The organism is Rheinheimera sp. (assembly GCF_965283995.1).
Lineage (GTDB): Bacteria > Pseudomonadota > Gammaproteobacteria > Enterobacterales > Alteromonadaceae > Pararheinheimera.
Genome location: NZ_CBDIQG010000001.1, coordinates 3399253 through 3455793, shown reverse-complemented (window position 1 = coordinate 3455793; position 56541 = coordinate 3399253). Strand labels below are relative to the sequence as shown.

64 protein-coding genes, 5 tRNA genes and 2 rRNA genes (2 of these 71 cut by a window edge) are annotated in these 56541 nt (G+C 49.8%); 1 reads left to right on the top strand and 70 read right to left on the bottom strand.

What is annotated here, in order from left to right; all coding sequences use genetic code 11:
* The 15 genes from ACQ66Q_RS15575 to ACQ66Q_RS15505 form a co-directional block, all read right to left on the bottom strand.
* Positions 1-187: the 5' end (the start) of a type II secretory pathway component gene (locus ACQ66Q_RS15575; protein ID WP_430457615.1), read on the bottom strand. Its footprint begins 218 nt before the window's first position; 187 of the gene's 405 nt are visible here — the first part of the coding sequence; the start codon lies at positions 185-187; the stop codon falls past the left edge of the window.
* Positions 177-1046, bottom strand: coding sequence for a prepilin-type N-terminal cleavage/methylation domain-containing protein (locus ACQ66Q_RS15570; RefSeq protein WP_430457614.1), 870 nt, complete (start codon positions 1044-1046; stop codon positions 177-179). The genes ACQ66Q_RS15575 and ACQ66Q_RS15570 overlap by 11 nt, the downstream gene beginning before the upstream one ends.
* Entirely contained in the window at positions 1046-1627 is a 582-nt protein-coding gene (locus ACQ66Q_RS15565; RefSeq protein ID WP_430457613.1) for a type IV pilus modification PilV family protein, read from the bottom strand. Before ACQ66Q_RS15565 ends, ACQ66Q_RS15570 begins: the two co-directional genes overlap by 1 nt.
* Positions 1621-2109 (bottom strand): prepilin-type N-terminal cleavage/methylation domain-containing protein, encoded by a 489-nt coding sequence (locus tag ACQ66Q_RS15560; RefSeq protein WP_430457612.1) that lies wholly within the window; start codon positions 2107-2109, stop codon positions 1621-1623. The genes ACQ66Q_RS15565 and ACQ66Q_RS15560 overlap by 7 nt, the downstream gene beginning before the upstream one ends.
* Positions 2110-2122: 13 nt before the next feature.
* Positions 2123-2629, bottom strand: coding sequence for a type II secretion system protein (locus ACQ66Q_RS15555; protein ID WP_430457611.1), 507 nt, complete (start codon positions 2627-2629; stop codon positions 2123-2125).
* A gap of 12 nt (positions 2630-2641) precedes the next feature.
* Positions 2642-3211, bottom strand: coding sequence for a prepilin-type N-terminal cleavage/methylation domain-containing protein (locus tag ACQ66Q_RS15550; RefSeq protein ID WP_430457610.1), 570 nt, complete (start codon positions 3209-3211; stop codon positions 2642-2644).
* An 86-nt stretch (positions 3212-3297) separates the two neighbouring features.
* A complete protein-coding gene (locus tag ACQ66Q_RS15545) occupies positions 3298-4524 on the bottom strand; it encodes a type II secretion system F family protein (RefSeq protein WP_430457609.1) in 1227 nt (408 codons plus the stop codon).
* On the bottom strand, positions 4524-6248 hold the full coding sequence (locus ACQ66Q_RS15540; protein WP_430457608.1) for a GspE/PulE family protein: 1725 nt from the start codon (positions 6246-6248) through the stop codon (positions 4524-4526). Before ACQ66Q_RS15540 ends, ACQ66Q_RS15545 begins: the two co-directional genes overlap by 1 nt.
* A 1-nt stretch (position 6249) precedes the next feature.
* Entirely contained in the window at positions 6250-7446 is a 1197-nt protein-coding gene (locus ACQ66Q_RS15535) for a tetratricopeptide repeat protein (protein WP_430457607.1), read from the bottom strand.
* The gene (locus ACQ66Q_RS15530; RefSeq protein WP_430457606.1) at positions 7443-8360 is read right to left on the bottom strand and encodes an ExeA family protein; all 918 of its coding nucleotides are present in this window, start codon (positions 8358-8360) and stop codon (positions 7443-7445) included. The genes ACQ66Q_RS15535 and ACQ66Q_RS15530 overlap by 4 nt, the downstream gene beginning before the upstream one ends.
* Before the next feature lie 2 nt (positions 8361-8362).
* A complete protein-coding gene (gene mshL, locus ACQ66Q_RS15525) occupies positions 8363-10018 on the bottom strand; it encodes a pilus (MSHA type) biogenesis protein MshL (RefSeq protein WP_430457605.1) in 1656 nt (551 codons plus the stop codon).
* Positions 10019-10026: 8 nt separating this feature from the next.
* The gene (locus ACQ66Q_RS15520; RefSeq protein ID WP_430457604.1) at positions 10027-10347 is read right to left on the bottom strand and encodes a hypothetical protein; all 321 of its coding nucleotides are present in this window, start codon (positions 10345-10347) and stop codon (positions 10027-10029) included.
* Entirely contained in the window at positions 10319-11020 is a 702-nt protein-coding gene (locus ACQ66Q_RS15515; RefSeq protein WP_430457603.1) for a hypothetical protein, read from the bottom strand. Before ACQ66Q_RS15515 ends, ACQ66Q_RS15520 begins: the two co-directional genes overlap by 29 nt.
* On the bottom strand, positions 11017-11625 hold the full coding sequence (locus tag ACQ66Q_RS15510) for a PilN domain-containing protein (protein WP_430457602.1): 609 nt from the start codon (positions 11623-11625) through the stop codon (positions 11017-11019). The genes ACQ66Q_RS15515 and ACQ66Q_RS15510 overlap by 4 nt, the downstream gene beginning before the upstream one ends.
* On the bottom strand, positions 11609-12517 hold the full coding sequence (locus tag ACQ66Q_RS15505) for a hypothetical protein (protein WP_430457601.1): 909 nt from the start codon (positions 12515-12517) through the stop codon (positions 11609-11611). The genes ACQ66Q_RS15510 and ACQ66Q_RS15505 overlap by 17 nt, the downstream gene beginning before the upstream one ends.
* A 103-nt stretch (positions 12518-12620) precedes the next feature.
* Here ACQ66Q_RS15505 and ACQ66Q_RS15500 point away from each other — a divergent pair, with 103 nt between their 5' ends.
* A complete protein-coding gene (locus ACQ66Q_RS15500; RefSeq protein ID WP_430457600.1) occupies positions 12621-13568 on the top strand; it encodes a 1-aminocyclopropane-1-carboxylate deaminase/D-cysteine desulfhydrase in 948 nt (315 codons plus the stop codon).
* On the opposite strand, the gene ACQ66Q_RS15495 is transcribed toward ACQ66Q_RS15500, so the two are convergent.
* From ACQ66Q_RS15495 to ACQ66Q_RS15225, 55 genes are all read right to left on the bottom strand, one after another.
* Positions 13533-15188 carry an EAL domain-containing protein gene (locus ACQ66Q_RS15495; RefSeq protein ID WP_430457599.1) on the bottom strand — a complete coding sequence of 552 codons (1656 nt, stop codon included), beginning with the start codon at positions 15186-15188 and terminating at the stop codon, positions 13533-13535. The two genes, ACQ66Q_RS15500 and ACQ66Q_RS15495, sit on opposite strands and share 36 nt — an antisense overlap.
* Positions 15189-15454: 266 nt before the next feature.
* Positions 15455-15853 (bottom strand): 50S ribosomal protein L17, encoded by a 399-nt coding sequence (gene rplQ / locus ACQ66Q_RS15490; protein ID WP_430457598.1) that lies wholly within the window; start codon positions 15851-15853, stop codon positions 15455-15457.
* 39 nt (positions 15854-15892) lie between these two features.
* Positions 15893-16882, bottom strand: coding sequence for a DNA-directed RNA polymerase subunit alpha (locus ACQ66Q_RS15485; RefSeq protein ID WP_031568298.1), 990 nt, complete (start codon positions 16880-16882; stop codon positions 15893-15895).
* Positions 16883-16909: 27 nt separating this feature from the next.
* Complete coding sequence (gene rpsD / locus ACQ66Q_RS15480) at positions 16910-17530, bottom strand: 30S ribosomal protein S4 (protein ID WP_430457597.1); 621 nt, start codon at positions 17528-17530, stop codon at positions 16910-16912.
* Positions 17531-17561: 31 nt separating this feature from the next.
* Positions 17562-17951 carry a 30S ribosomal protein S11 gene (rpsK, locus tag ACQ66Q_RS15475; RefSeq protein ID WP_031568300.1) on the bottom strand — a complete coding sequence of 130 codons (390 nt, stop codon included), beginning with the start codon at positions 17949-17951 and terminating at the stop codon, positions 17562-17564.
* A gap of 13 nt (positions 17952-17964) precedes the next feature.
* Positions 17965-18321: a 30S ribosomal protein S13 gene (gene rpsM / locus ACQ66Q_RS15470; protein WP_031568301.1), complete on the bottom strand. Its 357-nt coding sequence runs from the start codon at positions 18319-18321 to the stop codon at positions 17965-17967.
* A 132-nt stretch (positions 18322-18453) separates the two neighbouring features.
* Positions 18454-18567 carry a 50S ribosomal protein L36 gene (rpmJ, locus tag ACQ66Q_RS15465; protein ID WP_082335860.1) on the bottom strand — a complete coding sequence of 38 codons (114 nt, stop codon included), beginning with the start codon at positions 18565-18567 and terminating at the stop codon, positions 18454-18456.
* 22 nt (positions 18568-18589) lie between these two features.
* Positions 18590-19918 (bottom strand): preprotein translocase subunit SecY, encoded by a 1329-nt coding sequence (gene secY / locus ACQ66Q_RS15460; protein ID WP_377239244.1) that lies wholly within the window; start codon positions 19916-19918, stop codon positions 18590-18592.
* A gap of 15 nt (positions 19919-19933) precedes the next feature.
* Entirely contained in the window at positions 19934-20368 is a 435-nt protein-coding gene (rplO, locus tag ACQ66Q_RS15455; protein WP_377239242.1) for a 50S ribosomal protein L15, read from the bottom strand.
* A 3-nt stretch (positions 20369-20371) separates the two neighbouring features.
* Positions 20372-20554, bottom strand: coding sequence for a 50S ribosomal protein L30 (gene rpmD, locus ACQ66Q_RS15450; RefSeq protein ID WP_377239241.1), 183 nt, complete (start codon positions 20552-20554; stop codon positions 20372-20374).
* A gap of 6 nt (positions 20555-20560) precedes the next feature.
* Complete coding sequence (gene rpsE / locus ACQ66Q_RS15445; RefSeq protein ID WP_377239240.1) at positions 20561-21064, bottom strand: 30S ribosomal protein S5; 504 nt, start codon at positions 21062-21064, stop codon at positions 20561-20563.
* A 9-nt stretch (positions 21065-21073) separates the two neighbouring features.
* Entirely contained in the window at positions 21074-21424 is a 351-nt protein-coding gene (gene rplR, locus ACQ66Q_RS15440) for a 50S ribosomal protein L18 (protein WP_377239239.1), read from the bottom strand.
* A gap of 9 nt (positions 21425-21433) precedes the next feature.
* A complete protein-coding gene (rplF, locus tag ACQ66Q_RS15435) occupies positions 21434-21967 on the bottom strand; it encodes a 50S ribosomal protein L6 (RefSeq protein ID WP_430457596.1) in 534 nt (177 codons plus the stop codon).
* Positions 21968-21982: 15 nt separating this feature from the next.
* Positions 21983-22375 (bottom strand): 30S ribosomal protein S8, encoded by a 393-nt coding sequence (gene rpsH / locus ACQ66Q_RS15430; protein WP_377239237.1) that lies wholly within the window; start codon positions 22373-22375, stop codon positions 21983-21985.
* Between the two features lie 20 nt (positions 22376-22395).
* Entirely contained in the window at positions 22396-22701 is a 306-nt protein-coding gene (gene rpsN, locus ACQ66Q_RS15425) for a 30S ribosomal protein S14 (protein ID WP_031568310.1), read from the bottom strand.
* Positions 22702-22712: 11 nt separating this feature from the next.
* Positions 22713-23252 carry a 50S ribosomal protein L5 gene (gene rplE / locus ACQ66Q_RS15420; RefSeq protein ID WP_031568311.1) on the bottom strand — a complete coding sequence of 180 codons (540 nt, stop codon included), beginning with the start codon at positions 23250-23252 and terminating at the stop codon, positions 22713-22715.
* Between the two features lie 20 nt (positions 23253-23272).
* Positions 23273-23587 (bottom strand): 50S ribosomal protein L24, encoded by a 315-nt coding sequence (rplX, locus tag ACQ66Q_RS15415; protein WP_430457595.1) that lies wholly within the window; start codon positions 23585-23587, stop codon positions 23273-23275.
* Positions 23588-23596: 9 nt separating this feature from the next.
* The gene (gene rplN, locus ACQ66Q_RS15410) at positions 23597-23965 is read right to left on the bottom strand and encodes a 50S ribosomal protein L14 (protein ID WP_377239235.1); all 369 of its coding nucleotides are present in this window, start codon (positions 23963-23965) and stop codon (positions 23597-23599) included.
* A gap of 174 nt (positions 23966-24139) precedes the next feature.
* On the bottom strand, positions 24140-24394 hold the full coding sequence (rpsQ, locus tag ACQ66Q_RS15405; RefSeq protein ID WP_031568314.1) for a 30S ribosomal protein S17: 255 nt from the start codon (positions 24392-24394) through the stop codon (positions 24140-24142).
* The gene (gene rpmC / locus ACQ66Q_RS15400; RefSeq protein ID WP_031568315.1) at positions 24394-24585 is read right to left on the bottom strand and encodes a 50S ribosomal protein L29; all 192 of its coding nucleotides are present in this window, start codon (positions 24583-24585) and stop codon (positions 24394-24396) included. Before rpmC ends, rpsQ begins: the two co-directional genes overlap by 1 nt.
* On the bottom strand, positions 24585-24998 hold the full coding sequence (gene rplP, locus ACQ66Q_RS15395; RefSeq protein WP_377239234.1) for a 50S ribosomal protein L16: 414 nt from the start codon (positions 24996-24998) through the stop codon (positions 24585-24587). Before rplP ends, rpmC begins: the two co-directional genes overlap by 1 nt.
* Positions 24999-25010: 12 nt before the next feature.
* Entirely contained in the window at positions 25011-25724 is a 714-nt protein-coding gene (gene rpsC, locus ACQ66Q_RS15390; protein WP_031568317.1) for a 30S ribosomal protein S3, read from the bottom strand.
* Positions 25725-25733: 9 nt separating this feature from the next.
* On the bottom strand, positions 25734-26066 hold the full coding sequence (gene rplV / locus ACQ66Q_RS15385; RefSeq protein WP_377239233.1) for a 50S ribosomal protein L22: 333 nt from the start codon (positions 26064-26066) through the stop codon (positions 25734-25736).
* Between the two features lie 11 nt (positions 26067-26077).
* Positions 26078-26356, bottom strand: a complete 279-nt coding sequence (gene rpsS / locus ACQ66Q_RS15380) for a 30S ribosomal protein S19 (protein ID WP_031568319.1) — start codon at positions 26354-26356, stop codon at positions 26078-26080.
* A 19-nt stretch (positions 26357-26375) separates the two neighbouring features.
* Positions 26376-27200 carry a 50S ribosomal protein L2 gene (rplB, locus tag ACQ66Q_RS15375; protein ID WP_377239232.1) on the bottom strand — a complete coding sequence of 275 codons (825 nt, stop codon included), beginning with the start codon at positions 27198-27200 and terminating at the stop codon, positions 26376-26378.
* Between the two features lie 16 nt (positions 27201-27216).
* The gene (gene rplW / locus ACQ66Q_RS15370; protein WP_377239231.1) at positions 27217-27519 is read right to left on the bottom strand and encodes a 50S ribosomal protein L23; all 303 of its coding nucleotides are present in this window, start codon (positions 27517-27519) and stop codon (positions 27217-27219) included.
* Positions 27516-28121 carry a 50S ribosomal protein L4 gene (rplD, locus tag ACQ66Q_RS15365; protein ID WP_377239230.1) on the bottom strand — a complete coding sequence of 202 codons (606 nt, stop codon included), beginning with the start codon at positions 28119-28121 and terminating at the stop codon, positions 27516-27518. The genes rplW and rplD overlap by 4 nt, the downstream gene beginning before the upstream one ends.
* Before the next feature lie 19 nt (positions 28122-28140).
* Complete coding sequence (rplC, locus tag ACQ66Q_RS15360) at positions 28141-28779, bottom strand: 50S ribosomal protein L3 (protein ID WP_031568323.1); 639 nt, start codon at positions 28777-28779, stop codon at positions 28141-28143.
* Between the two features lie 29 nt (positions 28780-28808).
* Positions 28809-29120: a 30S ribosomal protein S10 gene (gene rpsJ, locus ACQ66Q_RS15355; RefSeq protein ID WP_008899121.1), complete on the bottom strand. Its 312-nt coding sequence runs from the start codon at positions 29118-29120 to the stop codon at positions 28809-28811.
* Between the two features lie 305 nt (positions 29121-29425).
* The gene (locus ACQ66Q_RS15350) at positions 29426-31159 is read right to left on the bottom strand and encodes an acyl-CoA dehydrogenase family protein (protein ID WP_430457594.1); all 1734 of its coding nucleotides are present in this window, start codon (positions 31157-31159) and stop codon (positions 29426-29428) included.
* Between the two features lie 267 nt (positions 31160-31426).
* A complete protein-coding gene (gene tuf / locus ACQ66Q_RS15345; protein WP_430457593.1) occupies positions 31427-32611 on the bottom strand; it encodes an elongation factor Tu in 1185 nt (394 codons plus the stop codon).
* 53 nt (positions 32612-32664) lie between these two features.
* Positions 32665-34770, bottom strand: coding sequence for an elongation factor G (gene fusA / locus ACQ66Q_RS15340; RefSeq protein ID WP_430457592.1), 2106 nt, complete (start codon positions 34768-34770; stop codon positions 32665-32667).
* Between the two features lie 27 nt (positions 34771-34797).
* On the bottom strand, positions 34798-35268 hold the full coding sequence (rpsG, locus tag ACQ66Q_RS15335; protein WP_031564165.1) for a 30S ribosomal protein S7: 471 nt from the start codon (positions 35266-35268) through the stop codon (positions 34798-34800).
* 82 nt (positions 35269-35350) lie between these two features.
* Positions 35351-35728: a 30S ribosomal protein S12 gene (rpsL, locus tag ACQ66Q_RS15330; RefSeq protein ID WP_031564163.1), complete on the bottom strand. Its 378-nt coding sequence runs from the start codon at positions 35726-35728 to the stop codon at positions 35351-35353.
* Between the two features lie 158 nt (positions 35729-35886).
* Entirely contained in the window at positions 35887-40068 is a 4182-nt protein-coding gene (gene rpoC / locus ACQ66Q_RS15325; RefSeq protein ID WP_430457591.1) for a DNA-directed RNA polymerase subunit beta', read from the bottom strand.
* A gap of 95 nt (positions 40069-40163) precedes the next feature.
* Positions 40164-44189, bottom strand: a complete 4026-nt coding sequence (gene rpoB, locus ACQ66Q_RS15320; protein WP_377248499.1) for a DNA-directed RNA polymerase subunit beta — start codon at positions 44187-44189, stop codon at positions 40164-40166.
* A 178-nt stretch (positions 44190-44367) separates the two neighbouring features.
* Positions 44368-44733, bottom strand: a complete 366-nt coding sequence (rplL, locus tag ACQ66Q_RS15315; protein ID WP_377248502.1) for a 50S ribosomal protein L7/L12 — start codon at positions 44731-44733, stop codon at positions 44368-44370.
* 68 nt (positions 44734-44801) lie between these two features.
* Entirely contained in the window at positions 44802-45296 is a 495-nt protein-coding gene (gene rplJ / locus ACQ66Q_RS15310; RefSeq protein ID WP_430457590.1) for a 50S ribosomal protein L10, read from the bottom strand.
* A 309-nt stretch (positions 45297-45605) separates the two neighbouring features.
* Positions 45606-46307 carry a 50S ribosomal protein L1 gene (gene rplA, locus ACQ66Q_RS15305; protein ID WP_377248508.1) on the bottom strand — a complete coding sequence of 234 codons (702 nt, stop codon included), beginning with the start codon at positions 46305-46307 and terminating at the stop codon, positions 45606-45608.
* A gap of 3 nt (positions 46308-46310) precedes the next feature.
* On the bottom strand, positions 46311-46739 hold the full coding sequence (rplK, locus tag ACQ66Q_RS15300; RefSeq protein ID WP_377248511.1) for a 50S ribosomal protein L11: 429 nt from the start codon (positions 46737-46739) through the stop codon (positions 46311-46313).
* 126 nt (positions 46740-46865) lie between these two features.
* Positions 46866-47393, bottom strand: coding sequence for a transcription termination/antitermination protein NusG (gene nusG / locus ACQ66Q_RS15295; RefSeq protein WP_430458562.1), 528 nt, complete (start codon positions 47391-47393; stop codon positions 46866-46868).
* A 15-nt stretch (positions 47394-47408) separates the two neighbouring features.
* A complete protein-coding gene (gene secE, locus ACQ66Q_RS15290; protein WP_430457589.1) occupies positions 47409-47783 on the bottom strand; it encodes a preprotein translocase subunit SecE in 375 nt (124 codons plus the stop codon).
* 83 nt (positions 47784-47866) lie between these two features.
* A tRNA-Trp gene (locus tag ACQ66Q_RS15285) sits at positions 47867-47943 on the bottom strand.
* Between the two features lie 216 nt (positions 47944-48159).
* Positions 48160-49344 (bottom strand): elongation factor Tu, encoded by a 1185-nt coding sequence (gene tuf / locus ACQ66Q_RS15280; RefSeq protein WP_430457588.1) that lies wholly within the window; start codon positions 49342-49344, stop codon positions 48160-48162.
* Between the two features lie 83 nt (positions 49345-49427).
* Positions 49428-49503 (bottom strand) — tRNA-Thr (locus ACQ66Q_RS15275).
* A gap of 12 nt (positions 49504-49515) precedes the next feature.
* Positions 49516-49590, bottom strand: a tRNA-Gly gene (locus ACQ66Q_RS15270).
* 33 nt (positions 49591-49623) lie between these two features.
* A tRNA-Tyr gene (locus ACQ66Q_RS15265) sits at positions 49624-49708 on the bottom strand.
* Between the two features lie 6 nt (positions 49709-49714).
* Positions 49715-49790, bottom strand: a tRNA-Thr gene (locus tag ACQ66Q_RS15260).
* A gap of 107 nt (positions 49791-49897) precedes the next feature.
* A complete protein-coding gene (locus ACQ66Q_RS15255) occupies positions 49898-50596 on the bottom strand; it encodes a type III pantothenate kinase (RefSeq protein WP_430457587.1) in 699 nt (232 codons plus the stop codon).
* Positions 50593-51591, bottom strand: coding sequence for a bifunctional biotin--[acetyl-CoA-carboxylase] ligase/biotin operon repressor BirA (birA, locus tag ACQ66Q_RS15250; RefSeq protein ID WP_430457586.1), 999 nt, complete (start codon positions 51589-51591; stop codon positions 50593-50595). The genes ACQ66Q_RS15255 and birA overlap by 4 nt, the downstream gene beginning before the upstream one ends.
* Complete coding sequence (murB, locus tag ACQ66Q_RS15245) at positions 51581-52573, bottom strand: UDP-N-acetylmuramate dehydrogenase (protein ID WP_430457585.1); 993 nt, start codon at positions 52571-52573, stop codon at positions 51581-51583. The genes birA and murB overlap by 11 nt, the downstream gene beginning before the upstream one ends.
* Positions 52574-52637: 64 nt before the next feature.
* Positions 52638-53552, bottom strand: a complete 915-nt coding sequence (locus ACQ66Q_RS15240; protein ID WP_430457584.1) for a histone deacetylase family protein — start codon at positions 53550-53552, stop codon at positions 52638-52640.
* A 4-nt stretch (positions 53553-53556) separates the two neighbouring features.
* A complete protein-coding gene (locus tag ACQ66Q_RS15235) occupies positions 53557-55419 on the bottom strand; it encodes a GNAT family N-acetyltransferase (protein ID WP_430457583.1) in 1863 nt (620 codons plus the stop codon).
* 621 nt (positions 55420-56040) lie between these two features.
* Positions 56041-56155 (bottom strand): 5S ribosomal RNA (rrf, locus tag ACQ66Q_RS15230).
* An 82-nt stretch (positions 56156-56237) separates the two neighbouring features.
* A 23S ribosomal RNA gene (locus ACQ66Q_RS15225) occupies positions 56238-56541 on the bottom strand (it continues 2579 nt past the right edge of the window).

The window sequence follows — 56541 nt, the reverse complement described above, 5'->3', positions numbered from 1 at the left end:
TCAGGCCCAGCTCCAATCCAGATTGGGCCGCGTTAAAAGCCCGACTCCCCTGCACCTCCACGCTGACCGCTTGACTGCTGCTGATAAGCTGCCGCCCCAGCGCCAATAACAATGCTGACATCAAAATAATGACGAATATCGCTAAAACTAACGAACTACCACGCTGGCGTATCAGGCTAGGGAACATTGGGAATATGCACCTCGTGGTTGAAGAACAGGTCCTGCCCAAGATCAGTGGCCGGCTGAAAACGCCAGAAAATCTGCAACACCGCATTTCGGCTGAACGCGGCAGTATTTAACACAAAAGCCGGCTCTGAGCTTTGGTTAAACAAACCAGTTGCCATCAGTTCACTTTGTGTCAACGACGGTGGCAAACTTTGCCCGACCTGAAAGCCATAGTTTTGATAACGTCGCAGCTGTTGACCAATTACACAGAAACTGACCGGCTGCGCCGCCAGAAAGAAACGCTGCTGTGGCGACTCCGTAATAAATGTTGGCGCCACACCGCCAATCAAATCCAGAGTAATCCGCTCGGTGTTTGCATTGCCGTCGGCATCAGACGGCGCGTTCTGCACTGCTGCCACCACGGCACTGCGGCGCTGATTTAAATCATAGACGTGGCGGCTATCGGTCGGATAGACCACAACACGATACCCTGCCGTTGCCGGCCAACCGGTTGTGACAGTGGTAACGCCAATCCAATCTCTTGTTTGCGGATATAACGGCAAATCCCGGTACAAACCACTGAGTGCCAATGGGGTAAATTCAACACAGCTGATGCTGTTATCGCCGTTTGACAGCACTCTGATACTACCAGGGACTGCACCACGAACTTCGCGTACAACCCGCTCTAAGGCAAAACGGCTTTGCGACAAAATTTGCTGGGTAGCTGTTGAATCAACATACATCCCCGCACCCAGTCGCACATAGCTGGTGACACTGGTCGTAATGATGCCAAGAATTAAAATCACCACAATAAACTCAAGCAGTGTAAACGCAGCTTGAGACTGTTGGGACTGGGACTTTGGCGGCGTGCGACCCCTCATTACCAATTCCCTTTATAGCTGGTAAAGGTTATGACTTCACTGTTTGGCAGAGTGACCAACACATCAATCCGTTTGACCTGCGTTGCCGCCAGCCCGGCGCTAGTCCCGGCGTGACTCACCGCGACTTGCACCTGATATTGGTTATAACTGGCCTGAAGGCTCGGATTTAAATTGGTTGTAACGGCGCTGCCATTGACATTCAGGCAATGAAAATCATCGACATCATCATATAAATCGCGGCTCGCCTCTTCTGTAGTTGCAGACATCCCATTGGCTGGACAATTTGGGATGGTTGCAACACAAGCCTGCGCACCGGCATCGCCACAGCGCAGCAAAGTGCTACCCCGGCTGGAGTTTTCGTCAAAGCTACGCGCCAGGATTTCATTCATCAGACTATTACCCAGCTCCGCTGCCCGCACCTGATGCCAGGGTTCAATGCTTCGCACATACAACGGGCCTAAAATCGCACTGATAAACAACATGGCAATCGCTAACACGACGATGCCAATAATCAGCTCAATCAGGCTAAAGCCGCGGACGGGAATGCTACGCTGCCGGGCAGCTGACGTTTTGCCTAACATGACTGAATAAACCCGCTGGCATGCAGACAGACCTTAAAAGTTGCGCTGCTTTGTGTCAGTGTAAAGGTACAACCATTGCTGCAAGCGCCGGTCGGGCGGCCCCAACTGTCAAACCTTAATAACAGTGGCAAAGTCGCACCGCTGACAGCAAGGCTGGCTTCGCTGCCAAATTGGATTTGATTCGGATCATTCACATCAGCGCTAAAACTGGCACTGGCAAGGCAGGGATTGGTGGTTGCGATACCAGCTTGTGTCGCCGACAACACTATGGTTGGGCAAAGCGTGCTGCTGTTCACGGTATCCTGCATACTTTGCAGCTGTACCAGATGCGACAAAGCCAGCAACATGTCGCGCTGGCTCTGGGCGGTTTCACTATCGGCAGAGATAAAGCGGGGATACACCGACACGGCCATAATCCCCATAACCAAAATAACAACAACCAACTCTACAAGCGTAAAACCATTGCGAGATGTTGTTGTCATCGGTATGCCTTAATTAGCAACCATTACCGTGTATAACATAAGTTGGTTTGGTGGTCGTGCTAGCAGCAGACTTGTAAACTAACAGACAAGCATTATCTACCGTGGTGTTGCCATCTTGCGCTGAAACACTAGCCGGTCGAATCACAACATCAGCCGTTGTTATCGATAAAGCTGTATTCGCGACCCCCTGTGCAGACACAAACTCTGAGTCAGAAACATCCAGCACTTTATCCACATCGGCTTTGTCGGCTTTGACATAACCATAAACAAGATTCAAGCTTCCGCTCAAAGTACTATCGGTGATGGTCGCGGTGGCTTCTTTTTGTTTACTCGCCAGCACTGCCTTACTATAAACCACCGCATTAGCACTTTTTAACGAGGCCTCAACAGCAGTTAAAGTCCCTTCTTTTGCATCACCTGCCAGGTTTAAAAACTTCGGCGCGGCCGTGACGGCCAGAATGCCGAGGATCACAATCACAATGACCAGTTCAACTAAGGTAAAACCTTTACTCTTTTGCATCACTTCACTCAATTAGTTAGGTTTATTCAGGAAAGACAATACGTTACCTGTTGCGGGCTCGTAGGTAAAGCCATTCGTTGCTGCCACCCCTGCGGCAGGCGCTGCCGCTAAACCAGAGGTCTGGTGATATTCACAAACGTTACTGGCAGCACGGGCAAAGAAATCGTCGGTCGTATCAAAGGTCGCGTCCACAGTTGCCGCACCAGCTTGCTGGAACAGGTTATTAAACAGAAACACGCAGTCCGCCGCATCTACAACTGTCGCACGCGTATCTGCGGTCGGGTCGCCAGACGGATAGCCAATAGTCCCGTCAACACCAATAAATACATTGTCATATTCAACCCGGGTCTGATTGGTGGCGACGTTGTTATTTGGCCGCCCAGCGATTTCCCAGCCAGCGCGGACTAAACCCACAGCAGATGCATAACCACCGGCGATGCCTTCGACTGAAACGTCTTCGGCGCGCTCCGTAACATTGAGGAATCTCGGCAGCGCTGTGGCGGCCAACAAGCCTAAGATAATAATGACAATGACTAATTCGATTAAGGTAAAGCCTTGTTGCTGTTTTGAGATAGTACGCATACGCAGTTCTCCGGGGCTTAAATCAATAGTTTATAGTTTTGATTACACTAATTAATGACAGCTTTTCTGTCGATTGCCAAGCTGGCTCAGTTGCCTTTTTGATAAGCACTGAGCATGTCCCACATTGGGGTAAAGATCCCCAGGGCCAATAACAGCACCATCACCGCGACCACAGTGATCAGAATAGGCTCGATTTTCGCTGTCAGCGACTTTAAATCAAACGCGACTTCCCGTTCATAAAACAATGCTACTTCCTGCAACATGTCATCCATCTGGCCGGTTTCTTCCCCGACCGCCAGCATTTGCATCACCAGCGGCGTAAACAAGCCGCTTTGCGCCGAGACGCGCACCAGGCTTTCGCCACGTTCGATATTGCGCCGCATCTCGCGGATTTTTTCCGCCATGAAATCGTTGTCGACCGCTTCCGCCACCAGACTCAGCGCAGTAGTCAGCGGCACGCCGGCGCGCAACATCAGCGCGAAACTGCGGGCATAACGGCCGAGTGTGGCGCGGTTGATAATGTCCCCCATCAACGGCAACCGCAATTTATAGCGGCTCCAGTGATAGCGGCCATTGTCGGTCTGCAGATAGCGGTATAGCGAAAAACCAGCAAATACCAGACCAAGCAATAACCAGGGCCAATAATTAACAAAAAATGCCGACGTACCAATCAATACCTGGGTGGTCCATGGCAGTTCGGTATCAAAACGGGCAAACATCGCGGCAAACTGCGGAATGACAAAAATATTCAGGATCACCATCGCAATGACAATCGCCAGTAGCACAAAAGATGGATAACGCGTCGCTTGTTTGATTTGGCGGCGGGTTTCCATTTCCTGCTCAAAATAATCTGACAGCTGGGCAAAAGCGTCATCGAGCCTGCCGGTGTTTTCACCGACATGGACAATACTGACAATCAGGCGGTTAAATACTTTCGGATGGCTGGCCATCGCCACCGACAAACTGCGACCTTTTTCCAACTGCTCGGCCAAATCCAGCAACACCAGATTCAGCGCTTTGGAGCTGGTGCTCTCGGCAAGGCCACGAATAGCGCGAATGATCGGAATACCGGCTTTCATCAGCGAAAACATCTGACGGGCAAACACAATCAGCTCGGGCAGTTTGACGACAGGGCCAAACCAGCCGGACAGGTCTATATTCAGGGTGCGCGCCGGTGCCACCGCATCAATCCGCAACGGGATCAGCTGACGGCGTTGCAGCTGATCAGCCACGGCATTTTCGCTCGGCGCATCAATATCGCCGCTTTGTAGCCGGCCCTGCGGATCACGTGCGCTGTAGCGGAAAGTCGCCATTATTCAGTCCCCACCATGGCATCTAAATCCACATATTCAGACACCCGGATCACTTCGTCGAGGCTGGTAATGCCTTGCTGGGCATAGTCCAGCGCCATAGTGCCCAGGGTACTGAAATTGGGTGAGTTGTATGCGATACGGCCAAATTCTTCGGTGTCATTGCGCCGTAACGCGTCCGCCAGCGGTTTGTCGAGCACCAGCAGTTCAAATACCCCGATCCGGCCCTTGTAACCGGAATAATGACAGGACTGACAGCCTCTGCCGCGCCAGAACTGTAAACCGGCCGGAGCACGGAAATGTTTCAGCCAGGTCTGTTCCAGCTCATCCGGCTGGTAGGGCTGTTTACAATGCTGACAAACGCGACGAACCAGGCGCTGCGCCAGAATGGCCCTGAGCGCACTGGCCACCAGATAAGGCGCCGCCCCCATATCAATCAGCCGCAACGTACTGGTCACCGCATCATTGGTGTGTAGCGTCGACAATACCAAGTGACCGGTTAATGCGCCGCGCAGGCCCATCTCGGCAGTTTCCTGGTCGCGCATCTCCCCCACCATCAGAATGTCCGGGTCCTGCCGCAAACTGGTGCGCAGCACGCCGGCAAAATCGAGACCAATTTTATGGTTGATTTGCACCTGGTTAATCCGTGGCAGCCGGTATTCCACCGGATCTTCGACCGTGATGATTTTGACGCCCGGTTGATTCAGCTCAGACAACACGCCATACAGCGTGGTGGTTTTGCCCGAACCGGTTGGGCCTGTCACCAGCACCATGCCATGCGGGCTTTGAATAATCCGCCGTAAACGCGACACTATCGCCGCCGGCATACCGGTTTCTTCCAGACTGAGCAAGCCGGCACTTTGATCGAGCAGACGCATCACCACCGATTCGCCGTGTTGCACCGGCATCGTCGACATCCGCACATCGATAGTGCGGCCTTTGATTTTCATCTGGAACCGGCCGTCCTGTGGCAAGCGTTTTTCCGAAATATCCAGGCTGGCCATCAGTTTTAGCCGCAGCACCAGTGCCGAGGCGATGCCGGTTTCCTGTAACACACTTTCCTGCAGCACGCCGTCGACACGCTGACGGATGCGCAGCACTTTTTCATCCGGCTCAATGTGAATATCCGAGGCGCGCACCTGAACCGCATCTTCAAACAGCGATTGCAACAAACGTGCGATGGTATTGTCCTGATCACCTTCAGTGCTGAGCGCTGCGAAATCAACGGTTTCAGTTTCTTCGTATTCTTCCTGCAGCTGGTGAGCGAAACTCTGAATTTCCTGAGTGCGGCGATACAGGTTGTTGAAGGCTTCAATCAACTGACTTTCACGCACCACGGCAATTTCAATCAGTTTGGGTTCCAGCAAAGGTGCGATTTGGTCGAGGCTGGATAAATCCGCCGGATCGCTCATGCCGAGCAATACCGACTCGCCGCGGTCTTCCAGCACCAGCGCCCGCAGCCGGCGTGCATGCACTTCTGGCAGCATTTGCGCCACGCGCGGCTCAATGCGGCGCTGCGCAATATCGAGGAACTGCACATTCAGCTGCTGCGACAAAAACTGCAGCAGTTGGTCTTCGCTGAGGTAATCCAGCCCGATCAGCGTCGCGCCAAGTTTGCGGCCGTTTTGTTGCTGCGCTGCCAGCGCATTATTCAGCTGTTGCTCGGTGATGATGCCTTCATGCACCAACAGGTCGCCAAGCCGCATTTTTAACCGGGGTCTTTGCATATCAACTCTGTGTGTCTTGCTGTAATCGCTGTTGAATAAACTGGCGGCTGGCGTCGGCCAGACCACCCAGCTGCAGCGCATGTTGGTAGGCCTGTTTCGCCTGTGGCCATTGGCCGGACTGATCCAGTAACGTGGCCAGTCCAAGCCAGGCGCGGCTGTCCTGCGGCGCTCGTTCCGTCCAGCGCTGGTAAACCTGTAATGCCCGTTCGGTCTGGCCCAGTTGCTGCGCCGCATGCGCTTCTAAGGCGAGCGCCTGTTGCGGATATTGTTGCTGCAGTTCTGGCGTCAATGCGCCAAGCAGCGCTTGCCATTGCGCCGTGCTGGCCAGCAGTTGGATCTGTGCCCACTGTAATGCCGGCGACTGCAGCTGCTGTTGTTGGGCTTGTTGCAGCAATGACACCAGCCGTTGTGGCTGCTGTTGCTGCAGATAGAGCTGTGCCAGTGCTTCATATGATTCTGTCTGTTGTGGTTGCTGCCGGATCAGCTGTAACCAGGCTGTTTCCGCTTCGGCAAACCGACCTGCCGCCTGTGCTTGCATCGCCAGCGCACGCAAATGCTGTGGGCCGGCCTGGCTTGGATCTGTCCGCGTCACGCTCATCTGGGCTTTTTCGACAGGCGGCGTGGTTGCTTGCGCGGCGGCCGGGTTGTCGGCGTCCTGCAAAAAGGCGGCGGTTTCCGCTGACAAAGCAAAAGCGTCGGCGTTGTTAGGTTCTGACTCTGTTTCGGCAGGAACGGCGACTTCAGACGCTGTGATCTGCTCGCCCTGCTGTTGCGCGTCGGCTGGTGGCAATTCTGTGGTTGGCTGTGCCGGCGTTAACGACTCAACTTTGGATTGCGCTGGCACGGCCAGCATGGCAGACGCTGGCGCAGATGATGCAGCCGTTTGCTGTGGTATTGTCGGGGGCACTTCCGGAGCTGCCGTTTTGACCACTGCAGCAGCTGGTGTGTTGGGCAGTACGGCGGCCTGTGTTGTAGCAGGTACTGCGGTCTGAGTGACAGATGGCTGCTCTGCCGCCGGTGTCAGATCAGGCTTGCTATTACTAAGCCACTGCGCGCCAATCCACAGCACTGGTAATAACAGCAGCCACCACAACCAGCGTCTGCTTGAGCTGGTATGTTGCAGCGCAGGCCCTGCTAACGTCGCAGGACGGGCCTGGCGTTTGTCCAAATCGCGCAGCATCTGGTTGATCACACTCATGGCAGACTCCAGAGCGCAAGCATGCCCGAAGGTTGTAACCACAGCGATAACAGCAGTGACAGCACCGCGACTATCGCGGCGGTGGTCAGCCAGCCACGGGAAGGCTGTTGCACATCTTCGGTATCCACGGCAGCCTGATAGATTTGCCACCAGCCGGCGCGGCTCAGACCGGCACCATAGCTTAACAACAGTGCTTTATGTGCCAGTACATTGATCAGCCGCGGAATGCCCCGGCTGTAATGACTGAGTAACCACAAGGCCAGCTTACTGAATAACATCTGCTGGCTGCCGGCAAACAGCAGCCGTTGCTGCAGGTAGGCCGCGACTTCGGTGCGCTGTAATTGTGGTAACTGGTAAGAAAAACTGATGCGCTGGCGCAGCTGACGAAATTTGGGCTGCGCCAGCCGTTTATCGAGTTCAGGCTGGCCAAACAACACCACCTGCACCAGTTTGTGTTGTTCAGTTTCCAGATTGGTAATCAATCGCAGCGCTTCCAGCGTCTCATCCGGCAATGCCTGCGCCTCATCGACTAACAACACCACCTGCCGCCCGGCGCCGGCCAGCAACAACAGCTGGCGCTGCAGTAAATGCGCTAATTGCTGCTGATCGATATTGTCAGATTGCTTCAGGCCGAGTTCCAGTGCGAGGGCCCAGCGCAACTGCTGCGGGTCCAGATTTGGGTCGGGAATATAGGCCAGACTCCAGTGCGCCGGCGCTTCGTTCAGTAGTTTGCGGCATAACAAGGTTTTGCCAGTCCCCACTTCGCCGGTCACTTTGATAAAACCTTCACCATGACCCAATGCTGTCTGCAGCACTTCCATCGCCTGTTGATGGCCGTTCAGACCGACGTAAAAGCCGGTATTCGGCGTCAGGCCAAACGGTAACTGCTGCAAAGCAAAATGGGCCAGATACATCGTCAGCGCCGTTGTTGCCAGTCCTGCATTTGCAGGCTGGACTGCTGAATTTGTTGTTGCCACACCTCAGCACCGGTGACGGTAGGCTTGAGCAGGATCACCAGCTCTTTTTTCTTTTCTGACTTACTGGTCGATTTAAACAAGTTCCCCAGCAGTGGCAATGAGCGCAGGCCCGGCACGCCGCTTTCCTGATCGCTGATCACGGTCTGCATCAGGCCGCCAATCACGACAATTTCGCCGTTGCTGGCTTTGATAATGGTGTCGGATTCACGAATGTTACTTTGCGCCAGCGGTAAAATAACGTCTTCATTGGACAGCCGGATGGTTTTGACCTGCTCAGCGGTTTCAGTGACCGACGGATGCACGTGCAAAATCACCTGACCATTGGCATCAATTTGTGGCGTTACATCGAGCGCAATACCGGAAAAAAACGGCTGTAACGTGATACTCGGTGTGGTGTTCTGCACGCCGTTATTGGCCGTTGTGGTGTTGCTCGACACGTCGGTGACAAAATATTCGTCCTGACCGACTTTAATCACCGCTTTTTGATTATTCACCGCCGTCACCCGTGGGCTCGACAGCACCTGGGCATCACCTTGCGTCGACAGCAGACTGATCACGCCTTCAAAATCAGCATTTTCAAACGCAATCGACGTTAAGCCACCGATGCCGCTACTGATTTTATTGCCAAAACTGCCGGCGGTATTGCGCAGTGTCAGGTTGGTAGAATCAATGTTTGCCAAGGCGTTTTGCCAGTTAATACCTTGCTGATAGTCGTCGTTCAGCGTCACTTCGATGATTTTGGCTTCAAGAATGACCTGACGTTGCAGATGTTGTTCGGTTTGTTGCAAAAAGGCCCGGACTGCCGCGATTTCGTCCGGCATGCCACGGACTGTGACCAAACCGGCTTGCGGCGATACCACGACGGTTCGCTGCGGGGCGTTACCCAAAATCCCCTGCACCGATTCCTGCAAATCTTTCCAGAAATCGGTTTTGCTGGTGCTCTGGATCATGCTGCCATTAAATTGTTGCTGCTGGTTGCCGTTTCCGAGGCCGTTTTGGCCGTCACCATTTTGATTTTGTTGATTATTCTGATTGTTTTGATTGTTACCGTTTTGACCGTTATTTTGCTGGTCCTGCGACACGCCGCCGGAATTTACCGCGATCGACGACAAGCCATGGCGTTGCATCAGCAGATAATTCACCGCCATAGTTTCAGTGCGTAAACCGGCCGGGTAAACCTGATAAATCAAGCCCTGCTGGCGTACATCAAAGCCGTAGATCTGCTGGACCACCGCCATCACTTCCGGCAATGTCACCTGCTTCAGTTGCAGACTGACGGTACCGCGTACGTCGGGATGCACCACGATACTGAAATCAGAATCGCTGACCAGTGACGCAAAAAACTCTGCTGCCGGCACCGCGGATGCTGCCAGATTAAAACGCGGCAGTAGCTGTGTATTTTGCATTGGCATCGCACTGGCGCTTAACACATCGGCACTGACGGCGGCTGGAACCTGCAACGGTTTAGGCTTGGCCGGCGTTTGTTGATTTTTATTCAGTTCAGCCTGCGAACGTGTCAGCACGTCAGGGCCGGACGTCAGACTGCAGCCCTGCAGCAAGAAAAGCGCTGCGATCAGTGGAAAAGGTTTCGCCATAACATCTGCTACTTTTTCATTGGAGGAAATAACTGCAACGTCAGCTGACGTTGCCCCTGCGCTAATATCACGGTGCCCGCTCCGATCGACAGCACTTTGTACTGACCATGCATAGATCCGACCCGGCGCTGTTGACCGTCAAGCACCGCTAGCCGTTCTTTTCCTTCCTGCCGGATCAGACTCAATTTGGGCACAGCCTGCACACTGGCGGTGACCGACGGATCCGCAGCCAGCACTACATCCGGCGCTGTCGGATCGCTGAAGGCCTCTGCCAGATTGGCAACGCTGGCCAGCAGCAGACTAAATCCGCAGATAATCGGCTTGTTCACTGATAGTCTCCAGTTCCAGCCGCAGTTCGGCCTGAGGGTGTTCTGATACTTTGTACTCTAACTGATGCCAGTGCAGCTGCCACGGCAGCTGTTCCAGCTGCTGCAATAGCCGCTGCAGCTGCGCATATTGGCCACTAAAACTGATTTCGGTTTTATGCAGATACAACAGCGGTGCCGCGGGCACGCTTTGGCCTGGCGTTGCAGCCGCTTGCGCCTGGGCCGGTGCGCCAGCCAGTGGCGAAGGTGCCAGACTGACCGGCTCCGCCTGCAGACTGCGCATCCGCAATAATTTCACGCCAGGACTGCTTTTCAGCACATCCTGCAATAACGGCAACATCTGCTCCGGGCTGACATAACGACCGGTCAGCTGCTTAATTTGCTGACTGAGCTCGTCCCGTTGTTGCTGGCTCTGACTGATCTGTGTTCGGATCTGCGCATTCGGATCGGTATTCAGCACCTGCAGCACAGTGTCCACCTGTTGCTGTAGTTGCGCCATCTGTTGCAACACCATTTTCTGCTGCTGCTTACCGGCCTGCAGCGATTGCCATAATGGCTCAACCGCATATAAAGCACCCAGCCACAATAACAGCGCCAGACTAGCCAGATAAATCAGGCGTCGCTCGCGCAGTTGCAGCTGCAAATACTGTTCACTGAGTTGTTGCCAGCGGCTCATTTCGGCATCTCCGCACTTTGTGACGACGCCACACTACTGACATGGAATTGCAGGTAGTCTTGTTGCAATGGTTGTAAGCCGACGCTGGAAAAATGCTGACCACTGAAATACGCGCTTTGACCTAATTGCTGCAGCCAGCGTGGGACCAACGCGGCATCCCGAGTCACGCCATCAAATTCAATACCCTGCTTGCCAAGACGAAAGCTACGCAGCCAGAACTGCGGTAAATCCTGCTGACTCAGCTGCTGCATCACCGCGGCAAATGCCGGGCGGCTGGCTTGTTGGTCAGTCGTCAAATACTGCAACAGCTGCTGTTTCTGACCAATTTCGGTATTCAGCTGCTCCACCTGCAGCACCAAGGATTGTTCCGGCTGCCGGTTTTCCAACGCTTGTTGCAGGTTAGTCAGTTCTTCTGTCTTCTGCTGTACTGCCTGGTTCATGCTGGCGAGTTGTCGCTGCTGCTGTTGCAACTGATACTGCAGGCCGCCAATGCCAAGCGCAAACAGCGCAACAATGATCACACAGGTGCGCACTAACCCGGCCAGCGCAAAACGATGCTGCACCGGTTGCAACGACGGTTGATACAAATTAATGCGTTGTTTCAAGGGAATTCTCCGCACTCAGCAACAATTCCAGCGCTCCAGCCAGTGGTAACCAGTACTCACCTTGTTCAGCAAGGCTGACACCTGGCATGCGTGCTGATAAATCCATCGCCCGTACCTGGGTGAAACCATTCTGCACAAAATATTGCACAATGGCGGACAGCTCCGGCGTCGCCAGCAAAAACAATATTTCTTTCACCGGCGGCTGACGCATTTGACCTTCAAAGAAGTCCAGCGAACGCTGCACTTCTAATAACAGGCTATCGAGCAAACCGCGGCTGAGATCGGCAAACGACATCTGATCAATCCGCTGAAAGCCTCGCAACTTACGGCTGACATACAGCATCCCGTCGCGCACAATCTGTATATTGACGTCCTGACCCGGCTGATGGCTGAGCATTAATACGGCCTGTGGTTGCACCGGGAGCAGGTTGCGCGCCAGCCACTCATCAGGCTGAATGTTTTGCAGTGACACCTGCTGTTGCTGTAACGCTTTGCAGATCGGTGCCAGGAAGCTGCGCTGACTGGCAACTACCTGAATCCGTGGTTGACTTTGATTGGTTTGCTCTGCGACATCACAATAGTCGAGTACCAGGTCATCGGGGGCATAACTGACCAGATCACGAATTTGCCAAGGCAGGGCCTGTAACATCTCTGCATCGGCTACCGCGGGTTTGTCCAACTGCAATAATTGGTACCGATCCGGGCTCAACACCAGACACAGTGGCGTGTGTTTTGGCAATTCGGCAGCGAGCTGCAGACAGGCTGAGATCAGTTTGCCATCGTCAGCCAGCCGGACGGTTTCCATTTTGACCAGTGTACGATCAGTACTTTGCAGTAACACCAGTTTCAGTTGCTCAGGCTGCAAATAAATCGCGGCAACATGCGTGGGCATCTGAAGACGGCCAGCCTGGCTGCGGAATATCCGGGCAAATTTCTGTATCATGCAAACACTCTGACACCTTGTTGGTCTGGTTATGCCGGGTCTGGCTGCATCTGTGAACACACCGTTTTATCAACAACACTGGCAACAAATCCATTTGCCGTTATTGAAGCAACACCGTACAGAACTGTGGGTCTGTCACCTGCAGTGCCGTGTCCCTGCGATTGCAGGCAATAAATGGTTAAAACTAAAGTACCATATTCAGCATATACAACAATATGAAAAAACGGGAATTCTGACCTTTGGCGGCGCCTTTTCCAATCATCTGGCCGCTGTCGCTGCTGCAGGAAAAGCCTTTGGCTTTCAAACGCATGCAATTGTGCGTCACGATGGTGCTGTGCTGAATCCAACCTTGGCAGCGTGTCAGGAACAAGATATGCAGCTGAGTTTTGTCAGCCCGCAGCAATACCGTCAGCGCCAGCAATCCGGTTATCTGGCGACACTGCAGCAACAATTTCCGGATTGGCTGTTGGTGCCGGAAGGTGGCACCAGCCCCTTAGGCGTAAAAGGGGTCGCAGAATTGCAGCTGAACAACACTCCGGCCGGCGCCGCCGACCTCATCTGCTGCGCCACCGGCAGCGGTGGCACTGTTGCCGGGCTGGCGCTGGGCCATCCGCAGACCGCAGTTTTAGGCATCAATGTGGTGAAGGATCCAAGTCTGCCGGAGCAAATTACGGCTTTGGCGCCACATCAGCACAATTGGCAACTGGTCGCGGATTGTAGCGGTCAGCGCTATGGTCAGTTTGACGCCGCGACTTTACAGCTCTGTTTGCAACTTAGTCAGCAAGACCTGCCACTGGAGCCGGTGTATACCGGCAAGGCGCTGCAAACTCTGCTGGCAGAGTTAAGCGAGGGGCGCATCAAAACTGGCCAGCGGCTGGTATTTTTCCATACCGGCGGCTTGCAGGGCCTCGATGGTATGCTGCAGCGGGAACGGGTCACGCCAGAACAATATCAGCAAATTAGATCAGCTGAGCTGCGCCTGTGGCATCAGTTCGGCTAACGGCTGACTGAAATAGAATCCCTGCGCGCCACTGACACCTAGTTTCTGTAGCGTCTGCCACTCCGCCTGTGACTCAACGCCCGTCGCTATCACTTTGACGCCGCGAGCCTGGTGACTGGCCACCAGGCCACGAATAAATAACTGTTGCTCCAGCTGAGTGTCGATATGCCGGACTACCGAAGCATGCAACTTCACTGCCTCAACAGGCAATTCGGTCAGATACTGACATGGACTGATATTTAAGCCGACATGATCAATGATCAGACTAAATCCCTGCTGTTGCAGCCGGACCAATTTCGGCTTCAACTTTTTATACTGCTTAATCAGATGGTACTCGTCGATTTCAAGCGCCAGTTGTGCGGCTACCAGTTGGCCGGTCTGCAGGCTTTGCTGTAACCATTGCATGAAATCGTTATTAAGTAAGGACTCCACCGTCATATTCACACTGCAACGCACACCGATTTTTTGTTCCAGCTGACAAAGCTTTGCCGCTTTACTCAATACATACTGGTCTAGCGCTGCCGTTAGCCCACAGTTCACCGCCATCGGCAGAAACACAGCCGCCGCCAGTTTATCGCCATCGCTGCTTTGTAACCGGACCAACACCTCATGCTGAATAATGTCATGCTGCTGCCACGAGAATACCGGTTGAAAACTTAGCAAAAACCGGTTTTCTCGCAGTGCATTACCCAGTTCAGTCCGCCACCAGACTGAGCCCTTAATTTTTGGTTTATGTTCCGGATAAAACCCAAAAGCAGCATTTGGCCCCTGCAGTTGCGCAGTTTTTAACGCCATATCCGCTTCAGCCATCACCTGATAACCGGTCTGACCCTGCTGATAAATCACATAACCCAAATGCACCAAATCAAAGTCTTCATAGCCGGCAAAAAAACTTGCCCGGCTCAATACCATCGCCAACCGGTCACCGAGCTGCTCGGCGTCTTTTTGTTCCATCCCAGGTATTAGAAGTGCCAAATCAGCGTCGGCTACGCGTGCCAGCACAGAGATGGCAAGATGATTGACTAGTTGCTGGATCAAATCAGCGCTGCCGGCCAAACGCTGGATCGCATCATTGGGCCCGACACTCAACTCTGGATGACTGAGTTGGATTAAAAATAGTGCACCGGTCTGAGGTTCAGCCGGATCGAGCAGGTAATGTTGTAACTTGCTTTCAAAGTAAATCCGGTTACCGATGGCCAGTTCGTGATCAACCAAACCTTGCACTCGCACCAGTTGCCGGATCTCTTGTTCACGCCGCAACTGATGTTGCAGTGTTTGGCGCAGCAACACCAGGCGGTCGGGCAAACTGCTATCCCGGCTGAGCGGTAAGTAGGCGTCCTGTAGTAGTTCATCCACCCGGCTGGTCAGTTCCAGGTCTGACTGCTGCTGCGTCTGGATCTGCGCATTGAGTTCAAACAGCCAGCGGTGTAAGGACAACAGCACTGCACTCAGTAACAGATGAACAACGCTGATAACAGGAAGCGACCACAGCATCGCTGGCAGTAATAACCACCAGACAAGCTGACTACCAAGCAAAAAAGCGCCATTACCCAGCGCGAGCAGCAGTGCGGCACTCTGGAAAAAGGGTCTGTGTAATAACCAATTTTTTAGCAGTTTCATCACGCTTACACCAAGCCAGCTTAGCCTTTCAGTGTTGGCGCCGAACAGCGCTTTGTCGAGCAAATGTCGACAATTTTAACCAGTGCTTTGCTCAAACGGGAGTATTCATCTCCGGCCGCACACCTGTGGCGGCGCACTGATTTAAAACGGCATTAAAACTGCACCGGAACTGTTGCCGAATAAACTATCGAACTGAGCGACTTACTACTCGAACATTTACGCAAAAAAAAAGCCGGCGTTAGCCGGCTTTTCTATTGTCGAGTTGATTAATCAGCAGCAGTTTCTTCAACTGGCAGAGCGCCCACTTCTGGACGGTCAACTAACTCGATGTATGCCATTGGAGCATTGTCACCAGTACGGAAGCCACACTTAAGAATACGAGTGTAACCACCTGGACGCGTGTTGTAACGCGGGCCTAAAACGTTGAACAGTAAACCAACAACTTCTTTATCACGTGTACGGGCAAAAGCTAAACGGCGGTTTGCAACGCTATCATTTTTAGCCAGTGTGATCAGAGGTTCGATTACACGGCGTAACTCTTTTGCTTTTGGCAGAGTCGTTTTGATGATTTCGTGCTTCACCAGCGAGCTTGCCATATTGCGGAACATTGCCTGACGGTGGCTGCTGTTCCGGTTTAACTGACGACCACTCTTGCGATGGCGCATGATCTATTCCTTCTCACTAAACCAGGAACTGGTATCTGGTTAGTCTTTATTTACCAAACTTGCTGGCGGCCAGTTTTCCAGGCGCATGCCCAGAGATAACCCACGTGACGCCAACACGTCTTTGATTTCGGTAAGTGACTTTTTACCCAGGTTAGGCGTCTTAAGAAGCTCAACCTCGGTACGTTGCACCAGATCACCAATGTACTGAATCTGCTCTGCCTTCAGACAGTTGGCAGAACGAACTGTTAATTCCAGATCATCGACAGGACGTAACAGAATCGGATCAAACTCCGGTTTCTCTTCACGTTTTTCTGGCTCGCTCTTGTCGCGCAGTTCTACGAAGAACTCCAGCTGTTCAGCCAGAATAGTCGCAGCACGACGAATTGCTTCCTCCGGCTCAACAGTGCCGTTGGTTTCCATGTCGATTACCAGTTTGTCCAAGTCAGTACGCTGTTCAACCCGTGCAGCTTCAACCGAATAAGCAATACGCTCAACCGGACTGAAAGAAGCATCGAGTAACAAACGACCGATTGGACGTTCGTCATCTTCAGAGGACACTCGGGCTGATGCAGGCACGTAACCGCGACCACGTTGTACTTTCAGGCGCATACTGAACTCAGTTTCGCCAGTCAGGTTACAGATCACGTGTTCCGGATTTACGATAACCACACCGTCGCCACGCTGGATGTCTCCAGCAGTTACAGGGCCAGCACCTTTTTTGGTTAAAGTCAGAGTGACTTCGTCTTTGTCTTCCAAACGAACGGCTAAGCCTTTCAGGTTCAAAAGGATATCGATGATATCTTCTTGCACGCCTTCTTTGGCGCTGTACTCATGAAGCACGCCGTCGATTTCCACTTCCGTCACTGCGCAACCTGGCATTGACGATAAAAGGATCCGACGTAACGCGTTGCCCAAGGTATGCCCGAAACCGCGCTCAAGTGGTTCCAAAGTAACTTTGGCACGAGTTGGGTTGATTTTTTCGATACCAACTAATCTCGGCTTAAGGAATTCGGTGACAGAACCCTGCATTGTATCCTCTCTTAAGAAAATGCCTTACTACTTAGAGTAAAGCTCGACGATTAACTGTTCGTTGATGTCAGCAGACAAATCTGAACGCTCTGGACGACGCTTGTAAGTGCCTTCCATCTTTTTCGTGTCAATTTCAACCCAAGTTGGTTTTTCACGTTGTTCAGCAACTTCTAAAGCAGCAACGATACGTGCTTGCTTCTTAGCTTTTTCGCGAACAGCGATCACTTGTTCTGGTGACACAGCGTAAGATGGGATATTCACAACGCGGCCATCAAGCATGATAGCTTTGTGGCTGACTAACTGACGTGCTTCTGCACGTGTGCTGGCCAGACCCATGCGATACACTACGTTGTCCAGACGTGATTCCAACAACTGGAGCAGGTTTTCGCCGGTGTTACCCTTCAAACGAGCAGCTTCTTTGTAATAGTTACGGAACTGCTTCTCTAATACGCCATAAATACGACGTACTTTTTGTTTTTCGCGTAATTGTAAACCGTAGTCCGATAAGCGACCGCGACGAGCGCCGTGCTGACCTGGAGCAGTTGTTAAATTACACTTTGAATCGATTGCTCTGACGCCGCTTTTCAGGAACAGGTCTGTTCCTTCGCGACGACTCAGTTTGAGCTTAGGACCCAAATATCTTGCCATCTTCTTTCTCCAATAATCTTAGAAGCGCTTGTTACACGCGACGTTTTTTCGGTGGACGGCAACCATTGTGTGGAATTGGCGTCACGTCGGTGATATTCGTAATGCGGTAGCCAGCGGCGTTCAGCGCACGAATGGCTGATTCGCGACCTGGACCAGGACCGTTAACGAACACTTCAAGATTCTTCAGACCATATTCTAACGCGGCAGTACCAGCACGCTCAGCAGCAACCTGTGCAGCAAACGGCGTAGACTTACGCGAACCACGGTAACCTGAACCACCGGCAGTTGCCCAGCACAGAGCATTGCCTTGACGGTCGGTAATCGTGACGATGGTATTGTTGAAAGACGCATGGATATGAGCCATACCGTCAGAAACTTGCTTTTTTACCCGTTTACGAGTACGAACTGGTGCTTTAGCCATGTTTTACCCCGTTTTATTTCTTGATTGCTTTGCGTGGGCCCTTGCGGGTACGCGCGTTAGTTTTAGTGCGCTGACCACGAACCGGCAGACTACGACGATGACGCAGGCCACGGTAGCAACCAAGGTCCATCAAACGTTTGATGTTTAACGTGATTTCACGGCGTAAGTCACCTTCAACGGTGTACTTCGCAACTTCGTCACGAAGAGTATCGAGCTCTGCGTCAGATAACGTAGAGATTTTACGATTTTCTTCGATGCCCACTGCTGCCAGAATGGCTTTTGAGCGGGTCTTACCGATACCAAAAACATAGGTCAAAGAAATGACCGCATGTTTATTATCGGGGATGTTAATGCCAGCGATACGGGCCACTAACGTTCTCCTATAAATGAGTTTAAGGGTGCCGATTTGAAAAGCCCGTAAGGATACTCAAACGGCGGCCATATTGCAACAATAAGTCCGGGCCAAACCAAATAGTTCAGCCCTGACCTAATGTTTCTGCTGTTAGCCTTGACGTTGTTTGTGCTTAGGCTCTACACAAATTACCCGCACAACGTTGTTGCGCTTGATAACTTTGCAGTTACGGCAGATCTTCTTAACGGAAGCTCGTACTTTCATAACTTAACTCCGCAATATTACCTTAACGACCGAAGCCCTTAAGGTTTGCTTTTTTAAGCACAGACTCGTATTGATGCGACATCAAGTGGGTCTGTACCTGTGCCATAAAGTCCATAATCACGACGACAATAATCAGTAAAGATGTACCGCCGAAATAGAATTGCACATCAAGTGCAACCATCATGAACTCAGGAACCAAACAGATAAAGGTAATGTATGCCGCACCAGCTAAGGTCAGGCGTGTCATCACTTTATCAATGTATTTAGACGTCTGCTCACCAGGGCGAATACCCGGAATAAAGGCGCCAGATTTTTTCAGGTTGTCTGCTGTTTCACGTGGGTTAAAAACCAACGCTGTATAAAAGAAACAGAAGAACACAATAGCCGCTGCATACAAAATTATGTAGAGCGGTTGCCCCTGAGACAGCATCAAAGCCAGCTCTTGGAAAAAGTTAGCTATCATACCATCACCTGTACCAAACCAGGTAGCAATTGTTCCTGGGAACAAGATGATGCTCGATGCGAAGATCGGTGGAATAACGCCAGCCATATTGACTTTGAGCGGCAAATGACTGCTTTGGGCAGCATAAACCTGACGGCCTTGCTGACGTTTGGCATAATTCACCACAATGCGTCGTTGACCACGTTCGAAGAAAACTACGAACCAGGTTACAACCACTACGATAACCGCAATAAACAACAGTAACAAAAAGTGCATATCGCCTTGACGTGCCATCTCAATCGTCTGGCCTACGGCAGACGGGAAGCCAGCAACAATACCAGTGAAAATCAACAGCGAAATACCATTACCAATACCACGCTCAGTAACTTGCTCACCCAACCACATTAAGAACATGGTGCCAGTGACAAGACTAATCACAGCAATTAGATAGAAACCGAAGCCCGGGTTAATAACCAGGCCAGGCATCATATTTGGTAAACCTGTTGCAATACTGGCCGCCTGAACAGTGGCCAGTCCCAAGGTACCGTAACGTGTATACTGATTAATTTTGCGTCGGCCAGCTTCACCCTCTTTCTTCAATTCAGCCATCTTCGGGTGCATGACCGTCAGCAACTGGACAATAATTGAAGCAGAAATGTAAGGCATGATACCGAGCGCAAATACAGACGCACGCTCAAGGGCACCACCGCTGAACATGTTAAACATCTCAACGATGGTACCTTTTTGTTGCTCGAATAATTGAGCTAGCACGGTGGCGTCAATTCCAGGAATTGGCACAAATGAGCCCAGTCGGAAAATGACTACGGCAAAAAGCACCACCAACAGACGAGCCTTCAGTTCACTGAGGCCACCTTTGGCGCTTTTTAAGTCCTGACCTGGTTTAGCCATCGCGTACTATCCTTATTATTCTTCGACTTTACCGCCAGCGGCTTCGATCGCAGCACGAGCACCTTTCGTTACACGCAGGCCTTTCACAGTGATTGGACGAGCCAGCTCACCAGACAGAACTACTTTTGCGAATTTGATGTTACGTGCAATTACGTTCGCTTCAGTCAGCGTGCTCAGATCAGCAACATCACCAGCAACCAGAGCCAGCTCGTGCAGACGCACTTCAGCAGACACCAGGCCTTTTAATGATGTGAAACCGAACTTAGGCAGACGCTGTTTCAAAGGCATTTGACCGCCTTCGAAACCAGGACGTACTTTACCGCCTGAACGAGACTTCAGACCTTTGTGACCACGACCAGCGGTTTTACCCAAGCCTGAACCGATACCACGACCTAAACGGCGCTTCTCTTTTTTCGAACCTGGAGCCGGAGAAAGTGTATTTAATAACATCGCTTACTCCTCAACCTTAACCATGTAATACACTGCGTTGATCATACCGCGTACTGAAGGAGTATCTTCCAGCGTGACAGTGTGACCAATGCGGCGCAAGCCTAAACCAACCAGAGTCGCTCTGTGCTTCGGCAGACGGCCGATGCCTGACTTGATTTGGGTTACTTTAATAGTCTTTTGAGCCATGGCAAATTACCCCAGAATGTCGTCAACGCGCAGGCCACGTTTCGCAGCAACCTGAGCTGGCGATTTGATCGCAGACAGGGCGTTGACAGTAGCGCGAACTACGTTGATTGGGTTGGTTGAGCCGTAGCATTTTGACAGTACGTTCTGTACGCCAGCTACTTCTAACACAGCGCGCATTGCACCACCGGCGATGATACCGGTACCTTCAGACGCCGGTTGCATGTACACGTTGGAACCAGCGTGTACACCCTTAACCGGGTGATGAAGAGTGTTACCATTTAACTCAACTTGAGTCATGTTACGACGAGCTTTTTCCATTGCTTTTTGAATAGCAGCTGGTACTTCGCGCGCTTTACCGTAACCGAAGCCTACACGGCCGTTACCGTCGCCCACAACAGTCAGAGCAGTGAAGGAAAAAATCCGGCCACCCTTAACTACTTTAGACACACGGTTCACAGCAACCAGCTTCTCTTGTAAATCAGATTGTTGTTTAGCTTCTACGTTAGCCATGATCTACTCCTAGAATTGAAGACCGGCTTCACGCGCCGCGTCCGCTAAAGCTTGAACGCGACCATGATACTGGAAACCGCTACGGTCAAAGGCAACCGCAGTCACGCCTTTAGCCAGTGCACGTTCAGCGATTGCTTTACCTACAGCTTTAGCAGCATCTACGTTACCGGTGTACTTCAGTGCTTCGCGGATTGAAACTTCAACAGTAGAAGCTGCAGCGATCACTTCAGCATTTGGTGCGATAAGCTGAGCGTAAATGTGGCGTGGTGTACGATGTACAACCAAGCGGTTCGCACCTTGTTCGATAATGTTTCTGCGAACGCGTTTCGCGCGACGCAGACGAGCAAGTTTCTTATCCATCGCTCTACCTTACTTTTTCTTGGCTTCTTTACGACGCACGTTTTCGTTCGCGTAACGGACACCTTTGCCTTTGTAAGGCTCTGGTTTACGGTACGCCCGGATGTTCGCAGCGACTTGGCCAACCAGTTGTTTGTCAGCACCTTTCACCAGAACTTCAGTCTGAGAAGGAGTTTCAATCGTGATACCAGCCGGTACTTCAAAAGCAACCGGATGTGAGAAACCCAGAGACAGGTTCAGAACCTTGCCTTCAGCTTTCGCACGATAACCAACACCAACTAATTCCAGTTTGCGGGTGTAACCTTCAGAAACACCAACAACCAGGTTGTTTATTAACGCACGAGCGGTACCCGCTTGAGCGTTAGCGCCTTCGAAACCGTCGCGAGGATTGGTACGAACAACGTTACCATCAACAACGATTTCAACTGCTGCGTTAACGTTTAACGTCAACTCGCCGTTTTTGCCTTTAATCACCACGTTCTGACCGTTCAGTGCGATTGACACACCTGCTGGCAGTGCGATGGGGGCTTTAGCAACACGAGACATAGATTACTACCTCCGTTACGCTACGTAGCCGATGATTTCGCCACCGATACCAACCTTGCGCGCAGCACGGTCAGTCATTAGCCCTTTAGATGTAGACACGATAGCTACACCTAAACCACCCATTACTTTTGGTAACTCGCCGCGTTTCTTATAGATACGCAGACCTGGACGGCTAACACGATCGATAGTTTCAATAACTGATTTGCCTTGGAAATACTTTAATGTAACTTCCAGCTCCGCTTTTACATCAGCAGAAACAGCGAAATCTTCGATGTAACCTTCGTCTTTTAATACTTTCGCAATTGCAATCTTCAGTTTTGAAGAAGGCATCTTAACCGCAACTTTTTTGGCAGCTTGGCCGTTACGGATGCGAGTAAACATATCCGCTACTGGATCTTGCAAACTCATAGCTGTTACTCCCGTGATTCTTACCAGCTGGCCTTACGAAGGCCAGGAATTTCACCGCGCATTGCTGCTTCACGGACCTTGATCCGGCTCATGCCGAATTTACGCAGGTACCCATGTGGACGGCCAGTGATACGGCAACGATTACGTTGACGCACAGGGCTTGAATCACGCGGTAACGTTTGCAGCTTCAGAACTGCAGCCCAACGGTCTTCGTCAGAAGTCGCTGGATTAGCAATAGCGTCCCGCAGCGCATGACGTTGCTCAGCGTATTTGGCTACCAGTTGTGCACGCTTTAACTCACGTGCTTTCATTGATTGTTTTGCCATGACCCTATACCTTATTTCTTAAATGGGAAGTTAAACGCGGCAAGTAATGCACGTCCTTCGTCATCGGTACGAGCAGTAGTAGTGATAGTGATATCTAAACCACGTACCGCGTCTACTTTGTCGTAATCGATTTCTGGGAAAATGATTTGCTCACGAACGCCCATAGAATAGTTACCACGGCCATCGAACGATTTAGGGTTTACACCACGGAAGTCACGGATACGCGGAATAGCGATCGATACCAGACGTTCCAGGAAATCCCACATACGCTCGCCGCGCAGGGTCACTTTGGCACCAATAGGGTAGCCTTCACGGATCTTGAAACCAGCAACTGATTTACGAGCTTTAGTAACGAGTGGCTTCTGACCAGAAATAGCGGTCAAATCAGCAACAGCGTTTTCTAAAACTTTTTTATCAGCAACAGCTTCACCAACACCCATATTGAGTGTGATTTTGACAATCCGAGGGACTTGCATGACGCTGGTGTAGCCGAACTGTTTAAACAGTTCCGGAACTACGGTGTCTTTATAAATTTCATGCAGTTTCGCCATCGTATTACTCCAATAGCTATTTAGATTTTTTCATTATTCGATTTGAAGAAGCGAACTTTCTTGCCATCTTCAAAGCGGAAACCAACGCGATCTGCTTTACCCGTTGCTGGGTTAACAACCGCTACGTTTGATACGTGAATTGAGGCTTCTTTTTCAACGATGCCACCTGGAACATTCAGGGCCGGAACCGGCTTCTGATGTTTCTTAACCAGGTTCACACCTGAAACATAAACGCGGCCTTCATCAACTAAAACTTTAGTGACTTTGCCTTGTTTACCTTTGTCCTTACCAGTAAGAACAACTACCTCATCATCACGACGGATTTTGCTAGCCATTGTGACTCCTTACAGTACTTCTGGGGCCAGAGAAACGATCTTCATGAATTTATCACCACGAAGTTCGCGGGTAACCGGTCCAAAAATACGTGTGCCGATCGGTTCCAGCTTGTTGTTTAACAACACAGCTGCATTGCGATCAAAACGGATCAATGAACCGTCCTGACGGCGTACGCCTTTGCGTGTACGCACCACCACAGCATTCAGAACATCACCTTTTTTGACCTTACCGCGAGGAATTGCTTCCTTAACAGTGATCTTGATGACGTCTCCGATAGCTGCATAACGGCGATGCGAACCACCTAAGACCTTAATACACATTACGCTGCGCGCGCCGCTGTTGTCTGCGACTTCCAGCATAGATTGCATCTGGATCATCTTAGTGCTCCGCTATTCCACTACTATTACCCTTTCGGATAACGCTGTTTTTTCAATTTACTACCCCTACATGAGGGCGCGAGATTATAACAGCCCTTTCTGTAAAGTGGTAGCTCAAAATAAAAGCGGCCCATAAAAGGACCGCTTTTTTTTTCGGCAAAATTCCAAAAGGAATTAAGATGCTGACTCTACTACCGCAACCAGAGTCCAAGACTTGGTTTTAGAAAGAGGGCGGCATTCGCGAATAGTCACGATATCACCTTCTTTACATACGTTAGCTTCGTCATGTACGTGCAGCTTGGTTGTGCGCGTAATGAACTTACCGTAGATCGGGTGTTTCACGTTACGCTCGATCGCAACAACAATAGACTTGTCCATTTTGTTGCTGATCACTTTACCTTGCAGAGTACGGGTGTTTAATTCGCTCATTACGCACCTGCCTTCTCAGTTAAGATGGTCTTTACACGTGCGATATCGCGACGCACCGTTTTCAGCAAATGAGTTTGAGCTAACTGACCTGTAGCCGCTTGCATGCGCAGGTTGAACTGCTCACGTAACAGGCCCAGTAATTCAGCGTTTAACTCTTCTACGCTTTTTGCTTTCAGTTCGCTGGCTTTCATCACAATACCGTCCGCGTTACAAAGGTTGTCTTAAATGGAAGCTTGGCAGAAGCCAATGCAAATGCATGACGAGCCAGTTCTTCCGACACACCGTCCATTTCGTACAGGACTTTGCCAGGTCTGATCTGGCATACCCAGTACTCCACGCTACCTTTACCACTACCCATACGAACTTCGAGTGGTTTTTGCGTCATTGGTTTGTCTGGGAACACACGGATCCAGATTTTACCAACACGTTTTACGGCACGGGTCATGGCACGACGTGCAGATTCAATTTGACGTGAAGTCATTTGACCACGTTCAACTGCTTTCAGTGCGAAGGTACCGAAGCTTACTTTGTCACCAGAGGTGGCTAAGCCGCGGTTGCGTCCTTTGTGCACTTTACGAAATTTAGTACGTTTTGGTTGCAACATCGCTCAATACTCCTACTTAGCCTTACGTGGAGCCGGTTTTTTCGGCGCCTTAGGCTGTTTGTCGTTGTTGGCGTTATTGTTGTTGGCCAGTGGTAAACCACCCAGGATCTCGCCTTTGAAGATCCAAACTTTAACACCAATGATACCGTAAGTAGTTAAAGCTTCTGATGTTGAGTAGTCGATATCAGCACGCAGAGTGTGTAAAGGCACACGGCCTTCACGGTACCACTCGTCACGTGCGATTTCAGCACCACCTAAACGGCCAGAAACCTGAACTTTGATACCTTTCGCGCCTAAACGCATCGCATTCTGTACTGCGCGCTTCATAGCACGACGGAACATTACGCGGCGTTCAAGCTGGCTACTGATAGAATCAGCAACTAACTTGGCATCCAGTTCTGGCTTACGGATTTCAGAGATATTGATCTGTGCAGGCACGCCAGCGATAGTCGCGACAGCTTTGCGCAGTTTTTCAACGTCTTCACCTTTTTTACCGATGATCACGCCTGGACGAGCAGTGTGAATAGTCACACGGATGCTTTTCGCAGGACGTTCAATATCGATCCGGCTTACTGAAGCAGCTTTCAGTTCTTTTGTCAGATACTGACGAACTTTAAAGTCACCAACCAGGAAATCCGGGAAATCTTTTGTATTCGCGTACCAGGTTGAGCTCCAAGGCTTAGTGATACCTAGGCGAATACCATTAGGATGTACTTTCTGTCCCATTTCTCACTCCTAGTTATCAGCTACAACCACAGTAATGTGGCTGGTACGCTTGACGATACGGTCAGCACGGCCTTTGGCACGTGGCTTAATCCGCTTCATTGACGGACCTTCGTCAACAAACACAGTTTTCACTTTCAAAGCGTCGATATCGGCGCCTTCATTGTGTTCTGCGTTCGCAATGGCTGATAAAAGAACCTTTTTAACCAGCTCAGCCGCTTTTTTCGGGCTGTAGGTTAAAACATCTAACGCCTTACCAACTGTCAGGCCACGGATTTGGTCAGCAACCAAACGAGTTTTCTGAGCAGATGAACGGGCAAATTTATGTTTTGCTAATGCTTGCATTTATTTACCCCTTAGCGTTTCTTGGCCTTTTTGTCGGCTGCATGACCACGGTATGTACGAGTTGGTGAAAACTCACCTAACTTGTGACCAACCATCTCTTCAGAGACGATTACCGGTACATGTTGACGACCATTATGGACAGCGATGGTCAAACCGATCATTTGTGGAATGATCATTGAACGACGGCTCCAAGTCTTGATAGGCTTCTTGTCACCGCTTTCCAACGCTTTCTCTACCTTCTTCAGCAAGTGAAGGTCGATAAATGGACCTTTCTTGAGAGAACGTGGCATGGCAATTCCTCACATTAAATTATTTGTCACGACGACGGACAATGAACTTGTCTGTACGCTTGTTCGCACGGGTCTTGTAACCTTTGGTTGGTACACCCCATGGTGTAACCGGATGACGGCCACCAGAAGATTTACCTTCACCACCACCGTGTGGGTGGTCTACCGGGTTCATTACAACACCACGAACGGTTGGACGTACACCGCGCCAGCGCATAGCACCTGCTTTACCGTATTGGCGCAGCATGTGTTCGGCGTTGCCGATTTCACCGATAGTTGCACGGCAATCAGCCAGGACTTTGCGCATCTCACCGCTGCGCAGACGCAGAGTGACATATGCACCGTCACGCGCCAGGATCTGGGCGAATGCACCAGCTGAACGCATTAATTGGCCGCCTTTACCAGGCTTCAGTTCGATGTTGTGAACGATTTGACCCACTGGGATGTTGCGCAGTGGCATGGTGTTACCAGATTTAATTGGTGAATCCATACCAGACTGAACTACATCACCAGCTTTCAAGCCTTTTGGTGCCAGAATGTAACGACGCTCACCATCTGCATACAACACCAGAGCGATGTTAGCAGTACGGTTTGGATCGTATTCCAGGCGCTCAACTTTAGCCGGGATACCGTCTTTATTACGCTTGAAGTCAACTAAACGGTAATGTTGCTTGTGGCCACCACCGATGTGACGAGTCGTAATACGACCGTGGTTGTTACGACCACCAGTCTTTGTGTTCTTCTCTAACAAAGGCGCGTATGGCTTGCCTTTGTGCAGGTCTGGGTTGACCACTTTTAAAACGTGGCGACGACCTGGTGACGTAGGTTTACACTTAACAAGTGCCATTTCCTAACTCCTCTTATTACTCAGCGCCGCCAACTAAATCGAGCTCGCTGCCTTCTTTAAGAGTAACGTAAGCTTTTTTCCAATCGCTACGTTGGCCAGTACGCATACCAGTGCGCTTGGTCTTACCCTTAACGTTAACAGTGCGAACACCAACTACTTCCACTTCGAACAGTTTCTGAACGGCAGCCTTAATGTCTGCTTTAGTAGACGTGGTTGATACTTTGAACACGACTGTGTTGTTGGTTTCTGCCGCAATCGTGCTCTTCTCAGATACGTGCGGAGCCAGAATCACCTTCAGTAAACGTTCTTCACGGATCATGCTAACATCTCCTCGATTTGTTTAACTGCAGCTGCAGTCATCAACACTTTGTCGAAGGCGATTAAGCTGACTGGGTCGATACCGTGAACATCACGCACGTCAACCTTGTACAGGTTACGCGCTGATAAGAACAGGTTCTCGTCAACTTCTGCAGTAACGATCAGAACATCTTTCAGTTCCATCGCTTTTAATTTAGCTGCCAGTTCCTGAGTTTTTGGTGTTTCAACATTGAAGTTTTCAACCACCAATAAACGGTCTTGACGAACTAATTCAGAAAGAATGCTCATGATCGCGCCGCGATACATTTTTCTGTTAACTTTTTGGCTGTGATCTTGTGGCTTAGCCGCAAACGTCACACCACCGCCGCGCCAAATTGGGCTACGGATTGTACCAGCACGGGCACGACCAGTACCCTTCTGGCGCCATGGCTTCTTACCGCCACCGCGTACTTCTGAACGGGTCAGTTGAGCACGGGTACCTTGACGGGCGCCAGCTGCGTATGCAACTACTACCTGATGTACCAGAGCTTCATTGAACTCACGTCCAAAGGTAGCTTCGGAAACTTCAAGAACGCCTTTAGCGTCTCTTAATGCTAATTCCATCACTCATCTCCTCCAGACGTTAGCTTTTGACCGCTGGTTTAACAATCACATCACCACCGATAGCACCAGGGACAGCGCCCTTCACTAACAGAATGTTGCGTGCTGCATCAACACGTACAACTTCCAGAGACTGGACTGTTACACGCTCTGCACCCATATGGCCGGCCATTTTTTTACCTTTGAATACTTTACCTGGTGATTGGTTTTGACCAATTGAACCTGGTACACGGTGTGACAGAGAGTTACCGTGAGTTGCATCCTGAGTACGGAAATTCCAGCGCTTTACAGTACCGGCAAAACCTTTACCTTTTGATGTGCCTGTGACATCAACTTTTTTCGTCTCTGCGAAAACTTCAACAGTAATCTCGCTGCCGACTTGAATGTCAGCGCCTTCGTTGTCTTGCAGGCGGAATTCCCACAGACCACGACCGGCTTCAACACCAGCTTTTGCAAACTGACCTGCGTCTGGCTTGTTCAGGCGGCTTGCCTTCACAGTGCCAGCAGTCACTTGCAGTGCGCTATAGCCATGAACGTCTTGCGTTTTGATGGCAGTAACGCGGTTTGGTGTTGCTTCGATTACGGTTACTGGGATTGATACGCCATCTTCAGTGAAGATGCGAGTCATGCCCACTTTACGACCGATTAGACCGATAGCCATATCCTAAACCTCTCTAAAAACCTGTCTGATTAGCCCAGGCTGATTTGAACGTCAACGCCAGCAGGCAGATCTAAACGCATCAGTGCGTCAACAGTCTTTTCTGTTGGCTCAACGATGTCGATTAAACGCTTGTGGGTACGGATTTCGTACTGATCACGTGCATCTTTATTGACGTGAGGAGAAATCAATACAGTGAAACGTTCCTGGCGAGTCGGAAGTGGGATAGGACCACGAACCTGCGCGCCCGTACGCTTAGCTGTGTCAACGATTTCCATAGTTGACTGATCGATCAAACGGTGATCGAACGCTTTCAGACGGATGCGAATCCTTTGATTACTCATAAATCAAAGCCTCAAAGAGCAAAAAGAGCAAAAATAAACAAGGGCAGCCATATTCCTAGCGGAAAGACGCCTTTGCACCATGTTACATTGACCTTCCAATCGAAGGTCCTGTTGTGCACTGGGACACGACGCAACAATCAATGTTGTAGCTGTTTGTACCGAGTGCCAGCCTGAGTCTAAGCCAAGGCTGGACGCGCATTATACGCAATCAGAAGAGAAAAACAAGTGTCTGTTTTATTTTTGAACAATTCAGTGAAGATAAAAACGGAGCCCCATGCAAAGGGGCCTCGTCTTAGTCTGCCTGATTAGATTAATGAAGGATTGATCGCGGTTAGAGACTGCTGAACAATATGAAGGTATCCATATGCTTTTGGCATAATGCGGCTAAAGTAGAAGTCAGCTGTTTGCCGTTTCGAAGCTATAAACTCTTCGCCTTCATGGCACTCACCGAGAGCAGCAAGTGTTTTATTCCACATGTGACCAAACAATAGATATCCGGTCAGGTCCAACAGGTCACAGGCATGCGATTGTAACAGCGATGCTAGTGCCTCTTTCTGCTGCGCCAAGCTGCCCATTAGCACCTGATACTGTTTTAACAATTCCGACAACGCAGGCTGCGGACTAACACTCAGTTCAGCCGCAATCTCTTGCAGGATTTGTTGGATTGCTGCACCACCATCAGCAAAGAGCTTCCGACCAGCAAAGTCTAAGGCTTGGATCCCATTGGTACCTTCATAAATTTGGGCAATCCTTACATCACGAACCCACTGTTCCATGCCCCATTCTTTTATATAACCATGGCCACCAAATACCTGCTGTGCCATAACGCAGCTATCAAAGCCTCGGTCCGTAAGGAATGCTTTGGTTACTGGGGTGAGCAGACTGGCAACTGCCAAGGCATTTTGATCTTCACCAAACTTGGCTTGATCTAATTGGTGCGCTACATACACAGAAAAACTGCGACCGGCTTCGGTCAGCGCTTTTGCAGTTAGCAGCATGCGCTGTACATCGGCATGCTGAATGATCGAGTCAGCCTTATTTGCATCTTTGGTTGACACACGACCTTGCAGGCGGTCGTTGGCATAGAGTCTGGCATTTTGAAATGCCCGTTCTGCGGCCCCGACCCCTTGGCTACCCATTGCAAGGCGTTCGTAGTTCATCATGGTGAACATCGCCGCCAGACCTTTATTCGGTTCGCCAAGTAAATATCCTTTGGCGTCATCGAAATTCATTACACAGCTCGCCGATGCATGAATACCCATTTTGTGTTCGACTGAACCGCATTGCAGTGAGTTTCGCAACTCTGTTTTATGGCCATTTGTATCTAGCATGAACTTAGGTACAAGAAACAACGAGATCCCACGAGAACCCGCGGGCGCATCAGGTAATTTTGCCAACACCAAATGAATAATGTTATCAGTCAGGTCATGCTCACCGGCTGTAATAAAGACCTTACTGCCGCTGATTAGATAACTACCGTCCGCTTGTGGCTTTGCCTGAGTGCGCATAATGCCCAAGTCGGAACCTGCATGTGCTTCCGTCAGGCACATGGTCGCTGACCACTCCCCACTATAAAGCTTTGGCAGGATATGTTGCTTCGTAGTTTCATCAGCATATTGTAATAAGGTTACACAGGCACCCGCAGTTAGACCTGAATATAATGAAAACGCAATATCGGCGCTGCACATCATCTCTTCGTACAAAGTCGCCAAAGACTTTGGCATGCCCATACCACCGTATTCAGGATCGCCAGACAACGCTGTCCATCCGCCCTCGCACAGTTGCTGGTAATTCACTTTGTAGTGTTCAGGCGTTGTGACATTTCCTGCCTGCCACAGTACTCCCGTTTCATCAGCTAGTTGTGCCTTTGGCGCTATCAATTCAGCCGTGACTTTACTAGCTTCATCTAAAATAGCGCTTGCTGTATCAGCTTCAATCCGCTCGCTGAGTATCTTATTCGCTGACCAAAATTGCTGCACTTTCCACAGCTGAAACAGGTTAAACCGCATGTCAGCCAACGGCGCTTGGTAAATACTCATAACAACTCTCCACCTGGTACGATGAGTTAGTTTTAACAGAATCTGAATAAGGATTCAAACACATGTTTGAATCCTTGAAAATAAACTAAGACTAGTTGCAAGGAATGCGTTACGCGAGTTTAGAGCAAGCTATTTTCAGGCAGCTCAGTTGGAGAGTTGAATAGACAGATAAAGTTGGATAGTTCGAACTAGTTAAACCAATGCAGAAATTTAGAATTGCTGAAAACAAAAAGGGCTCCAGAGGAGCCCTTTTCTATATCCAGACTATTACGCCAGGATCTTCGCTACTACGCCCGCACCTACTGTACGGCCGCCTTCACGGATTGCAAAACGCAGACCTTCATCCATCGCGATTGGGTTGATCAGCTCAACCACAAACTTCAGGTTGTCGCCTGGCATTACCATCTCTACGCCTTCTGGCAGCTCTACTGCACCAGTCACGTCAGTTGTACGGAAGTAGAACTGTGGACGGTAGCCTTTGAAGAATGGAGTATGACGACCACCTTCTTCTTTTGACAGTACGTACACTTCGCCTTCAAACTTCGTGTGTGGCTTGATTGAACCTGGCTTCGCCAGTACTTGACCACGTTCTACGTCTTCACGTTTAGTACCACGTAACAGCGCGCCGATGTTCTCGCCTGCACGACCTTCGTCCAGCAGCTTACGGAACATTTCAACACCAGTACAAGTAGTTGTCACTGTGTCTTTCAGACCAACGATTTCTACTGACTCGCCTACTTTCACGATACCCTGCTCTACACGACCAGTTACTACTGTACCGCGACCAGCAATTGAGAATACGTCTTCGATTGGCATGATGAATGGCTTATCAATCGCACGGACTGGCTCTGGAATGTAAGTATCCAGTGCGTTACCCAGTTCCAGGATCTTCTGTTCCCAAACTGCGTCGCCTTCCAGACCTTTCAGCGCTGAACCACGGATTACCGGCAGGTCATCACCTGGGAAATCGTAGTCAGAAAGAAGTTCACGAACTTCCATTTCTACCAGCTCTAACAGCTCTTCGTCATCTACCATGTCACATTTGTTCATGAACACGATGATGTATGGAACGCCTACCTGACGAGATAACAGGATGTGCTCACGAGTCTGTGGCATTGGGCCGTCAGTTGCAGCTACTACCAGAATAGCGCCGTCCATCTGAGCAGCACCAGTGATCATGTTTTTAACATAGTCAGCGTGGCCTGGGCAGTCTACGTGTGCGTAGTGGCGAGTTGGGGTGTCGTATTCAACGTGAGAAGTGTTGATCGTGATACCACGAGCTTTTTCTTCTGGCGCTTTATCGATTTGGTCGAATGAGAAAGCCTGACCGCCGTAGTGCTTTGCCAGTACGTTGGTGATAGCTGCTGTCAGAGTAGTTTTACCGTGGTCAACGTGGCCGATTGTGCCTACGTTTACGTGCGGTTTGTTACGTTCAAATTTAGCCTTAGCCATTTCAATTACCTTCTGTTAAGTAGACCCGACTTAGACCGGGCCGAATTAATTAATTATTCGCCTGTTCTGCGAGCAGCAATAATCGCTTCAGTCACGTTATTAGGTGCCTCCATATACTTCAATGGTTCCATTGAATACGAAGCACGACCCTGCGTTAAAGACCGCATACTGGTCGCATAGCCAAACATTTCTGATAACGGCACTTGTGCGTCGACGACTTTAATACCACCAGGAGCGTCTTCCATGCCATTGATAATACCGCGGCGACGGTTTAAGTCACCTACGATATCGCCCATGAAGTCTTCAGGTGTCACCACCTCAACTTTCATCATAGGCTCCAGCAGAACTGGCTTGGCTTGTAGAGCACCTTTTTTGAAGCCCATCGAAGCAGCAATTTTGAACGCCATTTCGTTTGAGTCAACATCGTGGTATGAACCATCAAATACAGAAACCTTCACATCGATGACCGGATAACCGGCAAGGATCCCGTTTTTCATTTGTTCCTGAATACCTTTATCGATCGCCGGAATGAACTCCTTAGGAATCACACCGCCAACCACAGCATTCACAAATTCGTAACCCTTGCCTTCTTCCAGTGGTTCAATCTTCAGCCAACAATGACCAAATTGGCCACGTCCGCCAGATTGGCGTACGAACTTTCCTTCAACTTCCGTGGTACCACGGACCGTTTCACGATAGGCAACCTGAGGTTTACCCACGTTCGCTTCGACCTTAAACTCGCGCTTCATTCGATCAACGATGATTTCCAGGTGTAGTTCACCCATACCCGAGATAATGGTTTGACCCGTCTCGTCATCAGTATGAACACGGAATGATGGATCTTCAGCTGCTAATTTACTCAGCGCGATCCCCATCTTTTCCTGGTCAGCTTTAGTTTTTGGCTCCACTGCCACCGAAATAACCGGTTCCGGGAACTCCATCCGCTCGAGAATAATCACATTATTCTCGTCACAAAGAGTGTCACCGGTCGTTGTGTCTTTTAAACCGATAGCTGCTGCAATATCACCTGCGCGGACTTCTTTAATTTCTTCCCGACTGTTAGCGTGCATTTGCACGATACGGCCGATGCGCTCTCTTTTCTGCTTTACTGAGTTATACACAGCAGAGCCGGCTTCAACAACGCCTGAGTAAACGCGGAAGAATGTCAGGGTGCCCACGAAAGGGTCTGTCGCAATTTTAAATGCTAATGCTGAGAACGGCTCGTCATCACTTGAGTGACGCTCACCTTCAGAATCATCTTCGTGAATACCTTTAATGGCTTTCACTTCAGTTGGCGAAGGTAAAAAGTAAATGACGTTGTCGAGCATGGCCTGAACGCCTTTATTTTTAAAGGCTGAACCGCACATCACCAGTACAACCTGGTTACGAACAGTCAAGTCACGCAATGCTGCACGGATCTCATCTTCTGAGAAATCGCCACCATCAAGGTAGCGCTCCATCAGCTCTTCATTAGATTCAGCTGCGGCTTCAATCATGTTTTGGCGCCACTCGTTCGCTTCATCGAGCATATCAGCAGGGATATCCTCGTAAGTGAACGTCATACCCTGATCAGCTTCATTCCAATTAATGGTTTTCATCTTGATCAGGTCGATAACGCCTTTGAAATTTTCTTCAGCACCAATAGGCAGCTGAATTGGAACGATTGTCGAGTTCAGGCGATCGCGCGCTTGCTTGACTACACGCAGGAAGTTTGCGCCAGTACGATCCAGCTTGTTGACGAATATCATCCGCGGGACTTCATACTTATTCGCTTGCCGCCATACGGTTTCAGTTTGCGGTTGCACACCTGAAGAACCACAAAGCACAACAACAGCACCATCAAGTACCCGCAGAGACCGTTCGACTTCTATAGTAAAGTCGACGTGCCCCGGAGTATCAATCAGGTTAATTCGGTGTTGCTCGAACTGCTGTTGCATCCCAGACCAGAAAGCGGTAGTCGCAGCAGACGTGATAGTGATACCACGCTCCTGCTCCTGTTCCATCCAGTCCATGGTTGCAGCGCCGTCGTGTACTTCACCAATTTTATGTGAACGGCCGGTATAAAACAGCACGCGCTCTGAAGTCGTGGTTTTACCCGCGTCAACGTGAGCAACGATACCGATATTCCGATAGCGTTCAATAGGAGTAGTACGTGCCACAATCGAATCCTCTTTATACGGTCTAAATTACCAGCGGAAGTGAGCGAAAGCTTTGTTCGCTTCAGCCATACGGTGTACGTCTTCACGCTTCTTAACAGCAGAACCTTTATTCTCAATAGCATCCAGCATTTCACCAGCCAAACGCTGGGCCATTGATTTCTCACCACGTTTACGGGCTGCTTCTGTCAACCAACGCATTGCTAACGCATTGCGGCGAACCTGACGAACTTCACATGGAACCTGATAAGTAGAACCACCCACACGGCGTGATTTAACTTCTACCGTTGGACGGATGTTATCCAGTGCAACTTCAAAGATATCCAGTTCAGCTTTTTTAGACTTGGTTGCTGCAATTTCCAATGCGCCGTATACGATTGATTCAGCGATTGATTTTTTACCGTCGATCATTACGACGTTTACGAACTTGGCCAGCAGTTCACTTCCGAATTTAGGATCTGGAAGGATTTTACGTTGACCTATGACGCGTCTTCTTGGCATTCGAAACTCCGATTGCTTCAGGTGATTCCAAAACTTTTAATGAAAAAAGTTGTTTAGTTTGGCCTTACTTAACGGAGTTAAGTTATTTATTCTTCGGCCGTTTAGCGCCGTATTTAGAACGGCCTTGCTTACGATCTTTAACGCCTGCACAGTCTAATGTGCCGCGTACGGTGTGGTAGCGCACACCTGGAAGGTCTTTTACCCGGCCGCCACGGATCAGGACAACGCTGTGTTCCTGTAAGTTGTGGCCTTCACCACCAATGTAAGAAGAAACTTCAAAACCGTTTGTTAAACGGACACGGCATACTTTACGCAGTGCTGAGTTTGGCTTCTTAGGGGTAGTGGTGTATACGCGGGTACAAACACCACGCTTCTGTGGGCAAGCCTCGAGCGCCGGAACGGTGCTCTTAGAGACCACCTGGCTGCGCGGCTTACGCACTAGCTGGTTGATTGTTGCCATTAAATACTCCTGGTTTAAAAAATATACCCAATAAACGTGTAATTCCGCACCCGAAATCGGGGGCCGCGGAATTCTACTGGTCAACCTTTGACCTGTCAAGAAAGAAAAAGCCCGCCGCATCTAAGATACGGCGGGCTTTCCAGCTATTTCAGACGTGATTAATCGTCGTTACCGGACAGGTCCATGTTCAGGGCGTCTGTAAGGGCTTGTTCAGCCACTTCAGCGCTCATTGCAGGTTCTGCCACTTCACCATTGGCGATCCGCGCACGTTGACGTGTACGGTTCTGGTGATAGGCGAAACCGGTACCGGCTGGGATCAGACGACCCACAATCACGTTTTCTTTCAGACCGCGCAGTTCGTCGGTTTTTCCGCCTACTGCAGCTTCTGTCAGAACGCGTGTGGTTTCCTGGAACGATGCTGCAGAAATGAAAGAGTCCGTTGACAGCGATGCTTTGGTAATACCCAGCAGGCTGCGCTCGTACTTCGCAGGGATCTTACCTGCGGCTTCCAGTTCTACGTTTGCGATGTTCACACGAGACACTTCAACCTGTTCGCCTTCGAGGAACTCACTGTCACCCGGGTGCAGGATCACGCACTTACGCAGCATTTGACGAATAATCGTTTCAATGTGCTTGTCGTTGATCTTAACGCCCTGCAGACGGTAAACGTCCTGTACTTCGTTCACAATGTAGCTGGCTACATGGTGGACGCCACGTAAACGCAGGATGTCGTGTGGTGACTCTGGACCTTCAGAGATAACCTCACCTTTCTCGATACGTTCACCTTCGAACACGTTCACCTGACGCCATTTCGGGATCATCTCTTCATGAGAGTCACCTTGCTCCGGCGTGATAATCAGACGACGTTTGCCTTTGGTTTCTTTACCGAAGCTGATGACACCTGAGATCTCGGCCAGAATAGCTGGATCTTTTGGCTTACGCGCTTCGAACAAGTCCGCAACGCGCGGCAGACCACCGGTGATGTCGCGTGTTTTCGAGCCTTCTTGTGGAATGCGCGCTAACACAGTACCTGGCTTCACGTTCTGACCATCGGTAATTTCGATAGTCGTGAAACTTGGCAGACGAATTTCCTGCAGTGCACCGTCGTCCATAGCGAGAATGAGTTTTGGCTCCTTCGCATTAACCTTGGACAGGTCTTTTACTACAGTCCGACTTAAACCAGTCAGGTCATCTTGCTGAACTTCAGTGTTACTGTCGTCAACATCGCTGAATGAAACCTTAGCACCACGTTCCACAATGATTGGGTGTGAATGCGGATCCCAGTTCGCGACGATTTGACCGGCAGTCACAGTGCTGTTGTCGTCAATCGTTAACACAGAACCGTATGGCAGCTTGTAACGCTCTTTCTCACGACCTTGCTCGTCGAACACTGTCACTTCAGCTGAACGTGACGTGATAACGATCTTGTCGTCAGTATTGCGAACAAACTTCGCGTTATGCAGCTTCAGGGTACCGGAGTTTTTCACCTGTACACTGTTTTCAGCAGAGGCCCGCGATGCCGCACCACCGATGTGGAATGTCCGCATCGTCAACTGAGTACCTGGTTCACCGATAGACTGCGCCGCGATAACACCCACCGCTTCACCGGCGTTGATGATATGGCCACGGGCCAGATCACGACCGTAACACTTCGCGCAAACGCCAAAGTTGGTCTGACAGGTGATTACAGAACGGACATAAACTTCATCAATTGAGTGGCTTTCGATCAGGTCACACAACTGTTCATCCAGCATGGTGCCGTCTGTTACCAGCACTTCACCAGTCGCCGGCACAATAACGTCGCCGATAACAACCCGACCCAACACGCGCTCACGCAGACCTTCTACAACGTCACCACCTTCAATCAATGGTTTCATCATAATGCCGCGGTCTGATCCGCAGTCAGACTCAGTCACAACCAAATCTTGTGCAACGTCAACCAGACGGCGCGTCAGGTAACCCGAGTTCGCTGTCTTCAGTGCGGTATCGGCAAGACCTTTACGCGCACCGTGAGTAGAGATGAAGTACTGCAGAACGCTTAAGCCTTCACGGAAGTTTGCAGTGATTGGCGTTTCGATGATTGAACCATCTGGTTTTGCCATCAGACCACGCATACCGGCTAACTGACGGATCTGAGCTGGTGAGCCCCGAGCGCCAGAGTCGGCCATCATATACACAGAGTTAAATGATGGTTGCGTCACTTCGTTGCCGTCGCGATCTATTACTTTTTCTTTCGACAAATTATCCATCATGGCTTTTGACAACGCTTCGTTTGCCGTTGACCAGATATCGATAACTTTGTTGTACTTTTCACCGGCGGTAACCAGACCTTGTTGGAACTGGTCCTGAATTTCCGCAACTTCTGCTTCTGCAGCACCGATGATGTCAACTTTTGCCGCAGGGATGACCATATCATCAATACCTACAGACACACCTGACAGCATCGCGTAGTGGAAACCGGTATACATGATTTGGTCAGCCAGAATAACAGTGTTTTTCAGGCCGATCCGACGATATGAACCGTTCAGTAAGCGTGAAATCTGCTTCTTGCCCATTGCCTGGTTGATAGAATCAAACGCCAGACCTGTTGGCAGGATAGAGTACAGAATTGCACGGCCAACAGTCGTATCACGTACAGATGTCTTGCTGGTACTTGTACCGTCTTCATGGTTCGTCACTTCAGTCAAGCGCACTTTGACGCGGGCATGCAGGCTGGCAACGCCAGCACGGAATGCTTTTTCCGCTTCTTTCGGGCTCTTGAACATCATGCCTTCGCCTTTGGCGTTGACCGCGTCACGAGTCATGTAATACAGACCCAACACAACGTCCTGTGAAGGAACGATGATTGGTTCACCATTCGCTGGCGACAGTACGTTGTTGGTAGACATCATCAGCGCACGGGCTTCTAACTGAGCTTCCAGCGTCAGCGGTACGTGTACCGCCATCTGGTCACCGTCGAAGTCGGCGTTGTATGCCGCACACACCAATGGGTGCAGTTGGATCGCTTTACCTTCAATCAGCACTGGCTCAAAAGCCTGGATACCCAGACGGTGCAGTGTTGGTGCGCGGTTCAGCAGGACCGGATGTTCACGGATGACTTCGTCCAGAACGTCCCATACAGCACCTTCTTCGCGCTCAACCATTTTCTTGGCAGCTTTGATAGTCGTGGCTAAACCACGAGCTTCCAGCTTGCCATAGATGAACGGTTTGAACAGTTCAAGAGCCATTTTCTTCGGCAGACCACACTGGTGCAGACGCAGTGTAGGGCCTACGGTAATAACAGAACGACCTGAATAGTCGACGCGCTTACCTAATAAGTTCTGACGGAAACGACCTTGCTTACCTTTGATCATGTCAGCTAAAGATTTCAGCGGACGCTTGTTAGAACCAGTAATAGCACGGCCACGACGACCGTTATCTAACAGCGCATCCACAGCTTCCTGCAACATCCGCTTTTCGTTACGGACGATGATGTCAGGCGCAGACAGATCTAACAGACGCTTCAGACGGTTGTTCCGGTTGATCACACGACGGTACAGATCGTTCAGATCTGAAGTCGCAAAACGACCGCCGTCCAGAGGAACCAGCGGACGTAAATCCGGTGGCAGAACTGGCAGCACTGTCATGATCATCCACTCCGGTTTGTTACCAGAAGTGTGGAACGCTTCCATCAGTTTTAAGCGTTTGCTGATTTTTTTCCGTTTGGTTTCAGAGTTGATCGTTGGCAACTCTTCACGCATTTGCTTAATTTCTGTAGCCAGTTCAATGCCTTTCAACAGATCCAGAATTGCTTCTGCACCCATTTTGGCTTCGAACTCGTCGCCGTGCTCTTCCAGCACGTCTAAGTATTCTTCCTCAGTCAGCATCTGACGACGCTCTAAAGAAGTCATACCTGGCTCAGTCACTACGTAGCTTTCGAAATACAGCACGCGCTCGATATCACGTAGTGTCATGTCTAACAGTAAACCGATACGGCTCGGCAGTGACTTCAGGAACCAAATATGGGCAACCGGGCTTGCCAGTTCAATATGGCCCATGCGCTCACGGCGCACTTTGGTCAGTGTGACTTCAACGCCACACTTCTCACAAATCACACCACGGTGTTTCAGACGTTTGTACTTACCGCACAGACATTCATAATCTTTCACCGGGCCAAAGATGCGGGCACAAAACAGGCCATCGCGCTCTGGCTTAAAGGTCCGGTAGTTGATGGTTTCTGGCTTTTTCACTTCACCAAATGACCACGAACGGATCATGTCCGGTGAAGACAGGCCAATGCGGATCACATCGAACTCTTCAGTTTTTGTTTGCTGTTTCAGAAACTTTAATAAGTCTTTCACTTTACTCTCCTGTCAGAGGTTAACCAGTCAGGGGGCGCGAAGGCCCCAAATCATTACTCAGCAAATTCCCCCTGCTTGCGCAGGGGGGCCGAGGGTTATTCCTCTTCCAATTCGATGTTGATACCGAGCGAACGGATTTCTTTCATCAATACGTTGAAAGATTCTGGCATGCCTGGTTCCATGCGGTGGTCGCCATCCACGATGTTTTTATACATCTTGGTCCGGCCATTCACGTCATCAGACTTCACAGTCAACATTTCCTGCAGGGTATAGGCTGCACCGTATGCTTCCAGTGCCCACACTTCCATCTCACCGAAGCGCTGACCACCGAACTGAGCTTTACCGCCCAGTGGCTGTTGGGTAACCAGACTGTACGAACCGGTAGAACGGGCGTGCATCTTGTCATCAACCAAGTGGTTCAGTTTCAGCATGTACATGTAGCCAACTGTAACTTTACGCTCGAAGGTATTACCGGTACGACCGTCATACAACGTGATCTGACCGCTAGTCGGTAAATCTGCCAGAGCCAACAGTTCTTTGATTTCGCTTTCTTTCGCGCCATCAAAGACCGGAGATGCAACAGGTAAACCTTTACGCAGGTTCTGCGCCAGACGACGGACTTCGTCATCGGTAAAGTTTGCTACATCAACGTTCTGACGAGATTCACCCAGAGCATAGGCTTTCACCAGGAAGTCACGGATCTCTGCGACTTCTTTTTGCTCTTTAATCATGGCGTCGATCTTGTCACCGATACCACGAGCGGCTAAGCCTAAGTGCGTTTCCAGGATCTGACCGATGTTCATCCGTGACGGAACGCCCAGCGGGTTCAGAACGATATCAACCGGCTGACCTTTTTCGTCATATGGCATGTCTTCAACTGGCACGATAGATGAGATAACACCCTTGTTACCGTGACGGCCGGCCATTTTGTCACCTGGCTGGATGCGACGTTTTACCGCTAAGTAAACTTTAACGATTTTCAACACGCCAGGAGCCAGGTCATCGCCCTGTACAATCTTGCGGCGTTTTGCTTCGAACTTCTTGTCGTATTCAATACGAATTTCTTCGTACTGAGCCGCTAATTGTTCTAAATCGTTCTGTTTGTCTTCGTCAGCCAGGCTTTGCGACAACAGCACGTCACCGCGCATGTTGTTCAGCTTAGCGCGATCAACACCAGTACCTTCCAGCAGGTTACGGGCGCGACTGAAAATACCTTCTTCGAGAATACGGAATTCTTCATTCAGGTCTTTTTTGGCCTGCTTGATTTCCATCTCTTCAATTTCACGCGCACGTTTGTCTTTTTCCACGCCATCACGGGTGAAAACCTGGACATCAATGACTGTACCAGTCACTGAGTTTGGTACGCGTAAAGAAGTATCTTTAACGTCAGACGCTTTCTCACCAAAAATCGCACGTAACAGTTTTTCTTCTGGTGTCAGCTGGCTCTCACCTTTTGGTGTCACTTTACCGACCAGAATGTCGCCACCTTTCACTTCAGCACCGATGTAGACGATACCGGCTTCATCCAGTTTCGACAGCGCTGATTCACCGACGTTTGGAATGTCGGCCGTGATTTCTTCAGCACCTAACTTGGTATCGCGGGCGATACAGCTCAGTTCCTGAATATGGATAGTGGTCAGGCGATCTTCCTGGACTAAACGCTCTGATAACAAAATCGAGTCTTCGAAGTTGTAACCATTCCAAGGCATGAACGCGACGCGTAAGTTTTGGCCTAACGCCAGCTCGCCTAAATCTGTAGACGGACCGTCAGCGAGGACGTCACCACGTTCAATCGGTTCACCATGGTTAACACATGGGCGCTGATTGATACAGGTGTTCTGGTTAGAACGGGTGTACTTCGTCAGGTTATAGATATCGATACCGGCTTCACCGGCAACCATCTCTTCTTCGTGTACTTTAATCACGATGCGGCTGGCGTCGACGTAATCAATCACACCACCACGTTTCGCGACCACAGTCACACCAGAATCTTTAGCAACAACACGCTCAACACCGGTACCTACTAACGGCTTATCAGCACGCAAAGTTGGTACGGCCTGACGTTGCATGTTCGAACCCATTAATGCGCGGTTGGCGTCATCGTGTTCCAGGAACGGGATCAGAGCTGCAGCGACTGACACGATCTGCTGCGGAGCAACGTCCATATACTGGACCTTGTCGGCTGGCATCAGTGTGAATTCGTTTTTGAAACGGCAAGGAACCAGCTCTTCAACCAGACGGTTTTCTGCGCTCAGTTCAGCGTTTGCCTGTGCAATGACGAAGTTACCTTCTTCAATCGCTGACAGGAAATCGACTTCGTCAGTGACGATACCATCTTCAATCCGGCGGTATGGGGTTTCCAGGAAACCGTACTCGTTGGTCTGTGCGAACATAGACAGCGAGTTGATCAGACCGATGTTCGGACCTTCAGGCGTTTCGATTGGACATACGCGGCCATAGTGTGTCGGGTGAACGTCGCGGACTTCGAAGCCGGCGCGTTCACGCGTCAGACCACCAGGGCCTAATGCGGAGATACGACGTTTGTGCGTAACTTCTGACAATGGGTTGTTTTGGTCCATGAACTGAGACAGTTGGCTTGAACCGAAAAACTCTTTCACTGCTGCAGAGATTGGCTTGGCATTGATCAAATCCTGTGGCATCACAGCATCCAGATCGCCTAATGACAGACGTTCTTTAACTGCACGCTCAACACGAACTAAACCAACACGGAATTGGTTTTCTGCCATTTCGCCAACTGAACGGATCCGACGGTTACCCAGGTGGTCGATATCATCGACTTCGCCGTTACCGTTCCGGATATTGATCAGGACTTTCATGACAGCAAGAATGTCTTCTTTGCTCAGTACGCCAACACCTGTGCCTTCTTCGAAATTCACCCGACGGTTGAACTTCATGCGGCCTACAGTTGACAGGTCGTAACGATCTTCAGAGAAGAACAGATTTTCGAATAAAGTTTCCGCTGCTTCACGCGTTGGTGGTTCACCAGGGCGCATCATGCGGTAGATTTCGACCAGAGCTTCCATCCGGTTATTACTCGGATCAATGCGTAAGGTGTCAGAAATGTATGCACCTTGGTCCAAATCGTTGATAAATAATGTCTCAAAGCTTTCATAACCAGCTTTGGCAAGTTTCGCTAACAGCTCCAGTGTGAGCTCGGCGTTCGCTTCGGCAATAATCTCTCCGGTCGAACGGTCAGCATAATTTTTCGAAAGGACGCGGCCGACGACGTACTCGTGTGGTACTTCCATCAGGGTCATGCCGGTTTTTTCTAACTGGCGAACATGTTTAGCCGTAATACGGCGGCCAGCTTCAACAATGACTTCGCCATTGTTATCTTTAATATCAAATGCAGCAGTTTCACCGCGTAAGCGGTTTGCAACTACTTCCATCATCAATTTACCGTCTTTGATCTCAAACGTGGTGCTATCAAAGAAAGTAGTGAGGATGTCTTCAGTGCTCAGGTTCAATGCACGTAACAGAATGGTCGCTGGCAGTTTGCGGCGACGGTCGATACGGACGAACAGAGCATCTTTGGCATCAAACTCAAAATCAAGCCATGACCCACGGTATGGGATCACACGTGCGTTATATAACACTTTGCCTGATGAGTGAGTCTTGCCACGGTCGTGATCGAAAAACACGCCCGGACTACGGTGCAGCTGAGAAACAATAACACGCTCAGTACCATTGATAACAAAAGTACCGTTTTCAGTCATCAATGGGATCTCGCCCATATAGACTTCTTGTTCGCGGATATCTTTGATCGTACCTGGTGCTTCTTTATCAAACAGTACCATGCGCAGTTTGACGCGTAATGGCGCTGAGTAGGTTACACCGCGGATTTGACACTCTTTAACATCAAACACCGGCTCACCAATCCGATAGCTGACGTACTGCAGTTCTGCGCTGCCAGAGTAACTTTTGATTGGAAAAACAGAACGGAACGCAGCTTCTAGGCCGTATTCGCCTTCTGGATCTGGCTCAATAAACTTGCTGAACGATTCGATTTGAATCGACAACAGATATGGTACATCCAACACTTGTGGACGTTTACCGAAGTCCTTACGGATACGTTTCTTTTCAGAATAAGAGTAAGTCATGGGGTTCCTCAGCTTGCTGATTTTTTACCCTACCTACCCTTGCGGGGCGGTGGTTATGACATCCACTATGGCGTCATAAGGGGCGGGGAAAATCAATATCCCACAGCGCAAAAAGGCCGGTGGTTAAATCACCACCAGCCTAGCCTGAAATCAGGCGTCTAATCCAGTATGAGCTGGATTATTTAACTTCAACAGTAGCACCAGCTTCTTCTAACTCTTTCTTCAGAGCGTCAGCTTCAGCTTTAGAAACGGCTTCTTTGATTGCTGCTGGAGCAGATTCAACCAGATCTTTCGCTTCTTTCAGACCCAGACCAGTCGCGCCACGTACTGCTTTGATAACAGCAACTTTGTTCGCGCCGATTGAGGCCAGGATAACGTTGAATTCTGTTTGTTCTTCAACAACAGCGGCTGGACCTGCAGCAACTGCAACAGCAGCAGCAGCTGAAACGCCGAATTTTTCTTCCATAGCGCTAACCAGTTCAACAACTTCCATTACAGACATTGCTGCGATAGCGTCTAAAATTTGCTCTTTAGTAACTGACATTGCTCAGATTCCTAAACTATCGGGAAAACTTCCCGTATTAAACTTTACTTACCAAACAACACGTAGAATTACGCGGCTTGATCCTGTTTTTGGTCGCGAACCGCGGCAATTGTACGTACAAGTTTGCCGGCTGCTGCCTCTTTCATAGTGCTCATCAGGCGTGCAATAGCTTCGTTGCGCGTTGGCAGACTTGCTAATACATCGATACTGACTTTGGTGCCATTGAAGGCTGCGCCTTTCAGCTCAAACTTCTGGTTCTCTTTAGCGAAATCTTTGAAGATCCGCGCTGCAGCACCTGGGTGCTCTTTAGAGAACGCAATCAGTGTTGGGCCTACAAACGCGTCGCCTAAACACTCGAACTCGGTGCCAGTAACTGCACGGCGTACCAGTGTATTACGGACAACTTTCATCCATACACCAGCTTCACGCGCCTGCTTACGCAGAATTGTGATTTTGCCTACAGTGACACCACGAGCGTCTGCGACTACCGCAGATAAAGCACCTTTGGCAGCTTCCTGGACTTCAGCAACGATCGCTTTTTTGTCTTCAAGCTTAATAGCCATTGGCTCTTAACTCCTGGTTCATCCGGACGGAATTGTCCGGGTGCCTACACATCGCTCAGATTCAGAAATGAACAGAGCGCGCGATTTACGGTGAGAGCCAGATTGATAGGAATCTTTCTGGGGCTAACACCGTCTGCGTAGGTTGTTGTTTTAAGCTGTCATCTTGTATGAAGAAGAGTCTCAGCACCTACGGTCTTGGACGGAAGCCGATACTTTTGCACGCAAAAGCCGGCTTCTACCCTAAAATTTGAGCGCGAGATTATAAATTAACCTCGCGGCTCTGTAAAGCTGCTTAATAAAGCGGCTTTCTTATACTTTGGCGTCCAGAGAAGCCTGATCCAACACGATACCAGCGCCGTGAGTTGAAGAGATAGTTACTTTCTTGATGTAAGTACCTTTTGCAACAGATGGCTTAGCACGTTTCAGAGCAACTAACAGAGACTCTAAGTTCTCTTTCAGTTTGTCTGTATCGAAGTTGACCTTACCGATCGTTGAATGGATGATACCATTCTTGTCGTTACGGTAACGCACCTGACCAGCTTTAGCATTTTTAACTGCTTCAGCAACGTTTGGCGTTACAGTACCGGTTTTCGGGTTTGGCATCAGACCGCGAGGACCGAGGATTTGACCCAACATACCGACTACGCGCATTGCATCTGGAGATGCGATGACGACGTCAAAATTCATTTCGCCTTTCTTAACTTGTTCAGCTAAGTCTTCCATGCCCACGATGTCAGCGCCGGCAGCTTTAGCAGCTTCAGCATTTGCACCCTGAGTGAACACAGCAACGCGAACCGTACGGCCAGTACCGTGTGGCAGTACAGTTGCACCACGCACGTTCTGGTCAGATTTACGGGCATCGATACCGAGGTTGATAGCAACATCGATACTTTCAACGAATTTGCCAGCTGTTAATTCTTTTAATAACGCTACGGCGTCATTGATCGCGTATTCACGAGTAGAATCTACTTTTGAACGGATTAACTTAGCGCGTTTTGATAATTTAGCCATCGATTAACCCTCCACCACTAAGCCCATTGAGCGAGCTGTACCAGCGATGGTACGAACTGCTGCTTCGTCGTCGCCTGCCGTCAGGTCAGCACGTTTGATCTTAACGATCTCTTCGAGCTGAGCGCGGGTAACTTTACCGACTTTCTGGGTGTTAGGGCGACCTGAACCACCTTTCAGACCAGCTGCTTTTAACAACAGGAATGATGCTGGTGGGGTACGGGTTTCGAATGTAAATGAGCGGTCACTGTAGACAGTGATCACTACTGGGATTGGCATGCCTTTTTCAAGAGACTCGGTACGGGCGTTGAAGCCTTTACAGAATTCCATGATATTCACACCGTGTTGACCCAGTGCTGGACCAACTGGTGGCGACGGGTTTGCCATACCAGCTTTAACTTGTAATTTTACAAGTGCCGTGACTTTCTTAGCCATGTTTCACCTCTTTGTAGGGTCGTAGCCTCGTAAGTGCGAGGACACTTACTCAAACGGCTCCCCTGATGTTAAAAAAGGCCGCGATTATATTTTAATCAGCGGCCCGTTACAACGGATATTTCACCGTTAAGCTTTTTCGACCTGACCAAACTCCAGTTCCACTGGTGTTGAGCGACCAAAAATAAGAACAGAAACCTTGACGCGACTCTTCTCGTAATCAACTTCTTCAACTACGCCGTTAAAGTCAGCGAATGGACCTTCAGATACCCGCACCACTTCACCAGCTTCAAACAAGGTCTTCGGCTTCGGTTTGTCAGCATTATCTTGCAGACGATTCAGGATAGTATTGGCTTCTTTTTCACTGATAGGCGCCGGACGATCTGAAGTGCCACCAATGAAACCCAATACGCGAGGAACGCTTTTGACTAGGTGCCAGGCTTCTTCACACATTTCCATCTGAACTAATACATAGCCCGGAAAGAACTTACGTTCTGATTTACGCTTCTGGCCTGCACGCATTTCGACGACTTCTTCAGTCGGAACTAAGACTTCGCCAAATTTGTCTTCCATGCTATGGATCTTGATATGCTCGCGTAACGACGTAGCGACGCGCTGCTCAAAGCCGGCAAAGGCCTGCACCACATACCAACGCATTTTTCCTGACATGGTTTAGATCCCCAATCCTGTTAAAAACGACACAATCTTCAATAGAGCCATATCCAGCAGATATAAAATAACTGCCATGATCAAGGTCACCACAGCCACAATAATCGTGGTCTGATTTGTTTCCGCACGGGTCGGCCACACCACTTTACGAACTTCCAGCTTTGCTTCTTTAGCAAAAGTCAGAAATTCATGGCCTTTCTGTGTTTGGACGGCGACAAAACCAGCTAGTGGGATCATCACCAGCAAACCAATCGCCCGCTCTAAAGTTGAAAATTCAAAAATGTAGTTAGCGACGACTAATAAAGTCAGAATCGCGAATACCGCTATCCATTTGATGATGTCTAAACCGCTTTTCGGCGCTTCTGTTGCTGCGTTCATGCTCTAACTCACTATCCACGCTTGTTGTGACAAGCCACTACAGCTGTAATGCAGTATCAGCTACTACAATCAACTAAGAAAATTGGCAGGGGCAGAGGGATTCGAACCCCCAACCATCGGTTTTGGAGACCGCTGTTCTACCAATTGGAACTATGCCCCTGAGGTTTTTGCTGCCGGCAGTGCCGCTAACAAAAAATAGCCGCTCATTATACTGTGCCAGCACACTAAAACAAGCATCATGGTCGGATACAACCGGATCTTTTTAGCAGATCCAGTCGATCGTTCTGAATACTTCAATTTTATTTGGCAGGAACAGCAAAACGGCGCTGTAAAAAGCAAAAGGGCTCCAGAGGAGCCCTTTTCTATATCCGGACTATTACGCCAGGATCTTCGCTACTACGCCCGCACCTACTGTACGGCCGCCTTCACGGATTGCAAAACGCAGACCTTCATCCATCGCGATTGGGTTGATCAGCTCAACCACAAACTTCAGGTTGTCGCCTGGCATTACCATCTCTACGCCTTCTGGCAGCTCTACTGCGCCAGTCACGTCAGTTGTACGGAAGTAGAACTGTGGACGGTAACCTTTGAAGAATGGAGTATGACGACCACCTTCTTCTTTTGACAGTACGTACACTTCGCCTTCAAACTTCGTGTGTGGCTTGATTGAACCTGGCTTCGCCAGTACTTGACCACGTTCTACGTCTTCACGTTTAGTACCACGTAACAGCGCGCCGATGTTCTCGCCTGCACGACCTTCGTCCAGCAGCTTACGGAACATTTCAACACCAGTACAAGTAGTTGTCACTGTGTCTTTCAGACCAACGATTTCTACTGACTCGCCTACTTTCACGATACCCTGCTCTACACGACCAGTTACTACTGTACCGCGACCAGCAATTGAGAATACGTCTTCGATTGGCATGATGAATGGCTTATCAATCGCACGGACTGGCTCTGGAATGTAAGTATCCAGTGCGTTACCCAGTTCCAGGATCTTCTGTTCCCAAACTGCGTCGCCTTCCAGACCTTTCAGCGCTGAACCACGGATTACCGGCAGGTCATCACCTGGGAAATCGTAGTCAGAAAGAAGTTCACGAACTTCCATTTCTACCAGCTCTAACAGCTCTTCGTCATCTACCATGTCACATTTGTTCATGAACACGATGATGTATGGAACGCCTACCTGACGAGATAACAGGATGTGCTCACGAGTCTGTGGCATTGGGCCGTCAGTTGCAGCTACTACCAGAATAGCGCCGTCCATCTGAGCAGCACCAGTGATCATGTTTTTAACATAGTCAGCGTGGCCTGGGCAGTCTACGTGTGCGTAGTGGCGAGTTGGGGTGTCGTATTCAACGTGAGAAGTGTTGATCGTGATACCACGAGCTTTTTCTTCTGGCGCTTTATCGATTTGGTCGAATGCGAAAGCCTGACCGCCGTAGTGCTTTGCCAGTACGTTGGTGATAGCTGCTGTCAGAGTAGTTTTACCGTGGTCAACGTGGCCGATTGTGCCTACGTTTACGTGCGGTTTGTTACGTTCAAATTTAGCCTTAGCCATGATGTAGACCCTTTTTAAGCAAAAACGGCGGTTGTGTGAATTTGGGTGTTCGATAGTATCGCAAGAGGAGGCAAACTGTGAAGTGGTGCTGATACCCAGAATCGAACTGGGGACCTCATCCTTACCAAGGATGCGCTCTACCGCCTGAGCTATATCAGCATTTTTTCTGTCTGGAGCGGGCAGCGGGAATCGAACCCGCATCATCAGCTTGGAAGGCTGAGGTAATAGCCATTATACGATGCCCGCGGCCTACTCGTAGCTATTGTTCACTGGCGAAGATGGTGGAGGGGGAAGGATTCGAACCTTCGAAGGCAGTGCCGGCAGATTTACAGTCTGATCCCTTTGGCCACTCGGGAACCCCTCCTACTAATGGTGCCGCTTATCCGAGTCGAACGGATGACCTACTGATTACAAGTCAGTTGCTCTACCAACTGAGCTAAAGCGGCTACGTCAGTGGCTGCGAATTCTAGTGGAATGATCTGGGTGTGGCAACTGAAAATCAGTAAAAACCTAATATTTTTATACTGAATGCTCAATAGATCGCCAAATCAGATTAATGGGCGATATATCGGGTCATCCCACGAAAAATGAGTAAAGGTTCAATTTCTATTGGTAGCTCAGCCAGAAACGGCATTAATACAGTAGCATCACCACCCGTGATTAACATTTTAGCTTGGGGCTCCAGCTGATTGGCTTGGCGGATAACAGCGACAATCGCCGCAAATACACCGTTTTGCAGGCAACTAGCTGTGTCCTGTGCAAAAGCCAGTTCAAACTGTTGCTGATCCCGGTTAAACACGCGGGCAGTGTAGTTCGTCACAGCTTTTTGCTGCATATGTATACCCGGCACAATCCAGCCGCCGCGATGCTGCCCATCTGCTGCAAGATGGTCGATTGTTAAAGCGGTTCCAGCATCAATAACCAGTAATTCAGTAGACGGATAACACTGCTGAGCACCTAACATTGCCAACCATCTATCGACGCCCATGGTTTCCGGCTTTGCATAACTGCTGCGTAACAGGTCTTTTTGCGCTTCACTGCGGATTTGGTGCCAATCAACGTCGGTTAACTGACTCTCAGACCGCAGCTGTTCCAGCCTTTCATCTGTCGCAACAGAAGCATAATAAACCGCAACAGGTGAAGCCGGCAGGACACCCGGAAACTCTGTGATAGCAGTCAGCAGTCCATCCAACCAATAAACGGCTTTGACCCGGGTATTACCGATATCCAGCAATAAAATCCCCTGCTTCATTGCTTCCCCCTCAGACTTAACTCGCCACCGAAATAACTTTTCAGCTGCCCGTCTTGTTGCAAAGTAAGGCCGCCCTGATGATCAACGCCTTTGCAAACTCCAATTTGTGGCTCGCTACCGCCGGTCAACTGGACTGTCTGCTCATCAAACTCGTTACGTTGGTTAAACTCTGAGGCAAAATCAGTAAAACCATGCACTTCAAAGTGCTTTAGTGTTTGTATCAGCTGATGTTGCAGTTCTGCCACCAGCTGATTTCGGTCAATCTGAGCATCTACTTCCTGCATTAAATCAGTGAAAGGCTGATGGATCTTCGTTTCTCCACCTGCTGGCATCTGAATATTCAGACCTATACCTATCACGACATCACAATCTGCATGGGTTTGTCCGGTTAGTTCAACCAGCACACCTCCCAACTTTTTATGATTTACATACAGATCATTGGGCCACTTCAGTTTTAATGGACATTGATATCGACGCTCCAGGAGTTGCGCTATGGCGATCCCGACGACCAGACTCAGCCCCATGGCCGCCTGGATCCCCTGCTCAAGTCGCCAATACATGGAAAAATAGAGATTGCTGCCAAACGGTGAATACCAGTCGTTACCGCGCCTGCCCCGACCCGCAGATTGTGCTTCAGCGACAATAACCTGGCCTTTTTCTAATGACTGGCCGTCTTGAAGCCGTTTCAATAGTTGCGTGTTAGTTGAATCCGTCAGATGTTGCAGTAAAATTTCTGGCGAACCGGCAGTCTGCCACTGTTTCATCTTCGCCACATCGAGTAATTGCAGCGGCTGTGCCAGGCGATAACCCTTGCCTGAGATCGCGAAGATTTCCAGGCCAATCTGCTGTAACTGACTAATATGCTTTGCAATAGCGGCTCTACTGATCCCAGCCTGTTGCGCTAAAGCTTCGCCCGAGTGAGTCTTTCCATCGGCCAGTTGCTGAATCATTTGCCGTTGCAGGGCTAAGGTTTGCGGCAGCTGTCTAACGCTCATACAGCATTCTCACTTCAGGTTCTAGCTGAATACCAAAGCGCTGTTGTACCGTGGTGATAATCTGCTTCATCCATGTCTCAAGCTGTAAAGGCGTCCCTTCTCCATAATTGACCAATACGAGCGGCTGCTTGTCATAACAACCGATATCACCAAAGCGTAGCCCTTTAAAGCCGGACTGTTCAATCAGCCACGCCGCGGCAGTCTTTATCTGACCATTGTGTTGAGGATAAGCGGGTACATCGGGGTGTAAGCGTTGAAGCTCCCCAAACTGGTTGGCCGTCAATACCGGGTTTTTAAAAAAGCTACCGCAGTTACTCAATTGTTGTGGATCCGGTAATTTACTCTGGCGTACCGCAATAACTGCCTGATAAACCTCTTGGACACTGCAATCTGCGGGCAAATGGTCTAAGCCGCGGTAACTGAGCTTTGGTTTACCAAATGTCTGTAGCTGTAAACCCACAGCCACTATGACCCCTTTTCCATCGAGTGCCTGTTTGAAAATACTGTCACGATAGCCGAACACGCATTCAGCCTTGCTCAGCCTTTGTACTTTTTTGCTTTGCCAATGGAAAAAATCGACATAGACACAGCTATCCGTCAGCTCGACACCATAAGCGCCAATATTCTGTACCGGCGCTGCGCCAACAGAACCTGGAATTAGAGCGAGGTTTTCGATCCCCCACCAACCTTGTTGCACTGCATAGGTAACAAGTGAATGCCAGTTATGTCCAGCTTCTACGTGTAACAGGATCCCATCTTCTGAATGTTGTTCAGTCACAGAATCGGCGATAAACCGTAAGACAGGCCGCTGAATATCGGACAGGAAAATGCTATTGCTACCCTCGCCTAATAAAAGTGGCGGCTGTGACCATTCAGCATGGGATAGCTCATCGATTGAACGACAAAGCAGCACCTCGTGCAGTGTCGCGGGCAAACGGAAAGTAGAATAAAGACGGGCGTCCTGCTGCTGCAGTTTCTGCATGTTCAAAACTCGGCGCTGCAAAAAGCGCTATTGTAATGCATGCGCACGTCAGGCAGAAATTTTGTTATAACCAGGCTTTTAACATAGCAACGACTGATCGCCCCAGGGCACTATGGGCATAACCACCTTCAAGGCAAGCGACGATGCGGCCATTGGCGCTGCGATTGGCAATCAGCTTCAACTCACCAGCAATCCAGGCATAGTCGGCTTCCTGCCATTTTAGGTTAGCCATATCGTCTTCATAGTGAGCATCAAAACCAGCAGATACCAGGACCAGTTCTGGTCCAAACGCCTCAATTTTATCGAGCCACTTCGTTGTCACCCCATGCCGGAACGCGGCACCATCCGAGCCAGCTGCAAGAGGCAACTTCAGGATGTTTCGGGTTTCAGTCAGGTCCGGATGTGGATAAAACGGATATTCAAATGAAGAGCAAAACAGGATGTGCGCGTCGTCTTTGACAATTTGTTCCGTACCATTGCCATGGTGCACGTCAAAGTCGAGGATCAACACCCGCGATAACTGATATTGCTGTAATGCATACTTCGCTGCGATGGCTATATTGTTAAAGAAACAGAAACCCATCGCCTGTGCGCGTTCCGCATGATGACCCGGCGGCCGGATCGCACAAAAAGCTTGAGCATTATCGCGTTGCATCACCCAATCCACTGCATTAATCGCCGCGCCTGCGGCCAACCGGGCCGCTTCCAGTGATCGATTCATCATGGCCGTATCATCATCGAGCCACACTGAGCCCTCTGTTGGATTTTTCGCAATGACATGACGGATATAAGCTTTATCATGCGCAAGAGCCAGCTGGTCATCGGTAGCTGAAGTTGCCGTTTGGTGGCTGATAGCGTAATCCAGACCCGAACTGAGTAGCTGGTCAAAAATCGCATGTAGCCGCCCGGGTTGCTCGGGATGGTCTGATCCTAAGTTATGTTTATTGCAGGCCGGATGGCTAAAAATCACCATTGACATATAACTATTGTCCCATTGATTCAGTTGCCGGCTCAGCTTGCAACGTCAGTTGCAGATTCACTTCATCCGGTTCTTCACTACGTATCCGCTTGAAACCAGCTCGTTCAAACACGGTTAGCATAGGTTTATTTTCAGCACGAACATAGGCGACCATAGTCGCAATGCCGCGGATCCGGGCGATGTTAATCATCTCCTGCAGTAAGATAGTGGCCATCCCTTTTCCCTGATGGCGTTCACGGGTAACAAATGCGACTTCGCAACTGTTATTGCTTTCAATCAGGTAATAACGACCTACCGCCTGGATTTCCAGTACAGATCCGTGCTGACGCACGATACATAGCGCCAGGTCCCGGGACTGATCGACACTGACCAATGAGCATGATTTCTCCCTGCTCAGTTGTTTAGGGTGATGGTTGTATCGCAACAACAGTGTTTCTTTGGTATGGGAATAGAAGAATTCCTGCAGGCGACGCTCGTCAGCGGGATTTAGCGGCCTCAAATCAAACGCCTCTCCGCCTATGTGCAGGATTTTCAATCCGACATCACCAAGCTCAGGCACATCCATCGGCCGCATCACCTGATAGTTAGGTACCCAATAATGCTTACGGACTTCGTCCAGCAATGCGGGTCTGAATTTTGGATGGGCCACCCGGATCAGCTCAAGTGCCCTTTCGCGGATACTTTTGCCACGAAGGGAAGCAACGCCATATTCAGTAACGACATAATGCACGTGACCACGTGAGGTAACGACCCCACTGCCCTCAGAGATCGTTGAGACGATGCGGGAGATAGTGCCGTTTTTTGCTGTTGATGGCAGCGCAATAATCGGTTTACCGCCCTTACTCATCGATGCACCACGACTGAAATCAACCTGTCCGCCAATTCCGCTGTAGAACTGATAACCCAATGAGTCAGATACAACCTGGCCCGTTAAATCAACCTCCAGTGCACTGTTAATCGACACCATATTATCGTTGCGGGCGATATTGGTTGGGGAATTGACATATTCACTTGGATAAAACTCGACATGAGGATTTTGGTTCACAAAATCATAGAGTTGCTGTGAGCCAACCGCGAAACTTGTTACGGTCTTGCCGGGATGAAACGTTTTTTGGCTGTTGTTAATGACACCTTTTTTCATCAAATCAATAATGCCATCACTTATCAGCTCACTGTGGATGCCTAAATTTTTATGATTCCCCAGATATCTCAATACTGCTTCCGGGATTTTCCCCGTACCAATTTGGACTGTTGCCCCGTCTTCAATCAGCATCGACACATACTGACCAATCCGTTCAATTCGTTGCTCAAATCCTACAGGTGGCACTTCCGGTAATGGCTGTGACTGCTCAATCGAAGCAGTAATTTTACTGATATGAACATACGCATGGCCGCTGGTACGTGGCATCAGAGGGTTAAACTGAGCAATTACTTTTTTTGCATTGCGGATCGCAGCAGATACCACATCTACCGAAACCCCAAGGGAACAGTATCCATACTCATCTGGCGGACTCAGCATCACCAGTGCAGCATCGAGTGGCAGAATATTTGAACTGAACAAAGCCGGAATTTCTGACAGGAAACAAGGTGTGTAGTCGGCACGGCCTTCTGCCACTGCAGCCCGAATTTTCTGGCCTGCAATAAACAGTGTATTGACTTTAAACAGGTCTTTGTATTGTGGTTCAACCCATTTTTCATCTGAAATCGTCTGAATATGCACGACTTCAATGTCATGCAGCTGATTTGCATTGGCAATTAAATCATCAATTAGAGCATTCGGAACCGCGGCATTGGAACCGATAAATATCCGATTACCCGATTTGAGTAATTGACCCCAATCCAGAGGAGCGTTTGGCTGTTTTTCCATCTGTGTAGCTTGAGAAGATTCTTTGCGATCAGTATTGCGCGACCGGGATTTTAGCATTTGATCTGCAACAAAAAGATTGAACTAGAGGCAGTCTAGAATGCATTGAAACGATTGGCTATCAGACTTTTAGCGCGATCAACGAGGAACTTGCTAGCTGAGGTGACGGCGCATCAGCATAATCATGAAGGAAAGCTTTTTAAGGGGCATTAAAAGTGTTTTGATGTCCCGATTATATGACGAGTTGCGACAGATAGTTTGTAGCCGGTAAAGCACAAATCCTCATTGTACCAACCAGTTCAGAACATTTTATCGGACTTCCATTGCAAAATTGTTAAGTGGGCCTCTTGGCTTTATTGTGAGCCTTGATATCCCTCGCAGAGCGAGGGATTGTTCACCGTGTGTCGGGCAATCACGTAAAGAACTGTTTGCGTTCTGCAATTCAACACCGCGGCTTCGTGGGAGTCTGCACCCTCGCGGAGCTCTAGTGTGTTCAGCCCGAGCAAAGCCAAACTATTGGCTTTGCTAATTCCGGTCTTCACTGTACTACTCTGCGCTCAGTAAACCGCCGGATTCTAAATACAAAAAACCCCGCTCTCTGAGCGGGGTTCTTTTGTATTGGGAGCCTGGCGGTGTACTACTCTCGCATGGCAACTGCCACACTACCATCGTCGCAGCTGCGTTTCACTTCTGAGTTCGGAATGGATTCAGGTGGTTCCACAGCGCTATTGCCACCAGGCAAAAACTGTTTGTCTGTCTTTAACTAAGTAAGCTGATCATTCGTTTCACAACAACATGCGCTAAAACAACTTGGGCGTTGTATGGTTAAGCCTCTCGGGCAATTAGTATGAGTTAGCTTAACGTGTCACCACGCTTCCACACCTCACCTATCAACGTTGTGGTCTCCAACGACCCTTATGTGTGCTCAAGGCACAAGGGATGACTCATCTCTTGGCCGGCTTCCCGCTTAGATGCTTTCAGCGGTTATCCGTTCCGAACGTAGCTACCGGGCAGTGCCATTGGCATGACAACCCGAACACCAGCGGTTCGTTCACTCCGGTCCTCTCGTACTAGGAGCAACTCCAATCAATCATCCAACGCCCACGGCAGATAGGGACCGAACTG

Coding starts and splice junctions, on each gene's coding strand:
- ACQ66Q_RS15570 (WP_430457614.1), bottom strand. CDS start 1,046: ATGAGGGGTCGCACGCCGCCAAAGTCCCAGTCCCAACAGTCTCAAGCT.
- ACQ66Q_RS15565 (WP_430457613.1), bottom strand. CDS start 1,627: ATGTTAGGCAAAACGTCAGCTGCCCGGCAGCGTAGCATTCCCGTCCGC.
- ACQ66Q_RS15560 (WP_430457612.1), bottom strand. CDS start 2,109: ATGACAACAACATCTCGCAATGGTTTTACGCTTGTAGAGTTGGTTGTT.
- ACQ66Q_RS15555 (WP_430457611.1), bottom strand. CDS start 2,629: ATGCAAAAGAGTAAAGGTTTTACCTTAGTTGAACTGGTCATTGTGATT.
- ACQ66Q_RS15550 (WP_430457610.1), bottom strand. CDS start 3,211: ATGCGTACTATCTCAAAACAGCAACAAGGCTTTACCTTAATCGAATTA.
- ACQ66Q_RS15545 (WP_430457609.1), bottom strand. CDS start 4,524: ATGGCGACTTTCCGCTACAGCGCACGTGATCCGCAGGGCCGGCTACAA.
- ACQ66Q_RS15540 (WP_430457608.1), bottom strand. CDS start 6,248: ATGCAAAGACCCCGGTTAAAAATGCGGCTTGGCGACCTGTTGGTGCAT.
- ACQ66Q_RS15535 (WP_430457607.1), bottom strand. CDS start 7,446: ATGAGTGTGATCAACCAGATGCTGCGCGATTTGGACAAACGCCAGGCC.
- ACQ66Q_RS15530 (WP_430457606.1), bottom strand. CDS start 8,360: ATGTATCTGGCCCATTTTGCTTTGCAGCAGTTACCGTTTGGCCTGACG.
- mshL (WP_430457605.1), bottom strand. CDS start 10,018: ATGGCGAAACCTTTTCCACTGATCGCAGCGCTTTTCTTGCTGCAGGGC.
- ACQ66Q_RS15515 (WP_430457603.1), bottom strand. CDS start 11,020: ATGAGCCGCTGGCAACAACTCAGTGAACAGTATTTGCAGCTGCAACTG.
- ACQ66Q_RS15505 (WP_430457601.1), bottom strand. CDS start 12,517: ATGCCCACGCATGTTGCCGCGATTTATTTGCAGCCTGAGCAACTGAAA.
- ACQ66Q_RS15495 (WP_430457599.1), bottom strand. CDS start 15,188: ATGAAACTGCTAAAAAATTGGTTATTACACAGACCCTTTTTCCAGAGT.
- rplQ (WP_430457598.1), bottom strand. CDS start 15,853: ATGCGCCATCGCAAGAGTGGTCGTCAGTTAAACCGGAACAGCAGCCAC.
- ACQ66Q_RS15485 (WP_031568298.1), bottom strand. CDS start 16,882: ATGCAGGGTTCTGTCACCGAATTCCTTAAGCCGAGATTAGTTGGTATC.
- rpsD (WP_430457597.1), bottom strand. CDS start 17,530: ATGGCAAGATATTTGGGTCCTAAGCTCAAACTGAGTCGTCGCGAAGGA.
- rpsK (WP_031568300.1), bottom strand. CDS start 17,951: ATGGCTAAAGCACCAGTTCGTACTCGTAAACGGGTAAAAAAGCAAGTT.
- rpmJ (WP_082335860.1), bottom strand. CDS start 18,567: ATGAAAGTACGAGCTTCCGTTAAGAAGATCTGCCGTAACTGCAAAGTT.
- secY (WP_377239244.1), bottom strand. CDS start 19,918: ATGGCTAAACCAGGTCAGGACTTAAAAAGCGCCAAAGGTGGCCTCAGT.
- rplO (WP_377239242.1), bottom strand. CDS start 20,368: ATGTTATTAAATACACTTTCTCCGGCTCCAGGTTCGAAAAAAGAGAAG.
- rpmD (WP_377239241.1), bottom strand. CDS start 20,554: ATGGCTCAAAAGACTATTAAAGTAACCCAAATCAAGTCAGGCATCGGC.
- rpsE (WP_377239240.1), bottom strand. CDS start 21,064: ATGGCTAACGTAGAAGCTAAACAACAATCTGATTTACAAGAGAAGCTG.
- rplR (WP_377239239.1), bottom strand. CDS start 21,424: ATGGATAAGAAACTTGCTCGTCTGCGTCGCGCGAAACGCGTTCGCAGA.
- rplF (WP_430457596.1), bottom strand. CDS start 21,967: ATGTCTCGTGTTGCTAAAGCCCCCATCGCACTGCCAGCAGGTGTGTCA.
- rpsH (WP_377239237.1), bottom strand. CDS start 22,375: ATGAGTTTGCAAGATCCAGTAGCGGATATGTTTACTCGCATCCGTAAC.
- rpsN (WP_031568310.1), bottom strand. CDS start 22,701: ATGGCAAAACAATCAATGAAAGCACGTGAGTTAAAGCGTGCACAACTG.
- rplE (WP_031568311.1), bottom strand. CDS start 23,252: ATGGCGAAACTGCATGAAATTTATAAAGACACCGTAGTTCCGGAACTG.
- rplX (WP_430457595.1), bottom strand. CDS start 23,587: ATGGCTAGCAAAATCCGTCGTGATGATGAGGTAGTTGTTCTTACTGGT.
- rplN (WP_377239235.1), bottom strand. CDS start 23,965: ATGATCCAGATGCAATCTATGCTGGAAGTCGCAGACAACAGCGGCGCG.
- rpsQ (WP_031568314.1), bottom strand. CDS start 24,394: ATGAGCGAATTAAACACCCGTACTCTGCAAGGTAAAGTGATCAGCAAC.
- rpmC (WP_031568315.1), bottom strand. CDS start 24,585: ATGAAAGCCAGCGAACTGAAAGCAAAAAGCGTAGAAGAGTTAAACGCT.
- rplP (WP_377239234.1), bottom strand. CDS start 24,998: ATGTTGCAACCAAAACGTACTAAATTTCGTAAAGTGCACAAAGGACGC.
- rpsC (WP_031568317.1), bottom strand. CDS start 25,724: ATGGGACAGAAAGTACATCCTAATGGTATTCGCCTAGGTATCACTAAG.
- rplV (WP_377239233.1), bottom strand. CDS start 26,066: ATGCAAGCATTAGCAAAACATAAATTTGCCCGTTCATCTGCTCAGAAA.
- rpsS (WP_031568319.1), bottom strand. CDS start 26,356: ATGCCACGTTCTCTCAAGAAAGGTCCATTTATCGACCTTCACTTGCTG.
- rplB (WP_377239232.1), bottom strand. CDS start 27,200: ATGGCACTTGTTAAGTGTAAACCTACGTCACCAGGTCGTCGCCACGTT.
- rplW (WP_377239231.1), bottom strand. CDS start 27,519: ATGATCCGTGAAGAACGTTTACTGAAGGTGATTCTGGCTCCGCACGTA.
- rplD (WP_377239230.1), bottom strand. CDS start 28,121: ATGGAATTAGCATTAAGAGACGCTAAAGGCGTTCTTGAAGTTTCCGAA.
- rplC (WP_031568323.1), bottom strand. CDS start 28,779: ATGGCTATCGGTCTAATCGGTCGTAAAGTGGGCATGACTCGCATCTTC.
- rpsJ (WP_008899121.1), bottom strand. CDS start 29,120: ATGAGTAATCAAAGGATTCGCATCCGTCTGAAAGCGTTCGATCACCGT.
- ACQ66Q_RS15350 (WP_430457594.1), bottom strand. CDS start 31,159: ATGAGTATTTACCAAGCGCCGTTGGCTGACATGCGGTTTAACCTGTTT.
- tuf (WP_430457593.1), bottom strand. CDS start 32,611: ATGGCTAAGGCTAAATTTGAACGTAACAAACCGCACGTAAACGTAGGC.
- rpsG (WP_031564165.1), bottom strand. CDS start 35,268: ATGCCAAGAAGACGCGTCATAGGTCAACGTAAAATCCTTCCAGATCCT.
- rpsL (WP_031564163.1), bottom strand. CDS start 35,728: ATGGCAACAATCAACCAGCTAGTGCGTAAGCCGCGCAGCCAGGTGGTC.
- rpoB (WP_377248499.1), bottom strand. CDS start 44,189: ATGACTTACTCTTATTCTGAAAAGAAACGTATCCGTAAGGACTTCGGT.
- rplL (WP_377248502.1), bottom strand. CDS start 44,733: ATGTCAGTTACTAAAGAGCAAATTTTAGACGCTATCGCAGCAATGTCT.
- rplJ (WP_430457590.1), bottom strand. CDS start 45,296: ATGGCTATTAAGCTTGAAGACAAAAAAGCGATCGTTGCTGAAGTCCAG.
- rplA (WP_377248508.1), bottom strand. CDS start 46,307: ATGGCTAAATTATCAAAACGCGCTAAGTTAATCCGTTCAAAAGTAGAT.
- rplK (WP_377248511.1), bottom strand. CDS start 46,739: ATGGCTAAGAAAGTCACGGCACTTGTAAAATTACAAGTTAAAGCTGGT.
- nusG (WP_430458562.1), bottom strand. CDS start 47,393: ATGCGTTGGTATGTGGTGCAGGCCTTTGCCGGCTTTGAGCAGCGCGTC.
- secE (WP_430457589.1), bottom strand. CDS start 47,783: ATGAACGCAGCAACAGAAGCGCCGAAAAGCGGTTTAGACATCATCAAA.
- tuf (WP_430457588.1), bottom strand. CDS start 49,344: ATGGCTAAGGCTAAATTTGAACGTAACAAACCGCACGTAAACGTAGGC.
- ACQ66Q_RS15255 (WP_430457587.1), bottom strand. CDS start 50,596: ATGAAGCAGGGGATTTTATTGCTGGATATCGGTAATACCCGGGTCAAA.
- birA (WP_430457586.1), bottom strand. CDS start 51,591: ATGAGCGTTAGACAGCTGCCGCAAACCTTAGCCCTGCAACGGCAAATG.
- murB (WP_430457585.1), bottom strand. CDS start 52,573: ATGCAGAAACTGCAGCAGCAGGACGCCCGTCTTTATTCTACTTTCCGT.
- ACQ66Q_RS15240 (WP_430457584.1), bottom strand. CDS start 53,552: ATGTCAATGGTGATTTTTAGCCATCCGGCCTGCAATAAACATAACTTA.
- ACQ66Q_RS15235 (WP_430457583.1), bottom strand. CDS start 55,419: ATGGAAAAACAGCCAAACGCTCCTCTGGATTGGGGTCAATTACTCAAA.